Annotated in this window: 43 protein-coding genes and 4 pseudogenes; 31 read left to right on the top strand and 16 right to left on the bottom strand. The window is 57.1% G+C overall.

Features of this window, described 5'->3' with window-relative positions:
• The first annotated feature begins 563 nt into the window (after window positions 1-563).
• Both J2744_RS14380 and J2744_RS14375 read left to right on the top strand, forming a co-directional pair.
• Window positions 564-1,073 (top strand): hypothetical protein, encoded by a 510-nt coding sequence (locus J2744_RS14380; RefSeq protein WP_210113931.1) that lies wholly within the window; start codon window positions 564-566, stop codon window positions 1,071-1,073.
• A 146-nt stretch (window positions 1,074-1,219) separates the two neighbouring features.
• Window positions 1,220-1,618, top strand: a complete 399-nt coding sequence (locus tag J2744_RS14375) for a hypothetical protein (protein WP_210113930.1) — start codon at window positions 1,220-1,222, stop codon at window positions 1,616-1,618.
• Here the strand turns inward: J2744_RS14375 and J2744_RS14370 are convergent.
• The gene (locus tag J2744_RS14370) at window positions 1,615-2,406 is read right to left on the bottom strand and encodes a hypothetical protein (RefSeq protein WP_210113929.1); all 792 of its coding nucleotides are present in this window, start codon (window positions 2,404-2,406) and stop codon (window positions 1,615-1,617) included. The two genes, J2744_RS14375 and J2744_RS14370, sit on opposite strands and share 4 nt — an antisense overlap.
• Window positions 2,407-2,535: 129 nt before the next feature.
• Here J2744_RS14370 and J2744_RS14365 point away from each other — a divergent pair, with 129 nt between their 5' ends.
• The gene (locus J2744_RS14365) at window positions 2,536-3,456 is read left to right on the top strand and encodes a hypothetical protein (RefSeq protein ID WP_210113928.1); all 921 of its coding nucleotides are present in this window, start codon (window positions 2,536-2,538) and stop codon (window positions 3,454-3,456) included.
• 87 nt (window positions 3,457-3,543) lie between these two features.
• Here J2744_RS14365 and J2744_RS14360 read toward each other — a convergent pair whose 3' ends face one another.
• Window positions 3,544-4,641, bottom strand: a complete 1,098-nt coding sequence (locus J2744_RS14360; protein WP_210113927.1) for a hypothetical protein — start codon at window positions 4,639-4,641, stop codon at window positions 3,544-3,546.
• 86 nt (window positions 4,642-4,727) lie between these two features.
• Here J2744_RS14360 and J2744_RS14355 point away from each other — a divergent pair, with 86 nt between their 5' ends.
• The 5 genes from J2744_RS14355 (at window position 4,728) to J2744_RS14335 (ending at window position 8,977) form a co-directional block, all read left to right on the top strand.
• Window positions 4,728-5,720 (top strand): hypothetical protein, encoded by a 993-nt coding sequence (locus J2744_RS14355; protein ID WP_210113926.1) that lies wholly within the window; start codon window positions 4,728-4,730, stop codon window positions 5,718-5,720.
• Between the two features lie 43 nt (window positions 5,721-5,763).
• Entirely contained in the window at window positions 5,764-6,150 is a 387-nt protein-coding gene (locus J2744_RS14350; RefSeq protein WP_210113925.1) for a hypothetical protein, read from the top strand.
• Between the two features lie 353 nt (window positions 6,151-6,503).
• Window positions 6,504-7,226, top strand: coding sequence for a DUF429 domain-containing protein (locus J2744_RS14345; RefSeq protein WP_210113924.1), 723 nt, complete (start codon window positions 6,504-6,506; stop codon window positions 7,224-7,226).
• Entirely contained in the window at window positions 7,223-7,909 is a 687-nt protein-coding gene (locus J2744_RS14340) for a hypothetical protein (protein WP_210113923.1), read from the top strand. Before J2744_RS14345 ends, J2744_RS14340 begins: the two co-directional genes overlap by 4 nt.
• A 141-nt stretch (window positions 7,910-8,050) precedes the next feature.
• Window positions 8,051-8,977 (top strand): transcription initiation factor IIB, encoded by a 927-nt coding sequence (locus J2744_RS14335; RefSeq protein ID WP_210113936.1) that lies wholly within the window; start codon window positions 8,051-8,053, stop codon window positions 8,975-8,977.
• Here the strand turns inward: J2744_RS14335 and J2744_RS15575 are convergent.
• Together J2744_RS15575 and J2744_RS14325 are read right to left on the bottom strand one after the other, a co-directional pair.
• Window positions 8,974-9,462 (bottom strand): hypothetical protein, encoded by a 489-nt coding sequence (locus tag J2744_RS15575; protein WP_343771692.1) that lies wholly within the window; start codon window positions 9,460-9,462, stop codon window positions 8,974-8,976. The two genes, J2744_RS14335 and J2744_RS15575, sit on opposite strands and share 4 nt — an antisense overlap.
• Window positions 9,463-9,479: 17 nt before the next feature.
• A complete protein-coding gene (locus tag J2744_RS14325) occupies window positions 9,480-10,031 on the bottom strand; it encodes a DUF7342 family protein (protein WP_210113935.1) in 552 nt (183 codons plus the stop codon).
• 137 nt (window positions 10,032-10,168) lie between these two features.
• On the opposite strand from J2744_RS14325, the gene J2744_RS14320 reads away from it, so the two are divergent.
• From J2744_RS14320 to J2744_RS14265, 12 genes and pseudogenes are all read left to right on the top strand, one after another.
• Window positions 10,169-11,065 carry a biosurfactant protein 1 gene (locus J2744_RS14320; protein WP_210113934.1) on the top strand — a complete coding sequence of 299 codons (897 nt, stop codon included), beginning with the start codon at window positions 10,169-10,171 and terminating at the stop codon, window positions 11,063-11,065.
• 112 nt (window positions 11,066-11,177) lie between these two features.
• Window positions 11,178-11,366 (top strand): hypothetical protein, encoded by a 189-nt coding sequence (locus J2744_RS14315; protein ID WP_210113921.1) that lies wholly within the window; start codon window positions 11,178-11,180, stop codon window positions 11,364-11,366.
• 202 nt (window positions 11,367-11,568) lie between these two features.
• On the top strand, window positions 11,569-12,834 hold the full coding sequence (locus J2744_RS14310; RefSeq protein WP_210113920.1) for an RNA-guided endonuclease TnpB family protein: 1,266 nt from the start codon (window positions 11,569-11,571) through the stop codon (window positions 12,832-12,834).
• Between the two features lie 50 nt (window positions 12,835-12,884).
• Window positions 12,885-13,193: pseudogene (locus J2744_RS14305) on the top strand (DUF6735 family protein); the annotation flags it as partial.
• A gap of 37 nt (window positions 13,194-13,230) precedes the next feature.
• Window positions 13,231-13,515, top strand: a complete 285-nt coding sequence (locus J2744_RS14300; RefSeq protein WP_006183450.1) for a hypothetical protein — start codon at window positions 13,231-13,233, stop codon at window positions 13,513-13,515.
• A gap of 61 nt (window positions 13,516-13,576) precedes the next feature.
• The gene (locus J2744_RS14295) at window positions 13,577-14,326 is read left to right on the top strand and encodes a helix-turn-helix domain-containing protein (RefSeq protein ID WP_210113919.1); all 750 of its coding nucleotides are present in this window, start codon (window positions 13,577-13,579) and stop codon (window positions 14,324-14,326) included.
• Window positions 14,327-14,385: 59 nt separating this feature from the next.
• On the top strand, window positions 14,386-16,779 hold the full coding sequence (locus J2744_RS14290; RefSeq protein WP_210113918.1) for a heavy metal translocating P-type ATPase: 2,394 nt from the start codon (window positions 14,386-14,388) through the stop codon (window positions 16,777-16,779).
• A gap of 175 nt (window positions 16,780-16,954) precedes the next feature.
• The gene (locus J2744_RS14285) at window positions 16,955-19,771 is read left to right on the top strand and encodes an aconitate hydratase (protein ID WP_008364317.1); all 2,817 of its coding nucleotides are present in this window, start codon (window positions 16,955-16,957) and stop codon (window positions 19,769-19,771) included.
• Between the two features lie 359 nt (window positions 19,772-20,130).
• On the top strand, window positions 20,131-20,622 hold the full coding sequence (locus J2744_RS14280; RefSeq protein WP_210113933.1) for a hypothetical protein: 492 nt from the start codon (window positions 20,131-20,133) through the stop codon (window positions 20,620-20,622).
• A 5-nt stretch (window positions 20,623-20,627) separates the two neighbouring features.
• The gene (locus J2744_RS14275) at window positions 20,628-20,993 is read left to right on the top strand and encodes a DUF7568 family protein (RefSeq protein ID WP_210113917.1); all 366 of its coding nucleotides are present in this window, start codon (window positions 20,628-20,630) and stop codon (window positions 20,991-20,993) included.
• A gap of 74 nt (window positions 20,994-21,067) precedes the next feature.
• Window positions 21,068-21,463 carry a DUF7567 family protein gene (locus J2744_RS14270; protein ID WP_210113916.1) on the top strand — a complete coding sequence of 132 codons (396 nt, stop codon included), beginning with the start codon at window positions 21,068-21,070 and terminating at the stop codon, window positions 21,461-21,463.
• Between the two features lie 106 nt (window positions 21,464-21,569).
• Window positions 21,570-22,349: a hypothetical protein gene (locus J2744_RS14265; RefSeq protein ID WP_210113915.1), complete on the top strand. Its 780-nt coding sequence runs from the start codon at window positions 21,570-21,572 to the stop codon at window positions 22,347-22,349.
• A gap of 20 nt (window positions 22,350-22,369) precedes the next feature.
• On the opposite strand, the gene J2744_RS14260 is transcribed toward J2744_RS14265, so the two are convergent.
• The gene (locus J2744_RS14260; protein WP_245203395.1) at window positions 22,370-23,833 is read right to left on the bottom strand and encodes a hypothetical protein; all 1,464 of its coding nucleotides are present in this window, start codon (window positions 23,831-23,833) and stop codon (window positions 22,370-22,372) included.
• Window positions 23,834-23,991: 158 nt separating this feature from the next.
• Here J2744_RS14260 and J2744_RS15515 point away from each other — a divergent pair.
• A pseudogene (locus J2744_RS15515) lies at window positions 23,992-24,429 on the top strand (hypothetical protein).
• Between the two features lie 13 nt (window positions 24,430-24,442).
• On the opposite strand, the gene J2744_RS14250 reads toward J2744_RS15515, so the two are convergent.
• Window positions 24,443-25,807, bottom strand: a complete 1,365-nt coding sequence (locus tag J2744_RS14250) for a restriction endonuclease (RefSeq protein ID WP_210113914.1) — start codon at window positions 25,805-25,807, stop codon at window positions 24,443-24,445.
• A 123-nt stretch (window positions 25,808-25,930) separates the two neighbouring features.
• Between J2744_RS14250 and J2744_RS14245 the strand changes: the two genes are divergently transcribed.
• The 9 genes from J2744_RS14245 to J2744_RS14205 all read left to right on the top strand — a co-directional run bounded on the left by J2744_RS14245 (window position 25,931) and on the right by J2744_RS14205 (window position 33,160).
• A complete protein-coding gene (locus J2744_RS14245) occupies window positions 25,931-26,335 on the top strand; it encodes a DUF6166 domain-containing protein (RefSeq protein WP_210113913.1) in 405 nt (134 codons plus the stop codon).
• A gap of 19 nt (window positions 26,336-26,354) precedes the next feature.
• Window positions 26,355-26,633 (top strand): DUF7389 domain-containing protein, encoded by a 279-nt coding sequence (locus J2744_RS14240; RefSeq protein ID WP_210113912.1) that lies wholly within the window; start codon window positions 26,355-26,357, stop codon window positions 26,631-26,633.
• A 40-nt stretch (window positions 26,634-26,673) separates the two neighbouring features.
• The gene (locus tag J2744_RS14235; protein ID WP_210113911.1) at window positions 26,674-27,333 is read left to right on the top strand and encodes a helix-turn-helix domain-containing protein; all 660 of its coding nucleotides are present in this window, start codon (window positions 26,674-26,676) and stop codon (window positions 27,331-27,333) included.
• An 86-nt stretch (window positions 27,334-27,419) separates the two neighbouring features.
• On the top strand, window positions 27,420-27,641 hold the full coding sequence (locus J2744_RS14230; protein ID WP_210113910.1) for a hypothetical protein: 222 nt from the start codon (window positions 27,420-27,422) through the stop codon (window positions 27,639-27,641).
• Between the two features lie 315 nt (window positions 27,642-27,956).
• Window positions 27,957-29,414, top strand: coding sequence for a hypothetical protein (locus tag J2744_RS14225; RefSeq protein WP_210113909.1), 1,458 nt, complete (start codon window positions 27,957-27,959; stop codon window positions 29,412-29,414).
• 374 nt (window positions 29,415-29,788) lie between these two features.
• Window positions 29,789-30,790, top strand: a complete 1,002-nt coding sequence (locus tag J2744_RS14220) for a DUF6610 family protein (protein WP_210113908.1) — start codon at window positions 29,789-29,791, stop codon at window positions 30,788-30,790.
• A 71-nt stretch (window positions 30,791-30,861) separates the two neighbouring features.
• The gene (locus J2744_RS14215) at window positions 30,862-31,209 is read left to right on the top strand and encodes a hypothetical protein (RefSeq protein ID WP_210113907.1); all 348 of its coding nucleotides are present in this window, start codon (window positions 30,862-30,864) and stop codon (window positions 31,207-31,209) included.
• A gap of 87 nt (window positions 31,210-31,296) precedes the next feature.
• Window positions 31,297-32,223 carry an ImmA/IrrE family metallo-endopeptidase gene (locus tag J2744_RS14210; protein WP_210113906.1) on the top strand — a complete coding sequence of 309 codons (927 nt, stop codon included), beginning with the start codon at window positions 31,297-31,299 and terminating at the stop codon, window positions 32,221-32,223.
• 106 nt (window positions 32,224-32,329) lie between these two features.
• Window positions 32,330-33,160: a hypothetical protein gene (locus J2744_RS14205; RefSeq protein WP_210113905.1), complete on the top strand. Its 831-nt coding sequence runs from the start codon at window positions 32,330-32,332 to the stop codon at window positions 33,158-33,160.
• Window positions 33,161-33,267: 107 nt separating this feature from the next.
• Here the strand turns inward: J2744_RS14205 and J2744_RS14200 are convergent, their stop codons facing one another.
• Complete coding sequence (locus tag J2744_RS14200; protein ID WP_210113904.1) at window positions 33,268-34,188, bottom strand: MarR family transcriptional regulator; 921 nt, start codon at window positions 34,186-34,188, stop codon at window positions 33,268-33,270.
• A 137-nt stretch (window positions 34,189-34,325) separates the two neighbouring features.
• Here J2744_RS14200 and J2744_RS14195 point away from each other — a divergent pair, with 137 nt between their 5' ends.
• Window positions 34,326-34,649: a hypothetical protein gene (locus J2744_RS14195; RefSeq protein WP_210113903.1), complete on the top strand. Its 324-nt coding sequence runs from the start codon at window positions 34,326-34,328 to the stop codon at window positions 34,647-34,649.
• 446 nt (window positions 34,650-35,095) lie between these two features.
• On the opposite strand, the gene J2744_RS14190 is transcribed toward J2744_RS14195, so the two are convergent.
• The 9 genes and pseudogenes from J2744_RS14190 to J2744_RS14155 all read right to left on the bottom strand — a co-directional run bounded on the left by J2744_RS14190 (window position 35,096) and on the right by J2744_RS14155 (window position 44,627).
• The gene (locus J2744_RS14190) at window positions 35,096-36,502 is read right to left on the bottom strand and encodes a Cdc6/Cdc18 family protein (RefSeq protein ID WP_343771693.1); all 1,407 of its coding nucleotides are present in this window, start codon (window positions 36,500-36,502) and stop codon (window positions 35,096-35,098) included.
• Between the two features lie 996 nt (window positions 36,503-37,498).
• Window positions 37,499-37,758: pseudogene (locus J2744_RS15370) on the bottom strand (type B DNA-directed DNA polymerase); the annotation flags it as partial.
• 96 nt (window positions 37,759-37,854) lie between these two features.
• Entirely contained in the window at window positions 37,855-38,229 is a 375-nt protein-coding gene (locus J2744_RS14180) for a hypothetical protein (RefSeq protein WP_210113900.1), read from the bottom strand.
• 442 nt (window positions 38,230-38,671) lie between these two features.
• Window positions 38,672-40,606: a hypothetical protein gene (locus tag J2744_RS14175; RefSeq protein WP_210113899.1), complete on the bottom strand. Its 1,935-nt coding sequence runs from the start codon at window positions 40,604-40,606 to the stop codon at window positions 38,672-38,674.
• A gap of 182 nt (window positions 40,607-40,788) precedes the next feature.
• On the bottom strand, window positions 40,789-41,178 hold the full coding sequence (locus tag J2744_RS14170; RefSeq protein ID WP_210113898.1) for a hypothetical protein: 390 nt from the start codon (window positions 41,176-41,178) through the stop codon (window positions 40,789-40,791).
• Between the two features lie 39 nt (window positions 41,179-41,217).
• Window positions 41,218-41,286 (bottom strand): annotated as a pseudogene (locus J2744_RS15600) (zinc-ribbon domain-containing protein); the annotation flags it as partial.
• A gap of 221 nt (window positions 41,287-41,507) precedes the next feature.
• Complete coding sequence (locus tag J2744_RS14165; protein WP_245203393.1) at window positions 41,508-41,948, bottom strand: hypothetical protein; 441 nt, start codon at window positions 41,946-41,948, stop codon at window positions 41,508-41,510.
• A gap of 14 nt (window positions 41,949-41,962) precedes the next feature.
• Window positions 41,963-42,874 carry a ParA family protein gene (locus J2744_RS14160; RefSeq protein WP_092818020.1) on the bottom strand — a complete coding sequence of 304 codons (912 nt, stop codon included), beginning with the start codon at window positions 42,872-42,874 and terminating at the stop codon, window positions 41,963-41,965.
• A 445-nt stretch (window positions 42,875-43,319) separates the two neighbouring features.
• Window positions 43,320-44,627: a tyrosine-type recombinase/integrase gene (locus J2744_RS14155; RefSeq protein WP_210113896.1), complete on the bottom strand. Its 1,308-nt coding sequence runs from the start codon at window positions 44,625-44,627 to the stop codon at window positions 43,320-43,322.
• Window positions 44,628-45,771: the final 1,144 nt, after the last annotated feature.

The raw sequence follows: 45,771 nt of genomic DNA, 5'->3' as shown, positions 1-45,771 counted from the left end.
GGAGTGGCGACGCTGTCGCTGTCGGCGGCGGCTGCCGCCGACAGCGACAGCTCTCCGTCGGTTCGCCCAAGATTCTCTCGTCGAGACCGCTAGTGCAACCGCTCTGCCACAGAACTCAGGCTTCAGAAACAGCTAGCCGAGGATGCTTTGTGAGGTACTGAGACTATTTTAGTTTGTCCACTGAGGGGAGTGGTAGGGATATGATCCGATTCGGTCACTTGTCGGAGTCAACAAGAAACTCCGTGATTCTAACTAGCGGGGTCAGTTGACCACCCTGAGAGCGGTCGATGGTGGGAAGAATAGCCAGTCGGAGTAGCCTTCTTTTTTGCTGTGTGCCGGACCGCCCCAGACCCCACCACCCCACCCTCCGCTGCCGGCCTCCCTATGGTCGGCCGGCAGCCACAACCGGAGCCACAGCTTTCGGGAGTGGTCGTAACCCGGTCGCCAGCATACATTCTAAACGCTCACCGCTAGCGTTGCGAACAAACCCTCCACCTCTAAACGTTCGGACCGTGACCCCCTTGACGGCACGATTTATTCCTGAGCCCAGAGAACGATCGGCCATGTCAACACAGGCGAAAGCCGGGGAGATGTTGGTCGGAGCCTATCACAAATTCATCGGAGACTGTGACTTCGTTACCTATCAGAAGACTTCCTTGGACACTCAGACGGAGGTCGATGTGGTCGGCGTCGACTTAGACGGCGAACAAGAGATCTACGCCTGCGAGGTCGTGACCCACCTCGGTGGAATGGGCTATGGCTCCTACCAGGAGAACCGTGACCGGTTAGAGCGGAAATTCAAACGGGCCGAGAAACTGGTGACTACCGAATACGACACCGCCGGGACGTACACCTTCCAGCTCTGGAGTCTGAACACGCCGAAAGGACTGGTAACTCCGCTCTCAGAACTGGCCGACGAGTTTGAGGACGACACCGGCTACGAACTGGAACTGGTGATGAATGACGACTATACCGAGAGGATTCAGGACCTCCGAGACCTCGCCTCCTCAAAGAACGCACAGACGAACGATCTCGCCTTCCGCTTTCTCCAAATATTCGAAAACCTCTCATGATCCAGACTAGGCACTGCTCCTAGAAGACTGAGCAAGAAGAATGATCATACTATGTCCTAGTCCATACTGCCGTCCTAGGCATCCTAGCGCTAGAAATCACCCTTATCTCCGTTGCCACTAATACCCACACGCCCCACACACCGAATATGGGATTAGGACAGTTCCGGCCCACGCGCGACTACGACGAGCACGAAATTATCCCCGACCTCCTCGACGAGGTCATACCGGACGACTACTACTGGGACAAGACTGAGAAACGCGGCGAGAAATGGGCGAAGATGGCCCGAGCGTTCATGCTCCAGACCGAGCGGACGCCGCAGGACCGGTTCACCCAGGCCGCGAACCAGGTCGGTGAAGAGATCAGCCGAAGCGCCGAGACCGTGAAAAGCGCTTTAACCAGGGAGACATTCGGTGACGAGGCGGGTGTGGAGATTCCTCGGGAGGTTCTCATCCGGGTCGAGGATCGCGTCGAAGAGCACGACGACATCACGCTCGAGGTTATCCTCCAAGCCCACCGCGAGAACCAGCAGGACGAGGGGAGTTAAACAACCCACCGGTCCAGCTGGATGCCCTGTTCCTCAGCCTCCTCAATAATCCGCAGTACGTAATGTATCGCTTCCTCGGCGAGGATGACACCGGTCTGAGCCTGAAGCAAGGTGGTGTCCGAGGCGTTCCCCGACGTGTGCGATCCGATTGTAGAACAGTACCCGTACGGCGTATACAGCATCCGCCAGTCACGGGTTTCACGCGACCCGTTGCCATCCCATTTCTCAATCAACCCCTCGGAGTACAACTCGTCAAGCGCCTCGTTGTAGTTGCCCTGGGTACACGCCTCCAGTGCCCGGCGAGCCTCTTGTAGAGCGTTGTCCGGGTCGCCGTTCGTGAGTCTATCCTTAGCGGCCTCTATCTTCTCCAGGACAGCATCCGGGGCGTGCTCCTCGATGTAACCCCGCTGGTCTTTCACCTCCTTTTCGGCGGTGGCACTGATCCGCAGCATCAACTCAAGGCCATCATCAGTCTCGGAGAGAACGAACCGTGAGCCGGCCAGAGCCTCTTCCAGTGCTTCCCGCTGGTCCACTCGCAACTGGGCGTTCTCAACGAGGTGGGTGAGGAGTTTACGGCCGGTCGGCGTCCCATTCGATTCACGAAGCCAGTGAGAAACTCGGTCGTATCGGCTAACGTGGGTGATGTCGTCTACAGTCTCGTCCTCATCGAACCGGAGATGTTCAGCGTCGAACCGTCGTAGAATCTCGGTGAGTTCTGCATGACGGTATTCACCGCTGAGAACGTCTGCCACGTCCTGGATGTGCGCGTCCTTCAGGTCCTCGGGCATGTGGCATACTCGACGAGGAGCTGGTAAACTCGTTTCGCAGAATCATCCCGTCAACGGGTCACGAATGGCGGTAAACTGAGAAGGGCACCAAACGTTCATAGTACCGAACAGGATACTTCTATCTAGAGAATGCCCGACGAATTTGAATCTCTCTATGATCGCCGGCGAGACGACGAACCACGGGTGAACAACGACCTCACCCATCGTTGTCGAGAGCGACTCGCCTTTCAGACATACGGTAACGGCCTTCGAAATCATCACGAAGCGTTCCAAGGACTCGTCGCTCGGCGCGGCTTTTCAGAACTCACCGAAGAACTCGAACTCGATACCGATCCAACGGAAATTGTGGACTGGTTCGGCGAGGACTTCCAGGAAGCACACAACCACGTTCTCCTCACAGCGAACACCATCACCGTGTTGTCCTACCTCGAATATGCGTACTGGAAGACGTGGAACGGTGACTCTGTCGAGAACAAGGACGTGGTAGGGAACGCAGAGCAGGTACAGCAAATCCTTGAGAGTGAGGGCATCCTCTGGGAACTGAAACACGATGCCGACGGACAATTTCGATTTCAGGAAATCGGCCATGAACTGATGAAGGAGGCTGACGAGGAATTGACGGGACTGATGATGGGCACGATCTGGGAGGAGCCACTAAACGACTTCAACAAGGCTTACGAACTCTATTTGGACCGAAAATATGGAAGCGAGATTCCGGAGAAACTCTACAACGCTATCGAGGACACAGTTAAAACGATCTGCGTTGACCTAGAGGATTGGGAGGACAACCGTGACCGCAACCTCGTCCACTACCTCGACATTCTCCGAGAGAAAGACGTGTTCTCCCCCAACCCGATCATGAAGGACGAGATCCGGGAGATGGCAGATTCACTGGAAAAGACATTCGCTAAGGTAGGAAACGACCGAAAGAACCGGCACAGCCCTGATATGGACCGCTACTACTGCTCGATGCTTCTCCACCAAGTCTCGGCCTACCTTGTGTTCATCATCAACCGCTACGAGCAGAAACACGTGGACAATACAGAGTAGCAACACGTCACATCCGCGGATCTAGACCGACAGGTCTGCATCGTGGTCACTTGCTCTTCTGGAAGGTCTTTTTCCTAGGTGATAGTCCTAAGGCTCAGGTGTCTTTCGCGCTGGCGGGACTGTCAGCATCTCCTCAACGAGCTCCGGTCGCTCTTTCTCCATTATCTCAAAGACGTGGCGATTCTCAACGTACTCGTCGATATCTTCGACGACATCGCTGGGGAGATCCGACTCCTTCCCTTTGGGCCCGAAGAACATCACATGAGTCTCTGAGGTAGTGCTCCCTCGCTCATATTCGATGAGATCGCGTGCTTTCTCGGTTAGTTTGCCAGTCTTGTCTGCGTGCGTGACCTGAGCAAGAACACGTTTCCCATTCGGTTCCTGGCGGGAGATAATGTCTACATCTGATAACGACCGTCCAACCGGAAGGTGCTGTAGGTAATCATCGTGCTTCCCTCTTAGGAACTCGTTACAGAGAATCTCAAGCTGACCAGGAGCGAGGAGTTTTGCCTTCTGCTCGTAGCTCGGGTCGTCAAGGATCTCGGTCAGATGCTCCACCTGATTGAATGCTGCTCGGAGGTGATCGGCACCCTGCTTCCACTTACTGAACGTACCTCCTTGTGGCTGTACCGCCAGCAAGGCTGGATAGTCCCGGTACCAGACCCAATCAGCACTCTCTTCGTCAATCTTGAGGGCCTTCAGGAACCGAATCTTGTCCTCATCGTATCCATCCTCACCACGGTCGTTGACGGTGTCCATCAGCCAGCGGAACTCGTCTGAGGTATCAGAGTCGTTGTAGATCTTCTCTTCGGGCGTGCCTGGCTCAACGGTTACACTATCCTGGAACTGGTTGTCTTGGAACGCGAGTATCGTGATATCGGTTCCAGGCTGAACTTTCCCGACACGCATCCCACCCTTGTAGGTCGAGTTCTTCGTGCCGTAGTCGGCACCCACGATGATTCCATCCTGTCCCCATTCCTTGAGCCAGTCAAGCTTGTTACCCATCTTCCACTCGGTACTCTGTTTACTATTCGCGTGGTCCTGCGCCTCCGATTTGCTGGCAGTGATGGGAGTCTCAGTATAGTGTATTGCAAAATAGTGGTTCTCGTAGAGCCATTGGATAGCGTCTGCGTTAACGCCGATCTTGTGACGGATATAGACCGTCTGTAAGCCGTCGTCGCTCATAACCTCCCAAAGATATCCCTCTCCCAAGAAAATGTGTACTTCCTCGGACTACGAACTTTCATCCCATAGGCACGTCGTCTAATCTTATGGCGAGTATCGTTTCCGCAATTGCGGTGTGGCTTCAGGAGTGGGCGGCTGTTATATCGGGACTCGGTTCAATCGCGCTGACTGCTGGTCTGGTTTACCTCTACAGTCGTCAGACATCTATTCAAGAAGACCAGCAAGATCTGCTCCGACGGGAATTGAATCGGGAAGTCCGCCAAGGACACACGGAAACACTTCGCAAGCGGATTCGTGCCTGGCACGGCGATATAGACGAGATCGGCGTGGAGGAAGGAGGGGGGTGGTTCTCTGATGAGACGAATCTCCCGAAGGTGACCGGAGTGGATGTTGAACCGGCACCTCCGCTTGTCAATGTTATCGGGCAGAATGTGGAGTTCCGTGTAGTACCCGAAGCCCTCGAAGACGACCGGTATCTACAGGATCTACTGGAGAACCATGCTCATGACCTTCGAGGGCTGAAAGAGGATATCGAACAGCAGTATGAGGAATTCGATAGGGCCAGGGAAGCATTCTATGAGGCGTATTCTGGTGGTCCCACCGTCGAGACAGAGGAATACACTCTACAACCAAGACGGGCGTTCACTGAATGGGTATTTAAGCGAGCAGTTCTGTTGAATCGGAAACAACGAGAGCGTGAGAAGCAGAAGATGAAGGATATCGTCGAAAGCCGTCTCAAGGGGACGAACTCCGCTGATCCCAACAGCGGAGAGAAGTACTATAGTGCCTCAGGGGTCGAGGATAGAGGTCCAGCAACATACGAGGCGAGTGCAGTCTCTGGCGACTACGATGATATTGAGGAGAACGAGGAGGAAATCGACTCACGTCTTGTGGAAATCCACTGGAACGCTATAGACGAAATCGGAGATGGTGAACTATACGACCACGCTGTTGAGGCCGCTTGTATTCTTGACGAAATGGCTGAGAGCGTGGAGGAACTCAAGGCGAAGCTGGTTGAGCACGAAGGGCACCCGATTTATCTGGAGGACTGTGAGTATCTCGAGGAAGTGACGCTATGACTGCTCGTCAGGTTAATGAATCTCAAGACAACAACCTGATCAAATGAATCGAGAGGAGTTTATCGGAGATGTCGTCCGGCACACGAAGGGCGGCGTCGTCCACTGCCAAGGACACCCACAGATGGGGAAGGTTGACTACGGCCGTCATAACTGTAAGGAGAGCATGGAGGCCGGAGATGGTGTCATCATCTACTACGTGAAAGACCACGAACGGGATGATGAAGAGTGGTACCAGCGGTTCCGATTCTGTGCGAATTGCGATGATGCCCGCCGACTCCCAGAGGAAGGACGGCAGGTCGGCAAGGAACAGGCAGTAGTTGAGGGGCTTCTGGAGCACTTTGAGGGAACTGTTGAGGGACAATTCTACGATGACGCAGTTCGTCTCATCGACGCTGAAGTACTGACATATAGCCCCGAAACCGAAGGATAAGTGGAGGACTATCTCTGCGGGTCTTGGAAGTCACTAAGCTACTTTGAGGGAAGGCGGCCCCAGAAACGAAAACGCATCTCAAGCGGTTCAACCGCCATTCAGGCCGGTGAATTGACGGGATAGTCCTGATCACGCCGGGTGAGAAAATAGTGAGCCAAGACTAGCGGATAGTGCCCGATAAGTGGGACTTCCGTATCTTCGCCGAAACGCTCATTCCGTGTCTATCCGTTTGTGAGAATGAATGTCAAGGACTGAAGGCCTTACTGATACTGCGAAGCTGAGGGCGACGCTACAGGAGCTCCACGCCCTCCGTGGCATCATCGGGCCGCACATCCGCGCACCCAGCGAAAAACATGCCAAGAGCTGAGAGCGCGGTCGGTGTCGATGCCTGCCCATACGGATGGTTCGCGACTGCCCTTTCCGAAGGCAGCATCGAAACGGAGCTATACGAGGACTTTTCCGAAGTTCAATCAGACTTCCAGGAGGCTCGAGTGTTCGTGGATATTCCAGTCGGGCTCCCGACGGGGGGTAGGCGCCGATGCGACATCAAAGCGCGTGACCTACTCGGCTGCCGTGGTAACTCCGTGTTCTTTCCGCCGTGTGAGTCTGCAGCCGCCATTGAGGATTACGACGAGGCGAACGCGATGCATCGAGAGAAGATGATGCACGGTCTCTCCCAGCAAGCCCACGCGATCAGCGACAAAATCAACGAGGTACAAGCGGTCGTGAGCGAGGCCTATGACGGGCCGATCTACGAAAGTCATCCAGAACTCTGTTTCTACGCGCTCAACGGGCAGCCGATTGCTTACTCGAAGTCTTCGAAGCGAGGCCTCACGTTCCGTCGGCAGCTTCTCGAGCAGAAGCGCTCTGGCATAGACGACGAGTACGAGCAGGTACTTGACGACACTCTCCGGAAGGAAGTCCGGCGAGACGACATTCTCGATTCAATGGTCCTCGCACTCGCCGCGCAGAGTGAGGAGTTACAGAGCGTCCCAGAAGACCCAGGCCCGGAGGTCCCACGTATCTACTACCCGACCACACCCGCGCTTGCAGATAGATCGTGGAGTAAACCATGACGGTTCAAGAGGCAATTAATCGACTGGACGCTGAATTTCAAGAGACACCTCTGGGGTTCACAGTCGAGACCGCGCTTCAAGCCCGGCTCCTTGAACTCCTACGGGCAGAGGTGGGAACGACGATTCAGGTACGCGGTGGCTACAATACGGCCGATGCGACCGGGTATAAGCGAAAATATCTCGATCGAATCGCGAAGCCACAGTCCATCAGTAGTGTCCAGCCGGAGGTGAACTTCGGAATGTCCGGCGACGGGAATCGGAGCCTCGATATCGCAATTCTAGAGCCGCGTCACGAGACGGAGTATGACGACCTCGAATACCTGCCGGAGGTAGATAGCCCGAGGGTCACAGTCCGCCTCATCGACGGAAGCAAATACTTCTCGGCTGCATCGGTCAAGCACGCAATCGAGCTCAAGTACATCAAGAACGTGGACGTCGCCGGCGCGAAGTTCGAGCGCAACAACATCGACGAGTGGCCGCATTTCTCCGCGGATTTAGTCAAGCTAGGCGATCTCTCGAATGCCGAATCACGGCACCTCATTGTCGTCTCGAACAAGAACCCATTCCAGCAAGGAGAGGTCGATAGTCGGAGTACGGCGAAGGCTCAGCGGCGCTACGAGCGAGTAGAGGAGGAATGTGAAAAGCGGGCCGTCGAACTCACCGAGATACATCCACGGGAGTAGGGTAGGCAAAGCAGCTGTCTGAGGGGTACATTACTGAGCCACAAGTCAACTGACCGAGGTTCGTAGTCGATAGCGTTTATTTTCCCCTCAATGGGTGAGGGGCTCGCTGTACTGGCGGGTTTCCGAAACACGGTGAGAACGATGGCAACCAGAGACATCTACGAAACCAGCTTCGACGAAGACGTCCGAACGGAATCGAGTGCGAACCAGTGTCCCGAGTGCGACGGTCGAGTCACCACGAACGCGGTCGAAACGGTCTGCGAGGACTGTGGGCTGGTCATCGACGAACAGCGTATCGATCACGGGCCGGAGTGGCGGCCGTACGACGACGAGGGGTGCGAACGAACGGGTGCCCCACTCACTGCGGCCCGCCACGATCGCGGCCTGTCGACGGAGATCGGTCGCGGCACCGACGCGAAGGGGAACGAACTCTCGGGGCAGAAGCGACGGCGACTGGCACGGATGCGCCGTGAGCAGACCCGTGGCCGCTGGCGGTCGAAAGCAGAACGGAATCTCGCCCACGGCCTGGGCGAAGTGCGTCGGTTGGCGAGTGCGCTCGAACTCTCCGATTCGGTTCGCGACCAGGCGTGTCAGCTCTTCCGGAGCGCCCAGAACGAGGATCTGCTTCGTGGCAGATCCATCGAGGCCATCGCCGCGGCCAGCATCTACGGGGCATGTCGGTGCAACGGCCGCTCGCGGTTAGTGGACGACGTCAGCGAGATGGCCCGCGTCGCGGAGTCACGAGTCACGAACGCGTACAAAACGCTGAACGAAGAGCTGGGCCTCCCCGCTGAGCCCGTCTCCCCCAGTATGTTCGTGCCGCGCCTCGCGTCGGACCTCGAGTGTCCGGACGAAATCCGACAGCGGGCCCGAGCCCTCGCGGAACAGGCCGAGGAGCACGGCCTCACGACGGGCGTCCATCCGGCCGGGTTCGCAGCGGCCTGCCTCTACAAAGCGGGGCAGGAACAGGGGCAGTGGGTAACGCAAAGCGACGTCGCGGAGACAGGGAACGTCACGCCAACGACTGTCCGGACGCATCACGAAACGCTCGATGAACTCGCAGTCTAGACAGGCCAGGTAGGAAGCGAGGGCGTGCCATTCTCCCAGCGAATCGCCTCTACCGCCGCCGGAAGTTGCTGTAGTCGGCCATCGAGGACGGCGAGTGGATGCGCATCGAGAAACGACGCGCTATGCCGGTCGACGGGCGTGTCTTCGTGATTGAGTTGGATGTGACAGGGCCCAAGGTCCGGATGATCGGCGTCCTGGTGGAAGCCCAGCATCAGATTCCGGTCCGGTTCGACCCAGTTGATGCGGTAGTATTCATGGTCGACGCCGGCGGGGTACCAGAAGCGAACCTCCAGTCGTGCGGTCGCGGCATCGTAGGAGTCACTCAGGAACGTCGTCGGATCGACATCGGCGATGACGTACCGGGGTCGGCGTCGAGACGGGCGATAGCGCACGTCCTCACAACCCGCTTGATTCGTCAATCGGTCATGAACGTCGCGCAGGAGGGTCCGCTGTGTATAGCGGTCGCGACCGGCGAGAAAGATCATGCTGTGAGAGAGGAGGATTAGCTCGTGGCGCGGTCGGCCACGTCGGTCATCTGTTCGCGGGCGGCTTCGACGTCAGAGTAGAGTTCCAAGGCGTGTTTGATGAGGCGGCGATCTTCCTCGTTCTCACGCCAGAACGCGATGACGTCGCGGCGCTCGCGGAGCTCGGCACTTGCGAGGTCGCCGTCGGCGAGCGACTGTTCGAGCTCCTCCCACGTCTCGACGTCGTAGGTTGCCTGCCACTCCTCGATCTCCTCGGTGATCGCGGCCAATTCGTTGCGTAGCTCCTCGCGCGTGTTCTCTTCGATGAGCGTGCGGATCTCCTCGAAGAGCAGTCGCGTATAGTCCGGCTGATAGCGCGTGGTCTCGCCGGCCTCGACGCGGCGCAGCTGGCCCTGGTCGACGAGATCCTGGAGTTCCTCGTTGGTCGTACTCCAGGCAGCGTCGGCCTGTTCGCTAATCCAGTTGACCGACCGCGGTTCGCGAAGCGTCTCAGCGACCGCTCGAATACGGTCGCGGGCGCTCATCGATTCAGTCCACGACGGGACGCCATCTCCCGAGGATTCGGACATGCTTGGCACCTCTTGCGACTGTGTTAGCGCTTAACCCACATATATGTTTGTACTGTCTCGCATAATCAAGAGGCCATTACGAACGGGGGGGATCCTGACGTTGAAATACGAAACCGACTGAAACTATGAGCCAACCGATGCACAACCGATATACTGACTTTGAGGAACTGCGGCCGACCGGCGAGGCGTCCCACATTCCGGACACGAAGCTGGACGAGGGGTGTGAGGGTGCCCCCCGGCGGCAACGCGTCGCGACGAGCGCTGGTGGCTACCCCGATGCGCCGGCGGCAGCCGATGGCGAGTGCCGGTCCTGTGGGGCGTCCGTCCCAGACGGCCAGACGAAATGTCGGTTCTGTCTCTCTAACCATCTCGGGAGTGACGCCACCAGCACGAACGAGGCAGCGTCGACGACGTTCCTCAGCATCGGCCACCTGATCGTTGAGTCGACCACGTTCTACGGCGCCATCGCGAAGGGCGGCGCCGCGGCGAACCTCCTCTCTGCCAACGAGGCGGAGCCGGACGTCGACGACTACACGCTCATCTACGATCTCGACGAGGCGCCGGCGCGCCAGCTGGCCGAGCAGTGGCCCTCACTCCCCGACGCGGTACAGGTGGCGTCAGCGGAGGGAGAGCGGCTTCTCAGTGCCGCCCGTGACCGGACTGGGTGGCACGGGCAGGAAGCGTCGGAACGTCCGGAGCAGGCCCCGCCGAGGCTCTACGACCAGCGTGGGGACGGCATCCGCGACGCGTCGCGTCTCGACGCGATCCTCGACGACGCCGACGACGCGGTGTGGCTGGTTCCAGCGATAGCGCTGACCGAATCCACTGGCGAAGCTGGGGCTGATCGGCAGGAGTCGTCGGTACCGACGACGCAGGAACTCGACTGTCAAACCTGTGGACGGGCGACCGACCATCGGTTCAAGACCCACGAGTCGGTCCCGGATGCGGCGTTGACGGGGCAACCGATCTGGGAGTGTCGGGTGTGTGGCTCGGCTCGCTACGGACCCAGCAAAGCGGGTCAGGACTCGTCTTAACCAACATAGCGACGCAGGTACACACTAATGTTGGTTAACGAGCAGGCCCAGTCCGACAGCTACCCGCAGCCGGAGAGGTTTCTCTGCGCCGTGAATCGGCGAGGCGCTTCACATGGACCCACGCAACACACCCGGATATCGACTGCATCGCTCACTCACCAATCTCAAGCGCATCGAGACGGCCGGACTCGACGACGCCGATCAGGAGCGGATCGAGGCAGCGAGATCTCTCCTGCAAGACGTGAGTCTTCTCTCCCAGCCGGAACACAGCGGGGACGCCGATACACAGGTCGAGTTCTGAACGGTGTCGCAACGATGAATTTGGCCGAATCGCTTCCGAGAGTGTTTATCGCCCCCAAGAAGGGTGGGGGCGAACCAGTCGTGGACGGTCTGCGAAGGGAAACAAATGCGGTCAAATACACACAAATGGGAGGCGCTCCGTGAGAATGGTATCTTCCATCCGCGTGCCAACAGCGAGATAATCGAGAAGGGGTTAGTGGCTAATGCCAACTAAGACGCTCGAAGCCACACTCGCGCCGCCAACAGCCCACAAAGAGCACAAACTGTGTGATCTGCTCGACACCTACCGTGAGGGGCTACACGAGGCGTTCGAGGCTGGGTGCGACACGATGAGCGCAACCAGCGACGTTGTGACGCCCTACGACCTACCGTATCAGGCGAAAGCGGCGCTCTGCAACTACGTCCCGCAGCTCCACGACACCTACGACGCAGAGGAGTTGGATGACGACCACCCGGTTCGGCTCACCAACCAAGCCGCCGAATTTGACCACTCCCCAGAACGCGATTACGAGTTTACGTGGTGGGTACCACAGCCCGGTCGCGGGACGAACTTCTGGATACCGCTTCGAATCAATCCCGAGCAAAAGGGGCTGTGGCATGACCTCGTGGACGGGGATGCACCCCCAGGACAACTACGCCTGCAACGGAATCACACCTCGTGGACGCTCCACGTTACTGTCGAGTTCCCGGTCGAAGAACCCGACTACACGACAGATAGTGACGACGTGACACACATCGGTCTGGACATCGGTGAATCGGCCCTGATTACGGGCTGTGCCCTCAAGGACGGTTCACCGACTGGCCCGTTCGTGTGTGACGGTTCGCGTGCGAAGCATCTCCGCAAAGAGATGCACACCACCCTGAAACGACTCCAAGAGCGTGACGCCGCCGAGTGGCGGATTGACGAACGATTTGACTATTTCCAGAACGCGCTGACAGATATTGTCGAGAAGGTGTCTCGGCAGGCTATCGAATACGCCCGTCGCTTCGAGAAGCCGGTAATCGTGATGGAGGACTTGACCTATATCCGCGAAGAATTGGACTACGGCGGGTACATGAACCGCCGGCTCCATGCCTGGGCGTTCGCTCGGCTACAGAAACGCGTTGAGGACAAAGCGCGAGAGGCAGGTATCCCGGTCAAGTACGTCCGGCCAGAGTACACGAGCCAGACGTGTCATGCCTGCGATCACATCGGAAGCAGAGCCGCCCAAGGCACGTTCCGGTGTACGAACGACGAGTGTCACATCACGGTGTTTCAGGGCGATATCAACGGCGCAATCAACGTTGCACAACGGGCTGACCCGTGGGGAGAGAGCGTGCCGCTGAAACCGGCAGGCAATGACTCGCCTCGGGATGGGAGTGCCTGTGACAGCACCACGACCCACCGTGAGAGGAGCGAGCAATACTCGCAGATGACTCTCTCGGCATTTTGCGGGTCGGAACCTTCTGCCAGCAATAGTCGCACTTAGCTGGTATTCCCCATGCGCGGGAAGCCGTGCCAGAACGGCGCGGAGGATGTCACCGGACGCTGTGGTTCAGTCTCCAATACGACTCCGAAACGGTCGAACAGAGAGAGACCGTCGGGAACGGTGCGCTCGCGACAGTGCGTTGGTACGACGGCGAGCCGGTCGGCGACGGCCACCTCCAGGGACAGTTCGCGGCCCTCAAAGACGTCGTCGGCGATATGCTCGACAAGGGCGTCTTCACGCCGTCGACGGCGAGACAGTACCTGAAACGGAAGCTGGCCGAGCGAGTCGGAGACCGACAGGAGCTGCTCATCCCGACCGGAGAATCACCCTTAGAGACAGCGAGTTTCGGCAAGCCGTAACACCAATCCCTTAGTGGGTATCGAGGGACGTCTAAGTATGTCAAATCAGTCTGAAGATGACGTTCGTGTTTGGCTTGTCGAACGGACGTACTCTGATGACGAGCAGAACCTGATCATCCTCACCTACGCAACACCCGATGGAGAACAGTACTATCGGAAGGAACGCGCACTCACATCCTTCACCGACGTCCGAGACACGACAGCAGCAGTCGATGCTGAACCCGGCAATCTTGGCATGGTCGATGACCCCGACCTCCAAGAGCAATACGCGGCCGAAGCACAGCGAATGCAGGAAGTCCACGACCCTGACGACGTAATCTGAGGTCTACTGGTCGACAACGCTACAGGCCATGGGTTATGTCGTAGCAGGCCTTAGACTGGGTATGCGCGAACTCGTCTTCGCTCTCGAATACGAGCCCGGCTGTAACAGGGTGGCGGACGCCCTCGCCGACCACCCCGACGCTCGCGTTCGCTCGCTCTCGCTGCACGCCACTGCCGAGCGTCTCTGGCGGGTCGACCATGCCACCGGTACGCCTGAGGCGCTCAACGCCATCGAGGACGCCTTTCTCAACGGCGACTACTACGCTGACTGTCTCGCCACCGAGGACTGCAACGCCACACAGACCACCCGCATCCTCGACCGCACGGACGACGCGCTCATCCTCTACTCAGATTGGGAGCGCACTCCGACCTGCGCCTCAGTCCCCCACATCGCTCGCGACCACCTCGGCGACGGCGTACTGTTCGAGACTCGTCACGAGGGCCGCCACTACACGTGGCGACTCATCCACTCCGGTGAGGGCGACGTGGCGGCGTTCTTCGACGCTCTCAAAGTCGCCGTCGGGGAGTGCGCCCAGATGGAGATGCTCCGCACAGCGGACACAACGGCGTCGGGGGAAGGAGTCGACGAGACGCAAAGTGACATGTCTCCGAAGCAAGAGGCCGCGCTTCAGGCAGCCGTCGAACACGGATACTACGAGTCCCCACGTGAGGTCGACGTCGGCGAACTGGCCGAGCATCTCAACGTGCCGCGGTCGACGCTCACCTACCGGCTCCGCCGGGCGGAGGAACACTTGGCGAAGCAGCACGTCGCCGGGGAACGATTGCCCGAAGAGCCCCCAGCAACACGCTGACCCTTGATTTGGAATACTCCAACAAAGGCTTATCGATCTGACGCACCTACCGTGAGGTGATGACAGAGAATCCGGACGCAGCAGGAGAAACGAGCGGCGGCGGACAGCGACGTGAGCTGACCGCCCGCCTCGCCGTTCCCGAGATGGACTGTCCCTCTTGCGCCCAAAAGGTGGACAAGAGCCTCCAGCGTGTCGACGGCATTACTGACGCCACGCTCCAGCCGACCACCGGCACGGCCAACGTCACGTACGACCCTGATCGGACTAGCGAAGCCGACGTAATCAAGGCGATTGAAGGCGCCGGCTACGAGGTCGTCGGGGGCTCGGACGCTGAGGGCGATGATGAGGACAACCAGGCGACCGACGGCGTCGACATCGCGCCACCATCGGAGGTCTGGACGAGTCCTCGCGCGAAGAAGACGTGGCTCGGCGCGGCGTTCGTCACGCTCGGCCTCCTCTTCGAATTCCTCCTCACCGGACAGAACGTCACGGTGGCGAGCGTCCTCGAGTACCCGCTCCACATCGCAGATGTCCTGTTCCTCGGCGCCGTCGCCGCCAGCGGCATCCCCGTCGTCCGTAGCGGGTACTACTCCGCGAAGAACCGAAGCCTCGACATCGACCTGCTGATGGGGACGGCGATCATCGCGGCGACCGGTATCGGCTACTTCGTCGAGGCCGCCACGCTGGCCGTCCTATTCAGCATCGCCGAGCTGCTCGAGGACTACGCGATGGACAGGGCACGGGACTCCCTGCGCGAGCTGATGGAACTCTCGCCCGACGAGGCGACCGTCCTTCGCGATGGTGAGGAAGTGACCGTTCCCGCCGAGGAGGTCGACGTTGGCGAGACCGTCGTCGTCCGCCCCGGCGACAAGATTCCGCTCGACGGAACGGTCATCGACGGCGAGAGTGCAGTCGACCAGTCGCCGATCACGGGCGAGAGCGTCCCCGTCGACAAGACTGCCGGCGACGAGGTCTACGCCGGCGCGATCAACGAAGAGGGGTACCTCGAGGTAGAGGTCACCTCGACCGCTGGCGATTCGACGCTCTCGCGCATCATCGAGATGGTACAGGGCGCACAGGCGAAGAAGACCGAGTCTGAGCAGTTCGTCGACCAGTTCGCCGGCTACTACACACCCCTCGTCGTCGTGCTGGCAATCCTGACCGCCGCTATCCCGCCGCTGGTTATCGCCGACCCCATCTCGGTGGACGTGGCCGGGTACGGGTTCACTTTCGCCGGCGACTGGCAGACCTGGTTCATCCGCGGGCTCACCCTGCTGGTAATCGCCTGCCCCTGTGCGTTCGTCATCTCCACACCCGTCTCGGTGGTGTCGGGCATCACCAGCGCCGCGAAGAACGGCGTCCTGATCAAGGGCGGCAACTACCTCGAAGCGATGGGCGAAGTCGATGCCGTCGCGCTCGACAAGACGGGGACGCTCACGAAGGGCGAACTCGCCGTCACCGATGTCGTCCCGGTCGGCGACACCACTGAGGATGATCTGCTCCGTCGCGCCGCCGGGCTGGAGCGGCGCAGTGAGCACCCCATCGCTGCGGCGATTCTCGCCCGTGCTGAGGAGGCGGGCGTGGGCGACCTGCCCGACCCGAGTGGCTTCGAGAGCCTCACGGGGAAGGGCATCCGGGGCGAGATCGACGGCGAGACGTACTATGCGGGCAAGCCCGCGCTCTTCGAGGAGCTGGGCTTCGACCTCGCTCGAGCACGCCGCGAGACAGACGGCGGCGTCGTGGCGGAAGAGGCGACCGAGGCCGACGACGGGGCGTTCGCCGAGGACGCGCTCACCTCACTGGAGCGGGAGGGCAAGACGGTCGTTATCGTCGGGACGGAGTCGGAACTGCTGGGTGCAATCGCCATCGCCGACGAGGTGCGCCCGGCCTCGAAGCGGGCTGTCGAACGCCTGCACGAGCTGGGCGTCGAGCGCGTGGTGATGCTGACCGGGGACAACGAGGGCACCGCCCGCGCCATCGCCGAGCAGGTCGGTGTCGATGAATATCGCGCCGAACTCCTACCCGACGAGAAGGTCGACGCAGTCGAGGAGTTACAGGCGGAGTACGGGGAGGTCGCGATGGTCGGCGACGGCATCAATGACGCCCCCGCGCTGGCCACTGCGGAGGTCGGCATCGCGATGGGCGCGGCGGGCACCGACACCGCCCTCGAAACGGCTGATATTGCGTTGATGGGCGACGACATCGGGAAACTCCCGTACCTGTACGACCTGTCGCATACGGCCAACGGCGTGATCCGGCAGAACATTTGGGCGAGTCTCGGCGTGAAGGCGCTGCTTGCCGTCGGCGTGCCGATTGGGCTCGTCAGTGTCGCCGTCGCTGTCGTCGTCGGAGATATGGGGATGAGCCTCGGCGTCACCGGCAACGCGATGCGGCTGTCGCGAATCGCGCCTGAACGCATGGGCGGTGAGACTGGCCAAGAAACGAGTGCATGAACGTTACCGAAGAAGACAGTGTCACCCCAGAACTGTATCACGCGTCGACCGTGAGAGCAACGAGCTCTTTGAACCCCTTCGGGCGGGTCCAACGTATAAGTCGAACTGCTCGAATCCCGTCTCCCGAGAGCGGGGACAAGAATAACGGTTACTCCGTTTGAAATCTTCCACAATAATGAACCCCTTCAATGCGATCCGCGAGTTCGAAGCCGATGGAACGGCCTACAAGATGGCCGACCTCACCGTCCTCGAAGAGCAAGGCCTCTGTGACCTCGACAACCTACCGGTCAGCATCCGTGTCCTCCTCGAATCCGTGCTCCGAAATGCCGACGGGGAGGACATCACCGAGGAAGACATCCGTGACCTCGCTGGCTGGCAACCGGACGTGCCCGACGCCGACATCCCGTTCCAACCGTCCCGGGTCATCCTGCAAGACCTCACCGGCGTCCCGGCCGTCGTTGACCTGGCCGCTCTACGGTCGGCCGTCGACCGCCAGGATCGAGACCCGAGTCTCGTCGAACCGGAGGTCCCCATCGACCTGGTCATCGACCACAGCGTCCAAGTGGACTATTTCGGCAACGAGGAGGCCTACGAGAAGAACGTCGAACTCGAATACGAACGCAACGGGGAACGGTACCGCGCACTGAAGTGGGCACAAAACGCCTTTGATGACTTCAGTGTCGTGCCACCCGGGACGGGTATCGTTCACCAGGTGAACCTAGAGCACCTCGGACGGGTCGTCCACGAGCGCGAGCATGACGGTGAGAACTGGCTGTTCCCGGACACGCTCGTCGGGACAGACAGCCACACCCCGATGATCGGGGGCATCGGCGTCGTCGGCTGGGGCGTCGGCGGCATCGAAGCCGAGGCCGCGATGCTCGGCCAGCCCATCACGATGAACGTCCCCGAAGTCGTCGGCGTTCGACTCACCGGCGAACTCCCTGAGGGCGCGACAGCGACCGACCTCGTACTGCACGTCACCGAACTGCTCCGTGACGTCGGTGTCGTCGACCGGTTCGTCGAGTTCTACGGGCCAGCCGTGGAGACGCTGACCGTCCCTGACCGGGCAACGATCGCGAATATGGCGCCCGAGCAAGGTTCGACCATCAGCATGTTCCCCGTCGACGAGGCCACCCTCGATTACCTCAAACTGACGGGGCGCGACGAGGACCACATCGAACTCGTGCGAGAGTACCTCGATGCCCAAGGGCTGTTCGGCGAGCAGAATCCCGAATACACCGAGACTGTCGAACTGGATCTCTCGACGGTGACACCGAGTCTTGCCGGGCCGAAGAAGCCGCAGTCACGTGTCGAGATGGGCGACATGCGGAGCCATTTCCGGGAGTTGCTTCACGGCGAGTTCGAGGAGGACCTCGGCGACGTGGACCAGGAGGCCATCGACCGCTGGATCGCAGAGGGCGGCAACACCCAGACCGAGTTGACCGGTGAACCAACCGACGTCGAACGAACAAACGGCGGCGTTCAGCAAGAGGCCCAGACTGAGAAACCGGACCTGGGACCGCTCACGGAGCGTGCGACAGTAACGGTTGATGGGACCGACGTCGAGATCGGGCACGGGAGCGTCGTCGTTAGCGCGATCACCAGCTGTACGAACACATCGAATCCCTCCGTGATGCTGGCAGCCGGGCTCCTGGCGAAAAATGCTGTCGAGCGGGGCCTCGACGTCCCGGACTACGTCAAGACGAGCCTCGCACCTGGCAGCCGCGTCGTAACCCAGTATCTCGAAGCGTCGGGACTGCTTCCGTATCTTGAGAAACTCGGCTACAACGTCGTGGGCTACGGCTGTACGACCTGTATCGGGAACGCAGGGCCGCTCCCAGAACCCATCGAGGCAGCCATCGACGAGCACGACCTCTGGACGACGAGCGTCCTTTCCGGGAACCGGAACTTCGAGGCGCGCATTCATCCGAAGGTGCGTGCGAACTACCTTGCCAGTCCGCCGCTCGTGGTCGCCTACGGGCTCGCCGGGCGGATGGACATCGACATGGAACACGACCCCCTTGGGTACGACGAGAACGGTAACCCGGTCTATCTCGCAGACCTCTGGCCGGGTAGTGACGAGATTCACGAAGCGGTTCACGACTTCGTTGACCCGTCGATGTTTGAGGAGAAGTACGCCGAAGTGTTCGAGGGTGACGAGCGGTGGGACGCACTGGATGCGCCGACGGGCGAGGTCTACGAGTGGGACGAGGACTCCACGTATATTCGGGAACCGCCGTTCTTCAAGGACTTCCCGCTGGAGAAACCTGGTGTCTCCAACGTCGAGGATGCACGGTGTCTGCTAACGCTGGGTGACACGGTTACGACCGACCACATCAGTCCTGCTGGACCGTTTAGTACGAATCAGCCGGCCGGCCAGTGGCTCATGGATCACGGCGTTGAGCCCCACGAGTTCAACACGTACGGTGCTCGTCGAGGGAACCACGAGGTGATGATGCGGGGCACGTTCGCCAACGTCCGCATCGAGAATCAGATGCTCGACGACGTCGAAGGCGGCTACACTATCCATCACCCAACGGATGAGCAGACGACCGTTTTCGAGGCCAGCCAGCGCTACCGCGACGAGGGAACACCCCTCGTCGTGATGGCTGGCGAGGAGTTCGGGACCGGATCGAGTCGTGACTGGGCGGCGAAGGGGACCGACCTCCTCGGTGTGCGTGCGACCATCGCTGAGAGCTACGAGCGAATTTATCGGGACAATCTCGTTGGGATGGGCGTGCTGCCGTTACAGTTCCAGGACGGGGACTCCTGGGAGGCGCTTGGTTTAGACGGCTCGGAGGTCTACACGATCTACGGGTTGGACGACGGGCTGACGCCGATGGCTGAGTTGACCGTGACTGCCGAGCGGCCAGACGGGTCATCGGTTGAATTCCCAGTGACAGCCCAAGTCGGGACGCCCGCCGGAGTGCGATATATTGAGCACGGCGGCATCTTACATTACGTACTTCGACAGCTATTGACGGAATCGTAACTCATTCCGAGTGAAATCACGGAGAGATGGCTGCTTTCGGATACCTGATTCCCTATTCGGAACCATCTGGAATCTGAAACAGCAGTTTCTGTGTTGAAGAGGTGCCAGATTTGGTTGAGGTTCTCGGTTTATTCCAAAGACGATTGGCCGCTATAGTACCATTCTAAACCAACTAATCACGCTACCAATTACACTCAAGCCACCCATACTGCGTTCGGCCATTCACACAGTCCCAGACACCAATCAACAGTTATGGGTTCTCAACAGAGCCATCGTGTTTGTTATTGCGCCGGCGATGGGTGCCGGCGCAGCAGGAGCGAGCAACGACCCCCGGTGCGTCGGCGTTCGAGGTGTTCGAGATGCATATGGTGATATACGCTCTGGTAGAGGCATCGACGCACGACGACGCGCTGGCCACTGGAAAGAGGGTGTTCGACCGCCTGGTCGGCGCCGACCCACACGCCGGCGCAGTCTTCGACTACCACGTGACTTTTGATGAGGAAGACACGTCCGTTGCGGGGAAGGCCCGATGGGGTGATCTCCCGACCGCGGCCCCCGTCGACTCCGACGATGGCCAAGATATGCTTGAGCGTGGCTGGGAGGCGACGAAAGAAGAGTTCGAGCGCAATCTCGACCGGGTGAAGGAAGCACTCGACGAACTCTCCGACGAGGAGATTATGCGCGACGAGGATCTCGCCCGCCACGCGTTCCATCAGGTGGGTGCGTACGACGGTCCGACGATCTTTCTGTACAACGAATACGCGAACGGCATCCGTCACCGTGAACAACTGGATCGAGTCCTCGAAGAGAGCGAGGAGCTCTGGATCGTCCCCGCGGACGTCCACTTCTAACGACGATGCCACGGATCACCAACTGGGCACGAAAAAGTCGCACGCCGACGCTCGCGTATCGAAACACCGAGACCGGTTCCCGAGCCGTCCTGCACCGATCCCCCGACTCCTACCGGTACAAGTGGCGTGGCGCTATCCTCGTCGAGGGGTACCCGGTGTGGTCGCGGGGGTACGAGACGAAGGACGCGAAGTCGTTCCGAGATGAACTCCGGAAGCGGCCTGCGCCCAAGCTGAATTGTCCGGAGTGTCCGAGCAAGGACGTCCTCGTCGGTGAGAAATCAGCAGACGGGGCGAAGGTCCAGCGCTGGTTCGACTGTCCGGACTGTGGGTATGAAGCACCATCACGCATCGTCTACGCTACCGAGCGGTGACTAAGCGGACGTCCGTCGTGTTGTTTTTCGTCCGGGCACGAGGGGTGGCCCGGTTCGACTGGGTCAGTCCAACGATGAGTCTCGAAATACTCAACCGACACAGTGAGGCACTGTTCGAGTTCCTCTGGTGTCCCGTCTGCGGGCACGAGAAATTCAGTCACATTCCCTTCGAGGGGGTGTTCTGCAAGAACTGCAACACACAGGTCGAACTTCAAGAATCCAGAGAAACACGCGGCTACGAGGAGGCCGTCCTCGCCAGTTTCGATACCACGACGACCTGGAACCTCCACGTCGATGAAAAACTGCGTCGCGACCTGCCTGATGGGTCGGCTCGGGTGAAGGTCTTCGGCGCACCGGGCGCCTATGAGGTCGACTGGTGGAGTCCCGAGCCGGGTGAGGACTGGAAACCTGTTGAGCGGGGAGAGTTCGACGACGTCGAGGAACCAGACGAGGTGTCGCACTTAGCGTAATGGTATTCATCACACTCACCTACCAAATGTCCATTAATACCTGATCCAGGCCGGCGGTAGTTACACGTAGCTCACTTCACTACCCCTGTCTATGTCTCAAAATCCTATGGAAACTCTTATCGGCCAATTTTCCCGGTTTACCATCGGCACAGACTTAGACACTAATGACTGGGTGATGGCTGCGACAGAGTTCGGCGTCAATGACACTCTGAAAGATATCGACCGCTTCCACGCCAGCTGGGACCACAGGGACAATGACCAGCAAGCCAACACAACCCAGTTCCTCAGAGAGGTAGCCGAAGAAGACGAAGACAAAGCCCTCGGAGTAATGCACCGAATCTATACCTTGGCCGAAACCGATAGTGACACACTGGAAAAATATCCTGCCCTGGAAATCCTGGAAAACAAAAATCCTGAAACAGGAGTTCTGCACTCAACGTTCCGCTCTGAACAATTCCTCGATCTCGACAACATCCCTGGTACGTTCTACCCCGATCTCGTCGACGACATCAACCAGTGCTACAATATCGGAGTCAACGACGCCACTCTCGTACTGACACGGAAACTGCTGGAAAACCTGCTCATCGACATCCTCCGAAAACAGTACGGGAAACAAAGAATAAACCTGTACTACCTCCCTGAGAACCACCGATTCAAGAACTTCAGCACCCTCCTCAACAGCTTCGAGGAAAACCTCAACGACTTCCGACATCTCTCTGGAGGCCTTGGCAGTGACTTCATAGACGAACTGAACGCCTTCCGGCAAAACGCCAACGCAGAAGCCCACTCCATCGAGACCAATATTAGCGAAGACGAGATGGAAGACTACCGGGAACAAGCCCGACACGCCTCCCAAATTCTGTTCCAGGTCAAAGAGAATCTTTAAAATCCGATTCCAGATCTCGTCTACAGGTGCTGGTCCTTCAGGCTTAATTGCCCTGGCCTACTGAAGATCTCCTGTATCTGATTCTGTCCATCGATTAGATCGATGAATTCAGCCGGGATCTGATCCGCCACATTCTCATTATAGACCGCTTCCACAGCGGACTGCAGCATTACATTTCGCCCCTCCTCCGTCACCTCATCCAGAACCACATCAGTCATCAAGACAACGGCCTTAACCCGGTTCTCGCGGTCAGGGTTAGCGTATATCCCGATGATCTTCTCCTTCAAACGCTCCCACTTACTCACCCTTTCGTCCCTGTGGTTGACTGTTTTCTCCCTCATCATCTGGTAGACAAAACCGGGAGGAATTTTGACGAAGATTATGATATCCGGGTAGTCTGGAAACTGATCTGTAACCCCGTCAATCGTCGAGAAGATCCAGGAGTCGTACGGGTTCTCCCACGGGATATTGAGAAGGAAAGCGTACGTACTGAAGATCTCGATCTCATTATCACCCGCTTTTTCTGCATAGACAGTCCCGTGGCCATCCGTATCCAGGATGTCAGGGTTAATTCCTAGATGTCCATACGGATTAATGACTTTAGCCAGATTAGCCCGCTTCTTCACGGCGTCCATCTGTTCTTCGGAGAGAGTGACTGAATGGCGACCGCGGTAGTACTTAATCAGCTCAACCTCGAAATTCGCGTCTGCAATCTCGACCTCTGCCTTCGAGTTCCTCTGCTTAATCAACTCAGCCAGTTCTCCGGCGACCTCCTGAATCACCCGTTCTCTGAAACTGGAGTTCTCAATTACCTTTTCCGAGATTTCATCGCGGCTGGAAACCCTTACTGCAAAACTGTCCTCTCCAACGTCATCCTCCAGATCGTAGTCCAGCCAGAGACTATCCGCTATCTCACGTCCAAATCTCTCCAATTCCCAGCCGTAGCTCGTAGTCTCCCTCTTGTTCTTGCATTCCACCCAGAAGTCTCGATCTTCAGCCCTGTAGAACACGTCAGAACCAGGACCAGAAACCGCAGATTCATCGATGGGACTAGCATCTAACTCCTCGAGGACAAACTTGTGCGCAACCTCCATCTCAAAATACACGTCCCAGAAAGAGGCGAAGTCGTTCACGATATCCTCGCCGTAAAGATCTACTATATTCTTAGAAAGCGTCTTTCCGGTAGGATCGACGATGTCAACATCTTCTAAGATTTGAAGGAAGAAGCAGAACCCCATCGCATTATACGCTTCAGAAGATATCGCATTTGGCCTTCTATCTGAGGCATGATGTAACGAGATCTCGGCCTTGAGAAGGAGGGGGAACAAGGCGTTGTTCTGTTGTTTGTCCAGCGAAGTTCTGCTGACTTCAGGAAAAGGATCCAGCTGTTCTTTCTTATACTCGTTGTACTTTTTCCGGATCTCTGGATCCTTCTGTTCCAAGAAAGATAGGATCATTTCGTGAGGAGTATCCATCTCAGCCATTAGTTAGAGGTTGACAGTCACCTTTTTGAACTTTTTCTGTAGCCACGACCTTGTTGAACCCCTTTCTCTGACATCCAAGATAGTCTCTCCTCACCAATCAAGGTCAGAACTGTTCTAATTAGTCACTACACGAAACCACTCTTCGCGATTTTGCGCAGCTGAAGGAACTCCTCGATGCGACCCGCGCCGAGCGAGGACCGGGCTACACGGCGGCGACGTTCGTGTTCCTCGACAAGCTCTCGACGATCGACCTATTTCTGGATGGTGGCCCAGACCGAACGATCGACGCAGCACAGCCAGCGGATCTCCTTGACCCGTCCAATATGGAGCATCTGGACCAGCCGCTGTTCCTGCTGGGGCACGGAGTCGAGAATCCGGCCGACGGTATCCACGGTGACGAGGAGTACCTCTACATTGTCCAACTCCCGACGCGGAACCCGTTCGATGAGCCAGCCGAGTGAACCGTCAAGGTGAGCGGTCATTCCGCATTCCCGCGCTGGGATGGCCCGACCGAGGAAGCCTTCGAGCGGGCTAGCTGGCAGTTCCACGGCCCGCTTGAGCACGCGCTCGAAGAGATGGTCGCTGAGCCGGCGTGAACACTTAGCCCGCTCAGATGATGCCGCCGATGACGAGTAGTCCGACGACAACCAGCAGCGTCGCAAGCACGCTCCCCCCGGCCAGCCACTTGTTCTCCATCGCCTTTTCGTGAAGCGGCATTTCGGCGTACTCCTCGCGGAACGCCTCGAGATTCTCCTCGTCGTAGAAGTACTTCGTCTTCAGCGCGAACCGTTCCGTCACCGCACAGCCCGTACAGATCGGCTCACCTTCCAGCCGCTCCGTTTTCGTGTGGCTGGTGCAGGCGATCGCCCCGCAGTTCGGACAGTACGTGTACGTCTCGTCGATGCCGCTCGTGTCACAGTGGACGCACTGATGGATGCCGTCCTCAGCGGTCACTCGTGACGGGCCTGCCGCGTAGTACTCGTAGGGATAGGTATACTCCTGGATGTCGGTGGTGTGCCGAACTTCCGGGAGGTACACTGGTTCGATCGACTGGACGGAGATGTCCGAGCGGTTCGGCTCGCAGGTCTTGTTGTACGTGACGTTGTTGTCGCCGGTGTAGGTGACCGTCGTCGTGTGGTGCTGCTGGAGGCGCTCGACGGCCCACTCCTTGTACTCGGTTTGGGTCTGCCCGAACCTGCGCTCCTCAACGTCGTCGAACACCTCCGCGAACTGCTCGGTGTCGAGGTCGACTGTCGCGTGGAGGTTCTCGGTGACCAGCGTCCCGACGTCCTCATCGACGACCTGCGGCTGCCCGCGTTCGGCGTGGGCGACGAATCGCGTTCGGTCGTTGATGCGGTGGATGACACCCACCGACGTCTCGAAGACGGCGTTCGTGTCGGCGGTGACCGCGACTACCGGGCGGAACGTCACCGCTGAATGTGGTTCTGGGAGGTCGGCGGCCTCGATGTTCTCGATGTCGCGGAACACCTCCTCCACGGGCGCGTCGACGTCGACCGCTGGGTCGTACGGGCGTAGCGTCTCGTCGCAGAGAATCTCGATGCGACCGTTGTAGAGGTCGAGACCGATCTCGTCGGCGATCTCCCGGAGGTCCTCGCCATCAAGCAATTCGATTGGATGGGGATCGTCATTTTGTTGGAGCCGTTGGCCGTACTCTTGAGCAGGGTTCGTGAACCGGCCGGTCGTGACGACCATCCCGCGTTTCGGGCCGTCGAAGTCGAACGTCGCGATCGCCGAGTGGAGCTTCTGGACGACCGGGCGACCGACCGTTCCCGTGTGCTTGCACTCCACGATGATCGCACGGCGGGTACCGTCGACAACCTCCTCCATGATAACGTCGCGACCCTCGTCGGCGGTTCGGTCGGCCTGACGGACGTTCTCGTAGCCGAGATTGCGGAAGACGTCCTCTATCACGTCCTCGAACTCGAACCCTGAAAGATCGTCCAGTACAGCCATCCGGATATACCTGGACAGTACGTTGCAACTGTCAAATACGTTGCCGAACGCAGCTACGTCCTGTTTTTGAACCCCCCAAGAGGGGTGCGGAGGTGATCGAACGAGCCTCCCGCGAACCAACCTATGAGTGGAATCAGCGACCCACGCTCACACGTACAGTCACGGACCTCGGCTGATCCCGACGTCATCTACGTCGGCTACCGTCGTCGAGGCCGCGCCATCGTCGAGAAGCAATCGGACCAACAACAGCTCACGCCAGAGCGGAGTCTCGAGCTGGCGAATCACAGTCCTTCGGGCTTCGAATGGGGATATGGCGGCAGCGGGCCGGCCCAACTCGCACTCGCCCTCCTGCTCGATTACACTGACGATGAGGAGGTAGCGCTTGCGGAGTACAAGGCGTTCAAGACCGAAGTGGTGAGCCAGCTAGAGTGTACAGGACCCGACGGCTGCTGGCGACTCACCGGACGCGAGATAGATGCAGCCCTTCGTGAGATAGTCGACGAGCCAGTCGCACCGTCCGTCAACTAACGATCACAGAGCGCAATCAATGTCAGAACACACCCAGCAGCCTCGTACGGACGCAGAATCGCAACAGAACCGTGAGCGTCAGGCACCAACCGAGTACGTCGAGCGAAGCGATGTCGGCGTCTCACTCACCGTCAAACTCACTCGCGGTACTGGCACTCGCGATCAAGACAAGATCACGGCCAAAGTGAAGGGCAAGACGCTCGAAGACGCCCGCGAGGACATGGAAACCCTCCGCGAGTACATCCACGACCTCGCTGAGGACACTCGCCAGATCCAGCCAGCCGACCCACACGAATAGTATTTCTTTTGAGTATTGCACAGAATTGTGTAACCGCAGGATGTACGAAGTGTGCGGTGAGAAGGAACTCAAGGTCATCCTTGCGCTTGACCCGGGCGATTCCATCTCCGGCGTCGCGCGGAAGATCGACGAGAACCGGGAGACGATTCGGCGCGTCGTGAATCGCCTCGAAGAGGCGGGATACGTCGCGTACGATGATGGCCTCCAGCTTGTCGATCAGACGCTCCGAGACGTCGGTCTCGAATTTCTGACGGTGGTAGCAGACATCTCGCCACCGTCGATCTCAGAGGCGTACGTCCTCCCGCAGTTCGCGGGGATGGAGTACGCATACACGGGCATCGATGCAGTCTACGTCTGGACCCGCGGTGGCTACCAGGTCGCTCGCGACCCAGAGGACTATCCGCTGTTCATCGCCGTCCACGAGTCCGACTTCGACGCCTGGACGGCGTTCTTCGATCGGTTCGAAATCCCGACTGCGGAAGAACGCCTGCCCGCTGCTGACCTCGATGGTGCGATACAGGTGGTCCTCGAGCCGGAGGCACAGATCGAGGCCGAGATGGTCGACGGACGGCCCGTTATTTCCCTCCAAGAAACCATAGCGTTCGCAAACGAGCACTACGCACACTTCCAGTCAGCGCTCGACATGCTCGGCCGCATGTACGACAGCGTCGACACTGACGCGAACTACCGTCCAAACTGACTTGGAGTTCTGACAAGGAATTTCTTCGACTGGGAGTGGCCTGGCCGCTGTTTGTTGTCGCCTTGAGAGAGCGGAGGCGAACAAAAATGAGCGATTCGTTGAATGCATCCGTCGAATCAGACGGTCTCACACCGGAACAGCGTCTTGAACCGCCAAACACCCGACTCATCAATGCTGGTATCGCGACGATTCACGACATGGAGACGCTCCGAGCCTGCGTCGCCTACGAGAACGCGAACCAGCAGCGTGTCCAGATTCTCCGCCGACTTGAACGGAGAGCAGAAAAAATCCGCTCACAAGAGGGGTGAGCTAGCTCGTAATCGTCGTTTTTCAGAGCGTTCAGTAGGTAGAGGCACGATCCAGATAAGCGATCGACAAGATATCAACCTCCGGCATCAGACAGCATTTGGAAATGATGGGCAGCTCGAAGTGACCGAGCAGAGCGTCGAGACATCCTTTGAGGAGTTCGGCGCGGAGGTGGACCATCGTGAACGTGACTTTTGGATCGATCGCCAGTAAGAAAGTGAATTCGGCGTCGATGATCAACCGGAAGTGACGCCTCTTCAATACCAAGAATTGATGGTCGAAAGAACTATTTCAGAATTGTCACCACCAACAAGTGAATGGTAAACTACTCTGAACGCTGGCCTCAAACGGTTCGGACGGGTATATTATTACTCTCCATACCAGTCACCCTAGCGATACTTTATTGGATGATAACCCCCGACATCCGCACAGTGCTCATTTTTGATCACAGCCGATTTAATGTATACACGCTCTGGACCTCTGCCTACGTCCACCGAAATATCGACCACCTGAACGGCAACCTACTCGGATATTCAGTCGCTCTCGCCGCCCTCTGGCCAATCTTCTACCGAAACAACACACAGAAAGAACTCCGGAACATAGTTCTCGCCTTCCTCGTCGTACTTCCCCCACTCATCTCGGTCTCTGATTACCTCGTCTATCGATACCTCCTCAACGTCACTGACCAAGTAGCAACCCGTGGCTTTTCAGGAATCGTTGCCGCATTATTCGGTCTCCTCCTCGTCATCGTCGTCAAAGAAGTCCACACCATCTGCCAGAACTGGCAACGTACTACAAACTACTTTCTCGCACTAATCCTCTCCATCCTCGGCGGGATCGTCCTCTACTCCGGAATAGGTACTCTCGTCATCTACATCTCCATCGTGGTCGGCTTAGTCTTAGTCGTATTTGGCGTCATTCCCCTTGATAAACTACTAAACCCCGGTCAAATGGTACAAGACATCAAAACGCGCCCATTCCAGATCGGACTCATCAGCTATGGCAGCGCGGTTCTAGTTTTCTTGGTCCCCGCCCTATTTCCCGTCAATTGGATACACCAGCAAAGCGTAACGAACATCTTCGGTCATGCAGCGGGACTACTATTTGGAGGCCTCTTCGGTGGAGGCCTCGTCTTACTCACTCTCACCGAGTGGGGCAGAACCGAAGTCCGAAAACGATCATATCTCAAACCCCTTCTCACTACGAAACTCAACATCGCTATTCTGCGAAGAATGGTCGTACTCGCAATCCTATTTCCAATTCTCTTCGCCGCTGTTTCCTACCATCTCACAAGCACCAATGCGATATTAACTGGCGCTACAGTCCTCTACGCCTCGCTCCTTCTCTTTCGAGAAATCCCTACCCAACCTGCACTCGAAATAGAATCAACAGACATCGCGGTACACACAGATGGTTCTTTTATTGTAAGTCTTGAATCTCGAAATATCGGTACGGCAACCGCCGAAGATGTCGTTGCTCATTCAAGGATTTACGATCCAAAATCGGACACATCCAGTTTTTGGGTCGAAGGAGAATCACTTGAAGACGATCCTGATGAACGAGTGGATGTCGAACCTTCACATTATCAACAGTTTGGCGTGAGTATTGACGAAGAACAGATTCCAAATGGAATATTTACCGAAAATGTTAGAATAGAGTCAAAAATCGGAGCAGTAAATCAATCGTATACTACCTATGATGTCCTTGGTCGGGAAGCCCTCGATAAATATAATGAATTCGTCAAGGCCATCAAACAAATCGCAGCAGCCACCTGATCAAACCTGCTGCGAAACTCGGTTCGGAATTGGATACTATTCTACGCTAGGTTACACATAGATATCGTCTACGCCGGTGTGTAGTGACTCAACAATGTGTGTTCATCCACGGCTGGTGCGAAGTTCGCTCTTGTCGACCTGTTCCAAGAAGATTTGGGTTCAAAAAGCGAGCCTTGTCGAAGTAGGAGATATTGAGCCGTTAAAATCGAGATATCAGTACTGAGCCGCAGTCGTAGCAGACACACACAGGAGCCACTCCTCTAATTAACCAACAAAGTCGAACAATCGCCAGCAATGTTGGTTAACGATTAGCCGCCGGTCGCAGTTTTTCTCCCCCAGGAGGGGTGCGGGGCGAGTTCCCGCGTTGATTCATCATGGCAATCACAGCGAGGACGACCAGCAACGCAGCCAGCGAAATTGCAGCTGCTCGGCAGGCCAACCACGTGGCGTTTCTTCATCGAGTTCCGTTCGCATTTGACGCCTTTCGTCTCGGTTTTCTCACCGGGTTTCGGGAAGACTGTACCTACCAACAGCAACAATTCAAAGCGTTAGAGTTGCCAGTCGGGATGCTCGATAACGATTTTCGAAACCCAGACCTTGATCGGTACGTCGAACACTTTTTCGAATATGAGCCTCAGGTCGGAGTGATTGGTGATGCCTACGGAGTCGAAGAAGTAGACCGATACGTCGCTGCTGCTCGCGAGATTCAAAGAAGCTACCCAGAATCGGATCTCGTCATCGTCCCCAAATGCCGTGGCGCGATTCACGCGACCCCTGATGACCTCGTCGTCGGGTACTCCCGTGGATACGCCGACCGGCTCGCTCACGAGTTTTCAGAACCGAGCGATTGGCGTGGTCGTCGCGTCCATATACTCGGAGGGAGTCCGTCGAAACAACTGGACGTGATCAAGCAGCTCACCCGTCCAACGCTGACGGGAGATCCACCCGCAGATATCGTAGGTCTCGACTGGAATGGGCTTCACCGTGGCGCACAGTTTGGCGAGTTCTGGACGGCTAGTGGGTGGGACGACAGCGGTCGCGACGCCGAGCACATGACGATCCGAAAAACCGTCCGGTACAGTCTCGCAAAGGTCCGGGAGTTCTGGCAGGCACGAGGCGTTTGGCCCGAATCGACAACGAAGGAAGATGGTGTCGAGTTCGAGTATCGCGGTCCGTCACCGAGTGATATCGAGAGTGCGGCGTGTACTGAGTGCGATGTGAACGTTTGGACGACTGAACGAGGGCCCTACGTAGCAGAGTACGATACGGGAGATATCTGTGGGTACTGTAGCTACGACTGCTACTTCACGCATCGGCATCGGAATCAGCTCGAAGAGCTAGTCGGCGAACAAAGCGTCTACTTCCCGCCAGCCTGAGCAGCGAGTCGTTTTTTCGCCCCCGGAAGGGGTGAGGGCTCGAAAGAGAGCGTACAAGAGAGTGATTCTACATGAGTCAACAACAGAACCCGAGTGACATCTCAATCGATCAGATTCCAATCGACCTACCGAGCACCCAGACGTCCGAGGTAGATCCAGCAGACGTTCCCGAGGAGATCCAATCGATCACCTGTGGGCTAGCAAGCGAGCACCCGCCGACGAATCCGCTCGTCGTGCTGAAAGCGGCCCGCTGGTGGTATATCCACGGAAAGGGTGGCACCGACCCCGCATTCCAGTGGGCTATCGAGTGGGCACGGCACCTCGCGACAGACACGCCCAGCGACGTGGAGCAGTTCGACGAGTATCTCGAATACCTCGTTACAGTCGGGTTCGCGGACGAACCACACGAACTCCGGTGACACTCAGAGGAGGTTGTTTGTGCGCCCCAGAGGGGTGCGGCGCGTTCTAAACTGACGCGGTCGCGGTGAACTCGATTCAGAGAAATTATGGCTACGACCAGCGACTCGTCGGTCTCCTTCGACGAGACCGACACGCGATCGGACGAGATGAACAGCACCATCGAACAGTGGATCAACGACCTCGTCGCCGGCGTCGACGAGGCGCAATCCAGCGCGGAGTTCCAGGAGTGGCTCGATGTCCAGAGCCGTTTCCACGACTATTCCTACCGAAATACGCTCCTGATCAAGCGTCAGTGTCCCGAGGCGACCCGCGTGGCAGGCTATCGGACATGGCAAGAAGACTTTGATCGGCACGTCCAGGAGGGGGAAAGCGCGATCTGGATCTGGGCACCAATCATCACGAAACAATGTCCAGAGTGCGAGAACTCGCCGAGCTACCACGAGAGCAGCGACTGTGACTACGCCGAGACACCGCCTGAAGAGTGGTCGAAGGGGCTCGTTGGGTTCAGACCCGCACCGGTGTTCGACATCGCCCAGACCGACGGTGAGCCGCTTCCGGAACTTGATACAGAAGCGACTGGCGACGCCGACGGTCTCGTCACCCAGTTGACTGCCGCCGATGATGACCTTGGGGTGACGGTTCGAATTATCCCTGAGGAGGAATGGTCGCATGGAGAGGCAAAAGGTGTCTGTGAGCGGGTGAGTCTTGTCGACGTCAAGCCCCTCGTCGAGGCTCGCGACCGCGAGAACAATGCGGATCTCGCCCGGACGCTGATTCACGAGTACGCACACGCCTTACTCCACTTCGACGTCGACGACGATACCGAGCGCTCGAAGCGCGAGGTCGAGGCCGAAGCCGTCGCGTACGTGGTCGGGCGGTACTGCGGGCTCGATACGAGTGGCTCGGCGTTCTACCTCGCGGCGTGGGAATCGGACGATCCCGAAGTCGTTCGCGAGCGGCTCGGCCGAATCAGTCGAACAGCAGAAGAGATCATCGAGGTCCTCGAGAATTAAATTCTCGGCTGTTTAACCAACATACGATACGTTAATCCGCTGACCGTTGGTTAAGTTTTTTAGCGCCCGCGAGGGGGCGGAGGCGCATTCCACCCTCCACAGAACCATGTCTGATCAGTACCTCACGGCTGTTTTGGCAGAGGCGGAGCATGTCGCTAAAAATTACGACCAGGTCGCTCAATCCACGGAGTCCCCTACACACGAGTATCTCCGGTATGCTGTTCTCAGACTACTCGAAGGGCAGTCGGAAGCGGTAGCCGAACGATTCCCGCAGGTCGACGGCGTGACGGTCGGGTATGGACGGGACAAATCGATGTTCGACAGCTGGGGTTCCGACGTTGAGTGGTGGGAGACGGTCTCACCACGGGAGGAGTGTACGCGATTTCGGCTGTTCTACCCAGACGACCGCACAACGGTCCCCCGAGTCATCATCGACGTAATGACCGCCCTCGGTGCGTGGCGCGTCTGGGACGGGGATGCTACCGCCTGTGGGTCCTACGACCATCATGAGCGGCGTGAAGTCCATTATCTCTGGCCGGACGGTCATCCTGTCGAAGAGCTTCTGCAAGAGCGCCTTCAGCACGCTGACGGAACTGTCGCTCCGGACGGTGGACAAACTGGCGATATCCGCGACCGTATGGTCGTTGCTGAGCAGGTGACACATCAGGATGCTCTCGAGCCACGAACCAGACGCGCTGTCGACGAACCGATGAACGTCTCGCTGCTCGCGAAAGGCGGCCGGTACGAGGTAGCGTCCGCGTCCGGGAACCGCTACGACGTCGATATCATCGGCAAGTCGTGTACCTGTCCAGACTGGCAACAACGGACTCCCGAGGGCGGCTGCAAGCATATGCGCCGGGTCGACTACGAGATCAAACAGGGACGAGTTCCACGACCAGACGGCCGGCTCCCTACTGAGCTGGATGTTCGTTCTTAACCAACGATTCCGTCGAGCCTGGCTAATGTTGGGTGATTCGGACGGAAGAACGTGCCTCGCCCGGACGACGCGTAACTCCTCGAAATCGACTCGTTATCATCACTCGATCACTGGTCGATTTCATACTCAGCCGCGAGCTCCTGGAACTCGTCCCACTCGGGGAAGCGATCATCGTCGACATCACCGTGAGTCTTGAGATACTGGAGCAGGATTTCAATTTCGTCTTCAAGTCCGTACTTTGCCGCTCGGTCCCGCAGCGTTTTCTCGTCAACGTCGATGCGGCTGAGCAGGAGAAGACAGTACGACCGGTGGCGAGCGCCGTTATCGATCAGCAAGGTGTGACAGCAGAGCTCCGCCGGCGAAAGGTCATCCATATCCTCAGAGTAAAGGTAGTAGCGGTGGCGAGTCAGTAGGAACAGGAGATCGAAGGCCGCGAACAGAGCGAGCCCAGTTTCGCGGAAGTTCTCAACGTCGATCTCCGTCTCGGTCTGAGCAAGAAATTCGTCGTGGTCCTCCCAGAGAATCGTCCCGTTCGGCGCGACCGCTTCGAGGCGTTGTCGATGGAGATGGTGAACAACTTCGCGTGCGAACTCATGTAGTCGGTCGAAGTCGGCGTTGAAATCGTAGCGGCCGTCGTCCGTGCCGACGAGACCACGGTCGCGGAACCGCTTGAGAACTCGGTTGACCGTATTGCGGTAGTTGTCGCTCAGGTCGGCGATTTCGGCGACGGTTCGCGGCTGATCGAGATAGTTCAGCACCTCGAGGGACTTACCGGTCAACAGCTCGGGGAAATCAATGTGGGAGTGCTGGCGGACGAGATCCTGGTAGACTTCGACGGCTCGGCTGTCAGAGGGAACAACCCGCTTTCGACGCCCGTCGCGTTCCGTGTACACCAGCCCGTTCTCCCTGAGGTCCGCAACGGCACGGGAGAGATAACTCTCGCTGTGGTCGAGTTTCGTCGCGAGGTCAGAGATCGTGTCGCCCCGTTCGACGGTGGCGAGGACCTCAAGTTCGATACGCCGAAGCACAATGTAACAAAGTACGAAACTTGTATATAAGGAAGTTTCGAGTAGTGTTACAAAATTCGGAAGCGGTCAATCGAGAGTGTTTAACCAACAAAATTATGGGTCGCTGGTTATTGTTGGTTAATAGGAGGAAACTGCCGATGTCCTACGAGCCACCAACCCCGCCTGCAGGCCTCCCGACTGAATTAGTCGAGACTCTCAACGAGTCTCCGCCGGAACAGCTTCGGGAGGTATCCCGCTACGCTGAGGAGTTAGCCGAACACATAGAACGGAAGACCCGTCTTGAGGCGGAATCGGACAAGGACAACGTCGATGATCGTCCCGAAGACCTTCCAGACGACGTCCCTGCAAAGGCGACGATCACGATCAAGGAAATCAACGACAATCGCTACTACTACTGGCAGTGGCGAGACGGTGAAAAAATCCGATCTCAATATAAAGGCCCCGTCAGTCCCGACGATTAGACGAGATTGAACCAGAGCCGAAGGTTTGTTCAGCACCATTGAACCCGTAGTTGACGACACCCCCCAGAGTGTGAATGGGATCGGTTTACCGACACCCCTCAGTGTGAATGGTCTACCACCAGGGGTGCCGTGATTGAGAAGCTCTTAACAGCAGAAGTCCCCGTACGGTAGGAGGTTTCTCCACAACGTCTTCATCGACGACACTGAGGACGATCAAAAATCGTGGGATCCACCCCCCATTTTCGAGCTGTAAATCGGAGAGGGCAAGGAGACAGCACAGCACATGCTATAGAACGTCGTATCTCTAAGGTCACCCTCCCCCCGTTTTCGAGTAGTAACGAGACACCCCGACAAATGACACCCTCCATTTTCGAGCTGTAAGCATCACCCGGGTCGCGAACACCCCCCGTTTTCGAGTAGTAAGTGCGGGGAGAATTTGAGCGAGATTAGTTCTTACTCCGGAACTGCTTCAGCCGTTCGCGGACAACCGCGCTGATAGTCGCCTCTTCGTGAGCTAGATCTTCGAACCGGGAATCCTCGCGAATCGTCTCCATGATCGTTTCCGGATCCTCGGAGAGGGAGAAATACATATGCACTCCTCTGCCTCGCCCCTTGCCTCGACGCTCGAAGTCCAATACCCCGTACGTACTCTGCTCTGTGACGTGATTTACGAACGTCTCGCGACTGTACTGATCCGAATCCATCGTATCAGCAATGAATTGGTACGTTTTGAACGCAGGTCCAGCAGGTATCCACTCAGGATGTTCTCTTGCGTAGTGGGCAGTGGCCGCCACAGCGTAGATGGAGAGTTTCTTTTGAGTCGAAATGCCGCTGATATGGCGGAGCTTGCGGTTTTCGGTGTATTTCTCCTGAGCATCACGGACATCAGTCTCGGTAACAGTGTCAGCTCCACGCCGCTCGGCTAATTCACCAGCCCATCTGAGGAGATCAATTGCTTTCCGTGCATCTCCGTGCGTTTGGGATCCGAACGCGGCAACAAGCGGAACGACGTCATCTGCGAGTGATTCTGGCTTGAAGGCGTCTCGTCGGTTGCGGAGAATACTACGGAGTTGGTTCGCATCGTAATCGTCGAAGAAGATATCATCAGGATTGTAAGAACTCTGTGCGCGGCTGTTGAGGTCCTTCATGAAATCGGCGTAGTTCGTGATAGCCGTGAGTGAAATCGGCCCATCAAAATCAGCAAGTTTTCGAGCCCGTGAAAGCTGGTAGATGAGAGAATTGTACTCTGCTTCCTGATACGGTCCCTCAAGCATATCGATTTCATCGAGAATGAAGATGACACCGTCGTAGTACTCGCGCATCAGTTCGTACAGTCGCTCCAGTTTCTGATCCGTTGAGACGCCGGTTTGGGGAACACCAGGATCAACGCCGAGGTCGTCGGCAGCAGCTTTAACTAACCGATAGACAGCCCGATCTGCAGTCTTCGGCCCCTCGCAGTTGATTGAAATGACCCCGAAGGTCTTGCCTTGAGATTCACACAGTTCGACGATCTGTTTGCAGACTGCATGAATGATGAGCGACTTCCCAGTTCCAGAGGGACCACTCAGAAGCATATCCGGGATGCCTTCGTTCTGGAGTACCGGTTTTAGGTTGTCGACGACACGTCCCAGCTGGTCATCACGACCGACGATACGATCCTCGTCGATGATGGTATCTGACCGAACGAGATCTTTGTTCGCGAAGACCCCACCGGACGACTCGGTTTGGAGTCGATCCCGGATTGAGATGCCACCACCGTCACCGTTTGTTGCGTCTTGAGAAGAATCGGCGAGTTCCGAGCCATCCTCGAACGTCGACTGTGACGTATCGGGAGAATCTATCTCCTCATCCATCGACTCGGGATTCTCAGGAGCAGCAGAGGAGGTTTCACGATCCTTTTCACCTTCTGGATGATTCGAACCTGCTCTACGTCCCTTTCGTCCCATTATGAACCCCCTCGAACTCTGGGTATAAAAATGTGGACCCTTGTGGAGTTGTAACTGGGTGAAAACAGGCTATCTAACAACTACAGCCGTGTATTCTCGAAATGAGGTAGATACCGTCTTCGGCATCTATCACCCTCCGTTGTCGAGTTGTAAGGGATCGCTAGGAATCTCTATCGTCGAAAATCCCTCGATGACCCAGACCCCCCGTTTTCGAGTTGTAAGACTTCGAGGAGCGTTATCACACCTGGTTCGATTCTCCCACCCGCCCCATTTTCGAGTTGTAAGTAACAGTGAGTCGCACTGCGTATAGGAGCAGATCTGTATCGTCTGAATTTTGCGAATGATGCTTAGGGTGAAACGGTGTATCCCACACCCCCCGTTTTCGAGTAGTAAGCATCAGAATTGTCGCGAAAGGGCAACGCTCGTAGGAGCAGTTCGCGAGTGAGAGTAATACCGGTTTACAAACACGATGGTTGGTGAGGTTCGTGTGGTGTACTCGAACATTCTACCCCCTCCCCCCTTTTTCGAGTTGTAAGTCATCGGGTGCAGACCACTCCAGATGCCATAGAGTGAGAATAGAGTTCGCAAAATAGGACGTAGAGGCGATGAAACGTGATGATTCTCGGGATTGGAACCATCTGCCAGGTTAGGAGATTCTCTGTACCCAGAGATCTCAATCTTCTAGCTGAGCTAGAAGATCTTTTTCTTTTGTCTGTATTACGGATACTGTTAGATAACGCATAACATAAACTTTCGCATTTTTAGTTGTAAGCTAGAGAAGTGGGTCTTCAGGTCGTCTATCGCGTGTATCTGCCATAATCGGCTGTTTTGCAACCCCTCTTCCTGTTCACCCCCTCCCCCTCGTCACGAGTTTACAACTCGAAAAAGGGGGGAGGGGGTTCGTCAGGCCCAGTCCGTGATATCAACTACACGTGTTCCACTGAGCTCGCGTCGGATGTTGTTATAGTCCCAGTCAAAGCGAGACAGTATACTCTCGACAGCTCGGACCATCTGCGTATCGTAGGGAGATGCGTCGAGGTGTCGATCTCTTCGTGAGCGAGGACGACGCGGTCCCGCGAGGATTTCTCGTCGTCGACGATCACGTACTCGATATCCTGTCCGGGATGGACGGCAAGGTCCTGAGTATTCTGCGTGTAGCTTTCTCGGTGTCAGCGAATATCCTGCTTCAGTCCCGGACTTCTGGGACGCTCCGAAGGCTCTGCCCCGCGAGCAGCACTTCGTAACTAGCCTCCCTCACATTATGCGAACGTTGGATAGCTCCGTCCGTTCTGCTGGAAGTAGGCCTCCTCGACGATGTCGTCGATCTCTGCCTTGGTGAGGACGTCCCGCATTGCGGTCTGCTGGAACAGCCGGCGAACCTGGCTGAACCGATAGTCGGCGTAGAAGCTCAGGTCGAAGATCAGGGCGCGGGCTGCGTCCTCACGCGTCTCGTACGAGCGCGACGAGGACTCCCAGTCACCTTTCACGATCGGCATGATCCGGGCGCTGTTCGCGGCCGTCTGGAGCATCGTCCAGATCTGGTCGTCACTGAGTGGTTGTTCGAACCGGGGCGTCGGCTCGTTCGTCTGTGCATCGGTCGTGTCCGGCGAGCGGACGTTGCGTTTCGAGCTCATAGTCGGTGGCCGCGCCCCGTCGCAACCTCGCGACGGGCGCGCTCCACCTTCGGTGAGGCGCGCCCCCGCGCCGGCCCGCCTCGCGATGGCCCAATCACCCAGGGAAATTCAACGAAGGAGATGCATGTCTCGATTCAACGGTGAAAGTTCAGGCATCGTTCAGAAAGGGACAGGTCACAGTGAGTCGCTTGGGACCAGTTCCGATTGAAAAGAGAGGGAAGGTCAGGAAGTCTGAGGTAGGACGTATAGAGTTCTATACGTAGTGTCTCAGTTTAGCAAAGGGAAGTCAGCTTAGTCCAGACGTAGGAAGGGTCGATTCTGCGTTAGAGATGGGGATTCGGATGGTGTGAAACCGACGCGAGGCGGGCCAGCGCGAGCTGCTTGTGATTTCGCGGAAAATCAACCGATAGCGCATTGGTGGGGGTGATAATACTTTCGCCCACTACTCGAGTTCAGGCAGCCGCACGTGGGCGGTATGCGGAGCGTCAGCTAGGCCGTTGGCACCCCACGTGTATGGCTGGGAGTCATCACGGGAAACATACCCTTCCGACCGGAGTCGCTTCAGCCAGTCCCTGGTTTGCTTCTCGCCGATTGAGACTCCCTCTCGATTTGCGATCTCGGCGGCTGTCCCCGGGCCCTCGTCCAGGAGCGCGCGAATCACACCTCGTTGCCCCTCGGAGCGCTCTTCGATCGTGACAGCCTCTGGCCCGACCGTGACCATCTCGGATAACCACTCAGGGAGTACCCCTGTGTGGATGTAGACCGTCGCAGCCGTCGTTCGCCCGAACCGGAGGACAGCTTGGGCAATCTTGTGTTCGCGATAGTGCCGGAGAAACGGCCGTTCAGGAATCCCGTAGTCGAGGTCTGTTCCCTTCCCCTCGTCACCTCTAATCGCCGTGTAGCCTTCTAGTGCAGCCGTAATCTGAAGCGGACGGTCTCCCGGGTGGGGGGAACCGAGTACGACCCCCACCTCCGTCCCTGTGAAGTCGTTGCTACTCCGGAGCGCGCCGTAGTGTTTGACGTCCGCAATTCGGTCAGTTACTCGTTCGATGTCGATAAACGGCTCACTGGGTGGCTCTTCGAAGAGACGCTCAGCTGCACTCTTGGTCGTGATGACGCCTGGTGTTGTATCGTGGCGATTTGCGACAGCCTCGATTACCCCGAAGTCGCCCCGTCGATTGACGTATTCACCACTGCTGTATGGCTTGACGTGCGAGGTCGTCTGTACGAACTCGTAGCCGATGACGTCGCGGAGATACCGGGCCCGACAGTCATCGCAAAGGACTCGCCAACTCACTATCTCGTCGACGCCGAGCCGTCCGTGCCAGAGTTCTTCGACCGGCGTTCCGTCCAGTCCAACTACTGCTCGAGCAGCATCAAGAGTCGGCGGCCGTCGAATGACGACCCGTGATTCGGCGTGATCGTAGACAACCTGTGATCCGTCTGGAAGCTCGACATAATCAAGTCCTGCTTCTTCCCGAAGTTGATCGTCCCAGTCATACTCCGTCGGTGCGGTATCGCCAATAATTGGTCCGCCGAGTTCGAGCATAGCGAGCACTGCAGTCGGGGCCTCGGCATGACCGTCATCATCGTCGACTGCCTCCGTTGGACGGGCAATAGAGGTGTTATCTGAGAGTTCGTCACGAATCGCATCTCGTATCGCCTCCATCCCCTCATTTGTTGCAGCTCCAATCAACCCGAAGTGATTGTCTATCGGCAAGTCGTCGTTCTTGCTGAGAAAGGTTGAAATCGCTGTTGAGAGTTGATTTGCGTCAAACTCCGTTCGATAGGCGGTTCCTGGGTCTTCGTCGAAGATGACGACGCGGTCGTCTACGACGCGATCAAGGGCGGCGTGGGCTGGCCCGCCGACGATGACGTCTGCCGCCTCGACCGCGTCCCAGCGTGCGAGGTATGGACAGTCACCGTCTTGCATACAGGGCAACACATCCTGCAGATAGTAGTGAAGATACGTCGGTGAGGCGCCCCGCGACCGATAGTCGTTGATTCGTTCGGCCCAACCGGATCCGTGATCTCCTCGCCGGGTTGGACAGTCCCGGTCGAGTGTTGGAACTTCAACTACCGCTTTCTGATGTTCGGCAGCGAGATTGAGGTGTACGTCTCGCGTCTCGTACCGGTGCGTGAGGATTGCAGCTGGGACGTCTAGGTCGAACGCGGTCTCTGTTGCATGTCGTGTTTTCCCGATCGTGGGGAGGCCGTCGATGATTACTGGTGGTGCCTGCTCGTCGTCGAGCTGTGCCTCGATTGCCTCTTGAATCCCATCTCGGCATGCATCCCAGACGGTTGCTTGAGTGAACTCGCCCTGTTGGGAAGCTACGTGAGCACCCCGGCAGCAGTCATCAGGATCAGCACCAGCCATCTATCTGATCATAGGGTGGTGACGAGTTAATCGTCTCGATTGAGCGACTGGTTAGAAACTGATCACCCCTTTGAGGGTGGAGCATGTAGGTACGGCGTTAGAGTGTTCGATTCAGGACGTTCGCGTACGTAACCTCTCGATACAAGTGCGTGCATAGACGAGGATTCTCGCTGGGTACACCCCTAACTATCGAGTTCCTCCCCGGCAATCTCGAGGAGCTTCTGGAGTCGCTCGTTGAAGTCGTCCTCGAACTCGGTATGGAGAGATTCGTCGTACATCCGTAGAGTACGAGAAAGGCCGATGGCGGCCAGCCAGTCGCGGAACTGATTGCTATTCATGTCTGCAACTGGCATGTCCAACGCGGCGGAGCTGGAACCAGCTTCCCAGAGGCGGAGCAGATCTAACTCCTTCACCATCGCGAGACGGGCGAAATCTGCGAAGGCAGCACTCACTTCTCGCGACAATTGGGTATACGAAACCGAGTCTCTGTCCAGCTCTTGCTCTCCGTTCAGTAGGTCGTTGACGTACGAGAGTGAGCGCAACGAGAGGAAGCCCTCGCGATCGACGGCCATCGGAAGCTCGTTTTCTGACTCTGCAATATCAGAAAGCGCCTGACCACATGACCCGCAGTAGTGATGAATGTCTTTGACTTGGTCTCCGCAATTCGGGCAGTAAGGCATACTGACTACTGCAACTTGCGACTACACAGACTTTGCTAAGGATCTCTTTTCAGGACGGATTATAGATAGGGGGCCGGTCTGACCTTTCCCACCCACGACTCGATAGTATAGTGAATGACGATTCATTTTGGCTTTCAAAAGAACAGGAGAGGGTCGATTCTGAGAACCTCGTTCGATGCCGGGCCATCCTCTTAACATTCGGGATTCTGTGAATCAGTGATTCACTGATCGCCGTCTTCCTTGGCGAATTCGCGAATTTTCTCCTTCGTTTCCTCCTGGTGCTCGCCGAACGCTACCTCGAAAACACCGCGGTAGAAATGCTTGTTTTTCTCCAGCGTGATGTCCTCGCGTTTGAGCTGCTTTTTCAGGCGAGTGAACGTGATCTCGATGTCCTCGCTTTGCTCCGGTTCAACGTATATCGTGGCTGAATCCCAATCTTCGCGGATGTTCAGCGGTTCGTCATCTGTCTCTCCTGCCTCACTGGTCGACGAATCAGTATCGGTCGTGGATGCGGTTCTCTGCTGATCTGATCGATCCTCGGTTGCTGCCGCAGTTTCACGACCCTGTTCTTCCGATTCCTCCGACGTCTCTGTGGTCTCCTCGTCTGCGACCGCGTCCTCCTCATCCACCTCGTCTGAGGGATCCTCGAACCGCTCGTCCATTCCCCGGGGCATTCTTACGCCTCCACCTGCGTTTTGTCAAACGCTCGTTCCATCGTCTCCGCAACCTCCAGGAAGAGGTCGCGCTCTACTTGCTGGTCGTTCGCGTCTTCCCATCCGAAAATATCTCGTCCGTTGTCCCACGCACGCTGGATTGCTACTCGCATTGGGAGTTTGAAAATCGGTGCCATCGACGCGAAGGACTCGTCGAAGGAGTTGAGGAACTTTTGCGACTGACCGTCGTCCCGGTACATGTTCGCCAGGAGTCCAACGATTGCGATCTCGATCTGCTGGTTGTCCTCGATGGACTCCAGCTGGTCCCACAGATCGTCAAGTGCATCCCGTGATGTTGCTTGGGTCTGTGCAGCCAGGAAGACGTTCTGAGCCGCGATGAAGGCCGCGTCCGTCAGGACTGAGAGGTCGGGAGGGCAATCGACTACGATAAAATCGTAGTTGTATCCGTCGTCAACCATCTCTTCGAGGGCGAGTTTCAGCGAGAGACGAGCATTCGCATCGTCCATCCAATCTCGAGCAAGGCCCATGTCCTTGTGACTGGGAATCAAGTCGAAGTTCAGATGATCGTACTCATCGGCTTCGATCACGATTTCTGAAAGACTAGTATCGTGCGTGCGCGGATTGTCGACGAGTACGTCGAGTAGGTTCTCGTCATCGGTGACTAGTGTGTTGGGGAGTTCGTTCTTCGGGCTTGATGGATCGTTGTCGTCGCCCGGACCCAGTCCAAGCCCTTTCGTCATGTCGGCCTGTGGGTCCATATCGATTGCAAGAACATCGTGGTCGCGAGTGGCCAGCGCCGCGGCACTGTTGATCGTCGCCGTTGTCTTTCCTGTCCCGCCTTTCTGGTTGCCGAAGGCGATCGTGGGGATGCCAGTCGATGGTGTGACGCCCCATCCACGAGGTGTCTCGGTCATAGTTCGATCATTGAATCAATGACTCATAAATCCATGTCAGACACTCAGTTGTATCTCTCTCAATGCGATTCTGTCGTATATCGGCGTTTGAGGGGCTAAGAGCTATGATTACCTCTTTCCCGAACACTGTCTTTGAATCATTGACTCACAGAATCAATGATTCACAACGTCAGGATTTCACTGATTCATTGATTCAGTGATTTCGTGATACGGGTCTGGTGTTCCTGAATCCTCAACTCAATGCTTCAGGCACTCACTGATTCAGTGACTCAATGAATCTCTGAGTCGGTGAATTCATTCTCTCCATCGTGGCAAATGACGCTATAGATCATGGACTCTTTGATTCTTAACTTCCAGAAGTCAATACTTCATTGACTCTGTGACTCATTGATTCAGTCATCAACCGAGGACAGACATTTGGAATAGCTCGACAGATGGGTTGATGTTACGTTCTCTCTCCGAAGGCTGCGTTAAGTTGGTCTCGCATGAATTCTCGTCGGACTCGGCGAGCACGCGAGTCAGACAGGTAATTTTGCATCACTACCCGAGGATCGCTACTACCTTGCTCTGCAGCGATTTCGTCAACACCTTCGAGAACGCCTTCGAGGACTGCTGTATAGGTGTCGTACCAGAATCGACGACAGAGCTGTGGACTCGGTCGTTCACCCTCGATCCGCTCGGGGAGATCTGCTTCCAATGCAAGATTTTGGAACCAATTCCGGATTGTATCTCGGGTCACGTACGGCGTTTCTCCCTGAGAGGAGGGGAACAGGTATCCAGTCCACGTATCGTCTTCCGCTAGCTCGTCGATTCGGGAGTCGAGAACGTCCATTCCGTACAGGAGAGACACCTCACCGGGCCCGTTCTTGCGACTCTCGAACGTAATGAAGGGGATGTCGTCTTCGGGAACGTCACGGTGGAACTGCGATACATGGAGTGCGGCGACCTCACTTGCACGAAGTCCCCAGCCAGCTAACGCCACCACGAGCAGCTGTTCTCGCGTTGTCTCCGACGCCTGCATCAGTTTCCGAATCTGATTCGCTGAAAGCGAAGGTGTGGGTGAATCTTCGACTTCCCACTTGAATTCGTCATAGAGGCCGCTCGCAGGGTTCATCGAGGCAACCCGTCGACCGACTAGATGCTGATACCAGGCGTCGACGACGCGCCGCACACGCTGGAGAGTCTGGGCACTGTATTCCCGTTCTGCTCCCTCATTCAACCAGTCGAATGCTGCATAGCACGCGTCAACGGCTTCGTAGTCTGGATTCTCTTGATCTCGTTGAATCGGTGTAAGGAGGTCATCTGTCCCGTTTGCCTCTCGATAAGCACGGACGTAGAGATTCAGTCGCGTTCGCAGCGCGTCGACGGACGACGTCGCAAGGCTGTATCGTGATTCCCGCCGGTTGAGGAACTGTTCAAGGGCGTCCATTGTTGCATCATCCGTCGTTGCCCATGTGTAGCCCTCTTCATCATCACCGAGCTCGAGGTCCTCGTTCCAGAACTCCCCGAATGAGCGATCGTGATGGCGGCGGAGAGCCGCGAGGAATGACCGCGCATCGTGATCCCGAAACCACTGGTGGGTAGGCTTCTCGCCTCTCGGATCGATACCCTCTGCTTCGAGGCAAGGGGCAATCTCGTCCCAGTACAGGTCCGTGAAGTCCTCGAGCGAGCACGAGGTCCATCGGACACCATCGAATGATGGCACCCGCTCAGCGTCGGTTTTGCCCTCCTGCTCGGCATCCGACCGACTCATTGTACCGATCTCTGGGGGACTTGACCGTCCGAAATTGGATTGGTGCAGAATTCGGTTAGAAACCTGGTCGCGGCCCAGTATGGCGATTCTAAGAGTGGCATATCCGAGTCGTTCAGCGTTTCAATCGGATTCCTTATCAGTTTGTGGGTTGGGCAGACCAATTCAGTCTGCTAAACCCACACCAGATCCTTTGTGAATATGCCTACAGGGAATATACTGTATATCGCTATACTGAATCAGCAGCAAATTTTGTACTTCTTGGAGCAACAGAAATTGTCTCGGAGTGCTATCTCAGAAGGTTCCATAGTGCTACATATACCCGTCACAAAACCACCAGCAGTCGGATATTTCGGGCGCCAACACGAATAGGCAGAAGACCCTTCGATTCCTCGCAGAAATTCGTGGTGTCAGTATAGATCCCGTGAGTATGAGTTGGAGACGCACTGTAGGGACTCGCCCGACCAAGCCGATACTAATTGTTTGGTAAGCATTTAGCGCCAAATTGCGAAATTATGGCTCTGTTGAAATCCTATTCATTAGGTATATTCTTGCCTGAAACAGTTGGCCGATGAGGACTGCGAACTATTCAATAGAGTATCTCGGCTTCTTGACGGTGACTTTATGACGCTTTGGACGAGAGAGTTTAGCATGGGTAAGACGGTTTCCCGCTTCCCGCGTCCGTCGGCCAGTAGCGTCGAACGTTCCCTTGCGGTTCTCTTGGTGGGGTTGCTCGGAGTATACGCTCTTGGGACACTTATGAGAGACATTATACCAGCACTCAACATGGCAGGCGTGGTTGCAGTTCATTTCGCGGTCGTGGTCGCAGGCGTCTTCCCTATCGCTGTGCTTGGACACGCTCTGTATAGCCGATTCCGTACTGGGACTGCCAAGCCACGTCGTATCGAAATCTTCAGCTCACTCGTCGCGCTCAGTTGCTTGGGTACTGCGCTCTGGCTCACAATTGATTCGACCTCCAGTCTCAGCACCCCGCTGTTAGGGATTTCGTATAGTGCATTACTCGTTCTCGCGGGTCTCGTGACTGTCCGATAATCAGTACATCACAAAGCCGGTTAGTTGAGACGTCTGCTTGCTGAAGGTGTGTCTAATACCAAGCAAGCAGACGGTGAAATCCACGAGGACCAGC

Source organism: Halorubrum trapanicum (assembly GCF_017873555.1).
Lineage (GTDB): Archaea > Halobacteriota > Halobacteria > Halobacteriales > Haloferacaceae > Halorubrum > Halorubrum trapanicum.
The sequence above is the reverse complement of the archived record's forward strand: the minus strand, read 5'-3'. Positions and strand labels throughout refer to the sequence as shown.

What these genes read in the sequence shown, in the direction of transcription:
- J2744_RS14165 (WP_245203393.1), bottom strand. Translation starts at nt 41,948, where the DNA reads ATGGACGAGCGGTTCGAGGATCCCTCAGACGAGGTGGATGAGGAGGAC.
- J2744_RS14215 (WP_210113907.1), top strand. Translation starts at nt 30,862, where the DNA reads ATGAGTCAACAACAGAACCCGAGTGACATCTCAATCGATCAGATTCCA.
- J2744_RS14250 (WP_210113914.1), bottom strand. Translation starts at nt 25,807, where the DNA reads ATGGCTGTACTGGACGATCTTTCAGGGTTCGAGTTCGAGGACGTGATA.
- J2744_RS14230 (WP_210113910.1), top strand. Translation starts at nt 27,420, where the DNA reads ATGAGCGATTCGTTGAATGCATCCGTCGAATCAGACGGTCTCACACCG.
- J2744_RS14205 (WP_210113905.1), top strand. Translation starts at nt 32,330, where the DNA reads ATGTCTGATCAGTACCTCACGGCTGTTTTGGCAGAGGCGGAGCATGTC.
- J2744_RS14295 (WP_210113919.1), top strand. Translation starts at nt 13,577, where the DNA reads ATGCGCGAACTCGTCTTCGCTCTCGAATACGAGCCCGGCTGTAACAGG.
- J2744_RS14380 (WP_210113931.1), top strand. Translation starts at nt 564, where the DNA reads ATGTCAACACAGGCGAAAGCCGGGGAGATGTTGGTCGGAGCCTATCAC.
- J2744_RS14300 (WP_006183450.1), top strand. Translation starts at nt 13,231, where the DNA reads ATGTCAAATCAGTCTGAAGATGACGTTCGTGTTTGGCTTGTCGAACGG.
- J2744_RS14360 (WP_210113927.1), bottom strand. Translation starts at nt 4,641, where the DNA reads ATGAGCGACGACGGCTTACAGACGGTCTATATCCGTCACAAGATCGGC.
- J2744_RS14370 (WP_210113929.1), bottom strand. Translation starts at nt 2,406, where the DNA reads ATGCCCGAGGACCTGAAGGACGCGCACATCCAGGACGTGGCAGACGTT.
- J2744_RS14280 (WP_210113933.1), top strand. Translation starts at nt 20,131, where the DNA reads ATGCATATGGTGATATACGCTCTGGTAGAGGCATCGACGCACGACGAC.
- J2744_RS14190 (WP_343771693.1), bottom strand. Translation starts at nt 36,502, where the DNA reads ATGGATGAGGAGATAGATTCTCCCGATACGTCACAGTCGACGTTCGAG.
- J2744_RS14275 (WP_210113917.1), top strand. Translation starts at nt 20,628, where the DNA reads ATGCCACGGATCACCAACTGGGCACGAAAAAGTCGCACGCCGACGCTC.
- J2744_RS14350 (WP_210113925.1), top strand. Translation starts at nt 5,764, where the DNA reads ATGAATCGAGAGGAGTTTATCGGAGATGTCGTCCGGCACACGAAGGGC.
- J2744_RS14310 (WP_210113920.1), top strand. Translation starts at nt 11,569, where the DNA reads ATGCCAACTAAGACGCTCGAAGCCACACTCGCGCCGCCAACAGCCCAC.
- J2744_RS14365 (WP_210113928.1), top strand. Translation starts at nt 2,536, where the DNA reads ATGCCCGACGAATTTGAATCTCTCTATGATCGCCGGCGAGACGACGAA.
- J2744_RS14325 (WP_210113935.1), bottom strand. Translation starts at nt 10,031, where the DNA reads ATGTCCGAATCCTCGGGAGATGGCGTCCCGTCGTGGACTGAATCGATG.
- J2744_RS14155 (WP_210113896.1), bottom strand. Translation starts at nt 44,627, where the DNA reads ATGAGTCGGTCGGATGCCGAGCAGGAGGGCAAAACCGACGCTGAGCGG.
- J2744_RS14225 (WP_210113909.1), top strand. Translation starts at nt 27,957, where the DNA reads ATGGTAAACTACTCTGAACGCTGGCCTCAAACGGTTCGGACGGGTATA.
- J2744_RS14290 (WP_210113918.1), top strand. Translation starts at nt 14,386, where the DNA reads ATGACAGAGAATCCGGACGCAGCAGGAGAAACGAGCGGCGGCGGACAG.
- J2744_RS14340 (WP_210113923.1), top strand. Translation starts at nt 7,223, where the DNA reads ATGACGGTTCAAGAGGCAATTAATCGACTGGACGCTGAATTTCAAGAG.
- J2744_RS14210 (WP_210113906.1), top strand. Translation starts at nt 31,297, where the DNA reads ATGGCTACGACCAGCGACTCGTCGGTCTCCTTCGACGAGACCGACACG.
- J2744_RS14375 (WP_210113930.1), top strand. Translation starts at nt 1,220, where the DNA reads ATGGGATTAGGACAGTTCCGGCCCACGCGCGACTACGACGAGCACGAA.
- J2744_RS14195 (WP_210113903.1), top strand. Translation starts at nt 34,326, where the DNA reads ATGTCCTACGAGCCACCAACCCCGCCTGCAGGCCTCCCGACTGAATTA.
- J2744_RS14335 (WP_210113936.1), top strand. Translation starts at nt 8,051, where the DNA reads ATGGCAACCAGAGACATCTACGAAACCAGCTTCGACGAAGACGTCCGA.
- J2744_RS14175 (WP_210113899.1), bottom strand. Translation starts at nt 40,606, where the DNA reads ATGGCTGGTGCTGATCCTGATGACTGCTGCCGGGGTGCTCACGTAGCT.
- J2744_RS14285 (WP_008364317.1), top strand. Translation starts at nt 16,955, where the DNA reads ATGAACCCCTTCAATGCGATCCGCGAGTTCGAAGCCGATGGAACGGCC.
- J2744_RS14320 (WP_210113934.1), top strand. Translation starts at nt 10,169, where the DNA reads ATGCACAACCGATATACTGACTTTGAGGAACTGCGGCCGACCGGCGAG.
- J2744_RS14265 (WP_210113915.1), top strand. Translation starts at nt 21,570, where the DNA reads ATGGAAACTCTTATCGGCCAATTTTCCCGGTTTACCATCGGCACAGAC.
- J2744_RS14160 (WP_092818020.1), bottom strand. Translation starts at nt 42,874, where the DNA reads ATGACCGAGACACCTCGTGGATGGGGCGTCACACCATCGACTGGCATC.
- J2744_RS14315 (WP_210113921.1), top strand. Translation starts at nt 11,178, where the DNA reads ATGGACCCACGCAACACACCCGGATATCGACTGCATCGCTCACTCACC.
- J2744_RS14345 (WP_210113924.1), top strand. Translation starts at nt 6,504, where the DNA reads ATGCCAAGAGCTGAGAGCGCGGTCGGTGTCGATGCCTGCCCATACGGA.
- J2744_RS14245 (WP_210113913.1), top strand. Translation starts at nt 25,931, where the DNA reads ATGAGTGGAATCAGCGACCCACGCTCACACGTACAGTCACGGACCTCG.
- J2744_RS14355 (WP_210113926.1), top strand. Translation starts at nt 4,728, where the DNA reads ATGGCGAGTATCGTTTCCGCAATTGCGGTGTGGCTTCAGGAGTGGGCG.
- J2744_RS14180 (WP_210113900.1), bottom strand. Translation starts at nt 38,229, where the DNA reads ATGAGCTCGAAACGCAACGTCCGCTCGCCGGACACGACCGATGCACAG.
- J2744_RS14270 (WP_210113916.1), top strand. Translation starts at nt 21,068, where the DNA reads ATGAGTCTCGAAATACTCAACCGACACAGTGAGGCACTGTTCGAGTTC.
- J2744_RS14220 (WP_210113908.1), top strand. Translation starts at nt 29,789, where the DNA reads ATGGCAATCACAGCGAGGACGACCAGCAACGCAGCCAGCGAAATTGCA.
- J2744_RS14170 (WP_210113898.1), bottom strand. Translation starts at nt 41,178, where the DNA reads ATGGCCGTCGATCGCGAGGGCTTCCTCTCGTTGCGCTCACTCTCGTAC.
- J2744_RS15575 (WP_343771692.1), bottom strand. Translation starts at nt 9,462, where the DNA reads ATGATCTTTCTCGCCGGTCGCGACCGCTATACACAGCGGACCCTCCTG.
- J2744_RS14235 (WP_210113911.1), top strand. Translation starts at nt 26,674, where the DNA reads ATGTACGAAGTGTGCGGTGAGAAGGAACTCAAGGTCATCCTTGCGCTT.
- J2744_RS14260 (WP_245203395.1), bottom strand. Translation starts at nt 23,833, where the DNA reads ATGGCTGAGATGGATACTCCTCACGAAATGATCCTATCTTTCTTGGAA.
- J2744_RS14240 (WP_210113912.1), top strand. Translation starts at nt 26,355, where the DNA reads ATGTCAGAACACACCCAGCAGCCTCGTACGGACGCAGAATCGCAACAG.